Genomic DNA, 46799 nt, shown 5'->3' with positions numbered 1-46799 from the left:
GGACGATGGTGGCGCGGATGTAATCGATCAGCTGTTCGCGGATCAGATAATTGCATTCCCAGATCGAGTTGAACACCTCGCCCACGGCCAGCGGCGTCGTGGTGTGTTGCCGGATCAGCCGGAAGGACTCCTGGTTCTCGGCCGGCGTGGCGTCCTCGACCCAGAACAGCCGGTACGGTTCAAGCGACTTGCCCAACTGCCCGGCCTCGATGGGCGTGAGGCGATGATGCGCGTCGTGCAGCAGATGTACGTCGGGGCCGGCCGCCTCGCGCACTTTGCGGAACAGCTCGGGCGTGTGGCGCAGGTAGAGCGCGGTGTCCCAGGGCTCTTCGGGCGGCAGGCCTTTCTCGGCGGGCTCGTAATAGCCCTGGGTCTTGCCCACGCCGTAGGTCTTTTCCAGGCCGGGCACGCCCGACTGCACGCGGATCGCCTTGTAGCCTTTTTCCTGATGCTCGAGCACCGCGTCGACCGCCTCGGCGTGATCGCGTCCGTTGGCGTGGCCGTACACCATGAGCCCGTCGCGGCTCTTTCCGCCCAACAGCTGGTAGACCGGCATGCCGGCCAGCTTGCCTTTGATGTCCCACAGCGCCATGTCGATGGCGGCGATGGCGGTCATCGTTACCGGGCCGCGCCGCCAATAGGCGCCGCGGTACAGGTATTGCCATATATCCTCGATGTTGCGCGGATCGCGCCCGATCAGGCAGGGGACCACATGATCTTGCAAGTAGGCGTGAACGGCCAGTTCGCGGCCGTTTAGCGTGGCGTCGCCCAGTCCGTAGACGCCATCGCTGGTGAGCACCTTCACGGTGACGAAGTTGCGACCGGGGCAGGTCACGATGATATCGATGCGTTCGATCTTCATGGCAGATGAGGGTAAGCAGAAAAATGCGGACTAGAGGAATCCGGTCGAGATCCAGGGCACGAACACCAGCAGCAGCAGCGCGACGAACAGCGCGATCATGTGCGGCCACACGCGCGGCATGGCCGCGTCGGGCGATACGCGCCCGATGGCGCAGGCCGCATAGAAGCCGACGCCGAAGGGTGGCGCGAACAGGCCCAGGCCCATGGCGAAGACCGCTACCATGGCGTAATGCACTTCGTTGACGCCGACCAGTTTGGCGATGGGAAACAGCAGCGGCCCAAACAGCACGATGGCCGGAATGCCCTCCAGCAGGCTGCCAAGCAGTACGAAAGTCAGCGCCGATACCAGCAGGAAACCGAGTTTGCCGCCCGGCACCGCCGTCATGATTCTGACCAGTTCGTGCGCGAAGCCCGACTGCGTCAACGCCCAGGCCATGGTCGTCGCACAGCCCACGATCAGCAGAATCGCGCCAGACAGCGAGGCAGTTTCCACCAGCATGGGATAGATGCGGCGCCAGTCGAACTGCCGGTAGATGAGGATGCCCGCCAGCACGGTATAGAAGATGCCGATGGTAGAAACCTCGGTGGCCGTGGCCACGCCTTCCACCACCGAGGTGCGGATGATCAGCGGCAGCGCCAGCGCAGGCAATGCCGTCACCAGCAGGCGGCCGATTTCTTTGCGCGGCGACCTGCTCACGCCGCTCATGTCTTCGCGGCGCGTCTGCCACCACACCACGGACGCCATCAGCAGCGCTCCCACAGCGGCCGGCATCAAGCCGCCGATGAATAGCGAAGTGATGGAGACGCCCGTGACCGAGCCGACGGTGATGAGCACGATGCTCGGCGGAATCGTCTCGGACATCGCCCCCGAGGCCGACAGCAAGCCGATGAGATCGCCTTCGTCGTTGCCGCGCTTCTTCATCTCGGGAAACAGCGTCGGCGCCACCGCCGCCATATCGGCCGCCTTCGCGCCTGAAATGCCCGAGACAATGTACATGGCGCCCAGCAGTACATACTGCAGGCCGCCGCGCACGTGGCCGATCAGGCTTACGAGAAAATTGATCATCGCGCGGGCCAGCCCAGCCATCTCGATCAGCGAACCGAGAAAGACGAACAGCGGCACCGCCAGCAGAATCAGGTTCGACATGCCTTCTTCCATGCGGTTGGGCACGATCGAGACCGGCGTCTGGGTCGAGAAGAGCAGATAGCACATCGTCGCAAGGCCGAAGGCGAAGCCGATGGGCACGCCGATCACGATGCACGTCACCAGCATGCCTAGAAAGAAGATCACCAAGTTGACGTTGCCCAGTTCTGACAGCATCGGCGTCAGCGCCCATAGACCGGCGCCGCACAGGACGATGGCCGCGCTGGTCACGGCCAGTTGTTTGCCGTTCGACTGTTCGATCCAGCGGGTGACGGCCGTCATCAGCATCAGCACCGTGCCGACCAGCACGGCGCCGCTGCGCCAGCCTTCGGCCAGTCCCAGCACCGGCGTGGTGACGTCGAAGTCGTCCTGCCAGTGCTCCCAGGCGGGCAGGCACAGCATCGCCAGGAAGGCCACCACCAGGCTCAGACCCAGTGCTTGCAGCCAGGCACGCGCGCCGGGCGGAAGGTCCTTGATGAAAGTGGTGAGCTGCATGTGCGCGTTGCGCTGCAGCGCGATGCACGCGCCGAGCATGGCCAGCCAAAGAAACAGGATGCCGGCCAGTTCGTCGGTCCAGGTCAGCGGCGCGTCCAGCACATAGCGCGAGAACGTGCCGCTGCCCAGGATCAGGATTTCCGCCACGACGAGTATGGCGGCGGGCACCTCGGTCACCCCGCTCAGCAGCCGATCGAGGCGGCGTGCCTGGCGGGGGGCGGCGCCCCGGGAGTCAGTGCAGGAATACATGGCTGGCCTGCCTGCGCGTCAGGCCAGCTTGCCGGCGTACTTTTCCAGCTTGGCCCATACTTCTTCGCCGTACTTCTTTTTCCATTCGGCATAGAAGCCTGCGCTGCTCAGCATCTCGCGGAACGGGGTAGGGTCGGGTTGGTTGAACACGATGCCCAGCTTGGCGAGTTGCGCCTGGGCGTCGCCGTTGAGCCGGGCGATGTCCGCACGTTCCTTCATCGCGGCCGCGTCCAGATTGCGGGTCAGGGACTCTTGCACTTCCTTGGGCAGCGATTGCAGCTTCTTGGCATTGCCGAAGATGAAGTGGCCGTCCCAGGTGTGGCCGGTGAGCGAGCAGTATTTCTGCACCTCGTAGAGCTTGGCGCTCTGTATCAGCGTCAGCGGATTCTCCTGGCCGTCGACCACCTTGGTCTGCAGCGCGGAATACAGCTGGCCGAAGTCGATGGCCGTGGGGGATGCGCCCAGCGCCTTGAACATCGAGATCCACATCGGAATGCCGGGCACGCGGATCTTGAAACCTTTGAGGTCCTCGGGCATGACGATGGGTTTGGTGGACGTGGTGATGTTGCGGTAGCCGTTGTCCAGGACTTTGTCGTAGGCGTGCAGATTGACTTTGGCCAGTGCGGCGCGCACGTAGTTGCCCAGGTCGCCGTCCATGGCGGCCCAGACGGTGGCGTAGTCCTTGAAGGCGAACGCCACACCGTTGATGCCCGCGGTGGGAACCAGCGTCTGCAGATTGGTGCCGGCGGTGGACATGATGTCGATCGCGCCCGAGCGGGTCTGCGAGATCATGTCGGGTTCGCTGCCGAGCTGGCCGTTGGGGTAGACCTGCAGGTCTACCTTGCCGCCCGTGTCCTTGCCGATCTGTGCGGCGGCTTCCTTGATGCGCACCGTGCCGGGATGGTCGGCCGGAAACGCGGTGCCGTATTTGAGCGTGATCTTGTTTTGCGCGAATGCGAAGCGCGGCAGCGCGGCCGCAGCGGCGCCGGCGAGAAGGGTTTGGCCAAACTGGCGACGGGTGGGGGTAAAGGTCATGCTTGTCTCCTTGGGTATGGATTTTTTTGATTAGTGCTGGGTAAGGAGGGCAGCCATGCCGCCCTCCTTGAGGGTGATGAGATGTTGCGCGATACGCGCGGCAAAAGCCGGCGGATAAGGTTCGGCGCCGAAGACCGGCGTGTGCGCTAGGGCGGCGGCGATGGCCTGCCGCGGCGAAGCTGCCTGCCGTAGGCGCTCGGCCAGGGCGGCGGCGCCCGGATCGCTGATGTGCAGCGCGGCGCCCGAGTCGCTGCGTTCGTAGGTCAGGTAGTGCAGCCATGCAGCCAGCGCGCGTTCGAGCAGGGGCCGCTCGATGCCGGCCGCCAGGCTTTCGCGCAGTGCGGGCAGCCAGCGCACCGGCACCTTCTGCGTGCCGTCGGTGGCGATTTGCTGCGTGCGGTGCGCCAGAGCCGGATTCTCGAAGCGCCTGAGCAGGTCGCGACAGTAGGCCTGCACGTCATAGCCCGCAGGCGCTGCCACGGTGGCGCACAGGTCTTCCAGCATCAGCCGGCGCGCGAACGAGCCCGTCAGCGGATCCGCCATGGCATCGGAGACGCTGTCCAGGCCGCGCAGCTGCCCGGCATAGGCGATGGCGGAGTGCGTGCCGTTGAGCAGGCGCAGCTTCATGGCCTGGTAAGGGCGCACGTCGCCGGTCAACAGGGCGCCGGCCTCTTCCCAGGCGGGACGCGGGCCGGTGAAACGATCCTCGATCACCCATTGGGTGAAGGGTTCGCAGACGATGGCGGCCTCGTCGCGCAGTCCGAGGCGGCCTGCGGCATATTCCAGCGATTCGGCGGTAGCCGCCGGCACGATGCGGTCGACCATGCTGTTGGGGAAGGCGATGTCCGATCCGACGCGGCGCGCCAGGGATGCGTCGACCTCTTGCGCATACTGCGCCAGCAGCTTGCGCAGCGTGTCGCCGTTGGCCGCCATGTTGTCGCAGCACAGTACCGTGAGCGGCGCGCCGGCCGGCCGGCGGCGTATGCCTTCGGCCAGCACGCCCAGCGTGGAGCGCGGCGCGCGCGCGTGAGCGAGATCGTGCCGGATGGTTTCGTCGTTCAGGTCTAGCGCACCGGTGGCGGGGTTCTGGCTATAGCCCTTTTCGGTGACGGTGATCGTCACGACCGACGTCGAAGGGCTGCTCAGCGCCGACAGCACGGCCTGCAATTGCGTGGGGGCATGCAGCGCCTCTTTGAGCGCACCCACCACGCGGGTGTGCGCTTCGTTGCTGTGCCGTTGCGTGACCGAGTACAGACAGTCTTGCGCAGTCAGAGTCTGGGGTACCCGCGCGTCGCGCAGGCTGATGCCGACAATGCCCCAGCGCCGATCGCCGCTTGCGACGACCTGCTCGGTGTAGACCGCCTGGTGGGCGCGATGGAATGCGCCCAACCCCAGATGCACGATGCCCGCGGCCAGCAGGGCGCGGTCGTAGGCGGGGACGCTGACCCGAGTATCGAGTTGCCGCGTTGCGGTAGGCGGCAACGAGCTGTTCGAGAGTGATTTTTGTATTTTGCTATCCACCACAGTACCATGGTAGTCGACCAATGTTCGCAGTCTAAGGATAATTTCCCTCTCTAAGATCTAGGGATAACCCTAAAAGAAAAGATTTTTTTCCAATACGTACTACCATGGTGGAATGCCAAACTTGGAACGAATGAACCGCAATACCGCCGCCCTGGATCCGCAAAAATCCATGCTCGCGCCGGAGGATCCATTGACAGCCGCGCTGTCCGATTTCCGGCTGGATCCGGCGCACTCGTATGCGGATCAGGTGCACAGCCTGCTCTTGCGCGCCATCGTGCGCGGCACGCTGCCGCCGCGTACGGCCCTGTCCGAGGCTGCGATCTCCAAGATGATCAACGTCAGCCGTACGCCCGTGCGCGAAGCACTGGCGCAGCTGGCCGACGAGCAGCTGGTGCTGATCTACCGCCAGGTAGGAACCATCGTCGCGCCGATCAGCGTTCAACTGCTCGAAGAGGGGCGGTTCGTGCGCAGTACGCTCGAGGGCGCCAATCATGCCGAGCTCGCGCGGACGATCACGCCTGGGCAACTGGCCGAACTGAAGCGCATCGTGCAGCAGCAGCGCGACGCGGTCACCGACGGGCAGACCGACCGCTTTTCAGAGCTGGATGAACTGATGCACCGGCGGCTTTTCGAGTTTGCGGGCAGGGGCCATGTCTGGGTCATGCTCGAGCCCATCAAGCGCCAGTTTGACCGGGTGCGATGGCTGCTGCTGGGGCATGTGGCGGGCCATTCCGATCGAGCCCTGCGCGAGCACGAGCAGATATTGGCCCAATTTGCCGCCCACGATGCTAAAGGGCTGCGCGCCAGCGTGTCGGCGCACGTCAATCACATTACCGATCACATGCAGGCCCTGCGCCAGCAGGCGCCCGCCAGCTATTTCGCAGACTGAGCGGGCATCCTGGCCATTCGGATCAGGGTATGTCTACCTGTCGCATGCGTTCGGCAATGATGCCGGCGCGGCCATCGAGATAGCGCGTGTTGCGGTGCTTGTCGTAGTAGCGCGGGTTGGGCAGCATGCAGGCCAGCTTCGCGGCCTGATAGGCGCCCAGCTGGGACGCATCGATCTGGAAATAATGCCGCGCCGCGGCCTGCGCGCCGAAAACGCCCGTGCCCCACTCGGCAATATTCAGATAGATCTCCAGGATGCGCCGCTTGCTCATGATCCGGTCGATCATGAATGTCACCAGCAGTTCCTCGCCTTTGCGCAGATAGTTGCGCGAGTTCGACAGCAAGAGGTTCTTGGCCAGCTGCTGCGTGATGGTCGAGCCGCCCCGGCGGGCCTTGCGGCCTAGTTCTTCCTGGCGCTGGTTGTATATCCATGCCTCGCGTATGGCGTCCCATTCCACGCCGTTGTTGTCGAGAAAATTGGCGTCTTCGGAGGCGACCACGGCTCGTTTGAGCGAATTGCTGATGCGGTCGTATGGCACCCAGGCATGCTGCAGCGTCATGCGCGGATCGGTCTTGCGCAGCACGGCCATTTCTTCGCGCATGACGGCGCTGCTGCCAGGGTTGAAATGCGCGTACCAAAGCACCTGGCCCAGCATCCACAATTGATAGAGCAGAAAAACGCCGATCAAGCTCAGCGCGAGCCTGGCCGGCCAGGACATGCGGCGGCTCTTGCGCCCGGCCATGATACTTAGCGCTGAGCCTGCAGTTCGGCGCGCAGCGTGTCGAGAACCGGCCCCGGATCGGGGCGCACGCCGTGCCAGATGTAAAAGCTTTCGGCAGCCTGGCCCACCAGCATGCCCAGCCCGTCGGCGCATCGCGCCGCGCCGTCGCGAGCCGCCTGGACCATGAAAGGCGTCGGCTGCGCGGCATAGAGCATGTCGAAGGCCAGCGCGTCGTCGGCGTACAGGCCGGCAGGCAAGGCGAGCGCCGTGCCTTGCAGGCTGCTGGCCGTGGCGTTGACGACGACGTTCCAGCCGCCGTCGATGTTCGCATCGGCCAGGCCGCCCGCGCTGATCTGCGTCGGCAGGCCGGTATTCGCCGCCTGCCAGTTCTGCGCCAGCTCGGCGGCGCGTTCGGGGGTGCGATTGACGATGCGTATCTGCGCGCATCGGGCTTCGGCCAGAGGCTGCAGTACGCCGCGCGCGGCGCCGCCCGCGCCCACCAGCAGCACGCGTGCGCCATCCAGCCGGGCGCCCAGCCGGATCAGATCGCTCACCAGGCCCACGCCGTCGGTATTGCAACCGTGCCAGGCCTGGTCTTTCCAAGACAGCGTGTTGACCGCGCCGGCCAGCCGCGCGCGCGCGGAGAGATGATCGAGCGCAAGCTCGAAGGCCTGCTGCTTGAAGGGCACCGTCACGTTCAGGCCGCAGCCGCCCTCGGCGGCGAAAGCCTGCGCCGTGGCCTCGAAGCCGCCGAGCGGCGCGAGCAGGCGCTCATACTGCAGCGCGATGCCGGTCTGCTGGCCGAACAGCGCATGAATGCGCGGCGAACGGCTGTGTTCCACGGGATTGCCGATCACGGCATAGCGGGGCGGAGTGCTCATGGGCTGGATGTCGTGAGCGAATCGTTGACGAAATGCCAGGTGCGCGTGATGACCAGTTCATCGGTATCGCGCGCGATGTCGGGGGGGAACGGCGCGAAGGGCGCAGCCATCTGCACGATGCGCCGCGCGGCCTGGTTGAGCACGGCATATTGCGAAGGCTGGTCGATCACGAAGCCGGCCAGACTGCCGTCTTTGCGCACAGTGATGGTGATGCGCAGCGTGCCGTAGATGTGGCCGCGCGCGGCCTCGGGGTAATGCTGCGTGCCGATGGATTCGACGCGCCGCGCCCAGCCGTCGAGATAGGTGGCATAGCGCGAGGCTTCTGCCGCCGGCCCTACGAAGGCGCGACGCGGCTCCTTGTTGTAGGCCTCCACGCGTTTGGACAGCGCGGCGATCTGTGCGCTCTGAATGACGCCTTGCTGGTCCTGGTCGTCCTGGCCGGGATCGGTCGCCGTTGCATCGGGATGCGTGGCCTGATGCGGCGTCGCCGTCTTGCGCGACGCCTGCAATTGCACCAGCAGGCGCTGCTGCTCCTGTTCGAGTTGCTGCTGGCGCTTGCGCATGGCCTGCAGCACGATGGTGTCGGGCGACTCGCCGGTGCGCGGTAGCGGCGAGCGCGCCAGCCCCTGCTTGTCCTGGCCGCCGCCTTCGAGATTCTGTTGGGCCTGGGCCTGCGCATGGGCCGGAGCGGTGTCGCTGCGCGCGTTGACCAGCACCACTTCCAGCGCCGGCATGGACGGCCGCGGCGGATGCGTCGCGAAACGCCAGGTGAGGATACCCAGGTGCACCAGCAGCGAAATGGCCAGCGCGATCAGCAGGTAATCGTTGCGGCGCCGGATCATGAGGCTACTCCGTCGGGCCCAGATAGCGGCAATCGAGCTCCAGCGCCAGTTCGTCGCGGCCCAGTATGCCGATTTCCACGGCCGTGCCGCGTTCGAGTTCGGGCAGGCCGCCCACGCGCGTGACCAGCGGCACGTTCGCCAGACGCACCAGATCGTCGCGCAGCACGTTGGCCGTAGCGCGTTCGACGCCGTGTTGCGCCAGCCAGCGCAGGCACCAATAGCGCTCCATATTGCCCTGGAATTCCGCCCAGGCGGCGTATTGCGCGTCGAAGGCGCCGATGATGGCGAACAAGTCCGCGTCTTTGGGCTTGAAGGGCGCCACCAGGCGAGCGCTCACGCCGTTGTCCACGGCCGCGATCAATTGCCACTGATTGACCAGGTCGACATAGCGGCGCAGCGGCGAGGTGCTCCAGGCATATTGCGGCACGCCGATGGCCTCGTGCGGCAGGGCCTGCGTGCTCATGCGCACGCGGCCGGCCTGCTGCGAGCGGTAGATGCCCGGTACGCCGTGCTGCGCCAGCAGGCCGCCCCACAGATTGTTGGCCAGGATCATGTATTCGGCCACCATGCGGTCCAGCGGCGCGTTGCGCTGGCGCGGCACCAGGCGCACAGGCGTGTCGGGGTCGTCCGGATCGCCGTCCAGGTAGAAGCTGTACTCCACGCGCGAGTTGTTCTCGGGTTTGCCGCGCACCTCTTCGCGCTTGGCCGACAGCGCCAGCGCCAGCTGCCACAGCGGACGCAGCCAGTGGCCGTAAGGCAGGTCGGATTGCGGATCGGCCAGGCTGGCTTCGGTGACCTTGCCGTCGAGCAGGTTGTGGCGCAGGTTCTCGCGCACCACGATGCGCTCGATGCGCGTCTCGCTCTCGACTATTTCGCCCGTCGCCGGATCGGCCGTCACGTACAGCGATAGCGCCGGCACTTCGCGCCCGGCATCCAGCGAGAATGCCGCGATGACGGAATCGGGCTGCATGGGGATCTTGTCGCCCGGCATGTATACCGTGGACAGTCGCGCGCGCGCCAGTTTGTCCAGCTCGCTGCCGCGCGTCACGACCAGGCCTGGCGCCGCAATGTGCACGCCGACGCGCACACGGCCGTCAGACAGCATGGCGACCGACAGGCCGTCGTCGATTTCAGTGGTGGTGACATCGTCGATCGTGTAGATCTCCGCGTCGGCCAGCGGCAGCTCGCGTTCGACGGGCGGTACCGGCGTTTCAGGAAAGCCCGTGCCGCGCGGGAAGTGGGTAGCCAGGAAGCGGCGCTTGTGCAGGGCCAGCGCATGCGGCCAGGCGCCCAGGTCCAGCAGCAGGCGTTCGGGCGTCTTTTGCAGTTTGACGCAGGCAGCATCGAAGGCCTTCCACACCTGCGAATTCTTGTCGGGTCTGACGAGCAGCGACTCGGCCGCTTGCGCGATGGGTTCGGGCAGCCTGCCGGCGGCCATTTCGTCTACCCATTGCTGTTGCTGTTCGGCTTGCTGGCGCTTTTTTTCGAGCGCGGCAAGCGCGGCGGCCAGGATGTCGGGCGGCGCTGGGCGATAGCGGCCGGCGCCGCGGCGATGAAAATACGCGGGTGCGCCATGCAGGCGCAGCATCAGCGCGGCCTGTTCGGCAGGCGACGGGGCGTGGCCGAAATAGTCGGCGGCGAGCGCGGTGGCGGCAAACTCCTCCTGCGGCGCGCATTCCCATAAAAACTGCAGATCGACGTCGTCGGCCAGTGCAGTTGCGGCCGTCATCAATTCGGCAGGCGCGGGCGCCTCGAACGAGAACAGCACGGCCGATCGCTTGATCTTGCTGCGCTTGCCCGAGTCGGATTCGACTTGCAGCGTGGCGTCCGCTTCGGACAGGATATGGGCGGCTTTGAAGCTGCCGTCGTCTTCGTAAAACACGTACATGATGGGGAAACTATTCCAGGGCGAAAGCCAGGACGTCGGGGAGTAGCTCGGCGAAGGTCGATAGCCCGTGGTCGCCGCCTTGCACGATGCGCTCCCTGCAGCCGGCGTAGCGGTCGTGCATTTCGCGCCAGTCCAGCACTTCGTCGCCGGTGGCGGCGACAAGAAAGTACCGGTGCAGTCGCGTCGGCGCATCCACGTGCAGCGCAGCCAGTTCGTCCAGGTATTCGGGCAGGAAGATGAACGGCGCGTCCGAATGATACATGCGATGTTCGCCGACCGCGGGGGTCAGGTCGCGCGCGGCATGCACGGCCGGGTTCAGAAGAACGGCCTTGCAGCCCAGCTTTTCGGCCAGCCAGGTGGCGTAGTAGCCGCCCAGAGAGGAGCCGATGACGGTCAGCCTGGACGGGTCGTTGTCGGGGCCGTCGTTGGCTTCCCTCAGCTGGGCTTGCGCCAGGTTCAGGGCCAGGTCGATGGCGGCCTTGGGGCTGGCGGGCAGTTGCGGGGCGGCCCAGATGTGCGAGAGACCGCGCTCGGCCAGGGTTTGCGCCATCAGCTTGCCTTTGAACGAGGCAGGGGAGGAGCGGAAGCCGTGCAGGTAGAGGATGCGGTTTTTCATGCTTGGGCTCGTATTTTGTGTTCGCTGCGTCTGCATTACTTGGGTTCTAGGCTCGTCGGTCGGGTCGCACCGGGGCGGGTGGGGCGCGGCCCGACCGACTTCCCATATCTCAAATGCGTCGGAGTCCTCGCTGGCGCATCACACTTTCGAAGCCAACGCATCCAGCAATTTCTGGTGCACCCCGCCGAACCCGCCGTTGCTCATGACCACCACATGATCGCCTTCTTTGGCGGCGCGGGTCACGGCGGCGACGAGGTCGTCCAGGTCGCCGTAGCTGTCGGCTTTGCCGCCCAGGGGCGCAAGAACCCCGGCCGGGTTCCAGCCCAGCGCGTGCTTGCCCACGCGCTCGCCGTAGATGAAGGCGAGATCGGCATCGGCCAGGGACTCGGGCAGGCGCGCCGCCATGGTGCCCAGCTTCATAGTGTTCGAGCGCGGCTCCAGCACGGCCAGAATGCGCGCGCTGCCGATCTGGCGACGCAGGCCGGCCAGGGTGGTGGCGATGGCCGTGGGGTGGTGGGCGAAATCGTCGTATACCTTGACGCCGCGCGCCGTACCGCGCAGTTCCATGCGGCGTTTGATGCCGCCGAAGCGCGAGAGGGCGGCGATGCCTTCGGCGGCGGACACGCCGGCGTGCTCGGCCGCAGCCAGGGCCGCCAGGGCGTTGCGGCGATTGTGTTCGCCCGTCAGGGTCCAGCGCACCGTGCCCAGTTCTTTGCCGTCGCGCGAGATGGCGAAGGCGCCGTCGTCCGCCGGCTCGCCGGCCGTCCAAGCGCCGTCGGGGCCGAACCGTACGAGTTCCGACCAGCAGCCGCGCTGGAGCACGCGCTCCAGCGCCTCGTCGTGGACGGGCGCCACGATGCGCCCCTGGGTGGGGAGGGTGCGCACCAGGTGATGGAATTGGGTTTCGATGGCGGCCAGATCGGGGAAGATGTCCGCGTGGTCATACTCGAGGTTGTTCAGAACGGCCGTGCGCGACCGGTAGTGAACGAACTTGGAGCGCTTGTCGAAGAAAGCCGTGTCGTATTCGTCGGCCTCGATGACGAAATGCCGTGCGTCCGCGGAATACCGGGCCGAGACCTGCAAATCCGGCGCCACGCCGCCGATCAGGAAATTGGGCCGCAGGCCGGCGCATTCGAGGATCCAGGCCAGCAGGGAACTGGTGGTGGTCTTGCCGTGGGTGCCGGCCACGGCCAGCACGTGCTGGCCTGGCAGAACATGGTCGCCCAGCCACTGGGGGCCCGAAACATAGGGCACGTTCGCGTTCAGGATGGCTTCCATCAGCGGATTGCCGCGGGTGATCACGTTGCCGATCACGTACAGATCGGGCTTGAGCGCCATCTGAGCCGGGTCCCAGCCCTCGATCAGGTCTATGCCCTGCTCGGCCAGTTGGGTGCTCATCGGGGGGTAGACGCCGGCGTCGCAGCCAGTGACCTTATGGCCGGCCGAGCGCGCGATCAGCGCCAGCCCGCCCATGAAAGTGCCGCAGACGCCAAGAATATGCAGATGCATGGGGGAATTCTCCTGCGCGCATTGTAGAGGTTAGGCCGAATGTCCCCCAACGGCGCACACGGTTATGATCGGGGCATGAATCGTCGTCAATTGCTTCGTACGGGCGCCGGCCTGATTGCCGCACTGGCAGCCGCAACCATCGATGAACCGGCCTGGGCCGCGGTGCCCACCGTGCAGCCGACCACGGCTGCCGCGCTGGCTGCGCTGCGCGCTCGTCCGATGGCCGACCTGCAAGGTGCCACGCGTCGCCTGGCCGACTGGCACGGCCGTCCCATGCTGCTGAATTTCTGGGCGAGCTGGTGTGCGCCCTGCGTCAGAGAGATGCCGCAGCTCGATGCATTGCAGAAACAATTTCCGCAAGTGCAGTTCATCGGCATCGGCATTGATACTGCTGTCAAGATACGCAAATTCCTGCTTAAGGTGCCCGTTTCCTATCCCTTGTTGGTGCTGGGCACCTCCGGCATTGATACATTGCGCGATTTGGGCGATACGGCGGCAGGCTTGCCGTTTACCCTGATTTTGGCTACAGATGGCAGCGTAAAACGATCCATACTCGGTAAAATACGGCCAGACGATGTTCGCAACACCCTGGCGAGTCTGATCTGATCGCCATCTGTCGCCCTGCCAGTTGGACAATCGGGCCCAATCTGGCGTAAAAAGCGGTTTGTTGCATATTTTTCGACGAAGTTCATGGCGCATAACGTACTCGTCCTGCACGGTCCCAATTTGAATCTGCTCGGCACGCGCGAGCCGGGCATCTACGGCAGCCGCACCCTGGCGCAAATTGATGCCGACTTGGCAAAGCTGGCCGGCGAACTGGGCGTCACGCTGGCGGCCTGGCAGAGCAATCACGAGGGCGAACTGGTCGGCCGCATCCAGGCCGCCGCGGGCGACGGCACCGAGTTCATCATCATCAACGCGGCCGCCTACACCCACACCAGCGTGGCGATACGCGATGCGCTTGCCGGGGTGGGCATCCCCTTCATTGAAGTACATTTGTCGAACATCTATAAACGCGAGCCGTTCCGGCACCACTCCTACCTGTCCGACATTGCCGTGGGGCTGGTGAGCGGTCTGGGCGCCGACGGCTACGAAGCCGCGCTGCGCTACGCCGCACGCCATTGACCGGTTCGTCTTTCGATCTTTACGCTGGGCGGCAGGGCCGTCCAATCACAACAATCACTCTGGAATAGCCTTCTATGGACCTTCGTAAACTCAAGACCCTGATCGACCTGGTGGCCGAGTCCGGTATCGCCGAACTCGAAATCACCGAAGGCGAGGGCAAGGTTCGCATCGTCAAGTTTTCGCAGGCCGTCCAGCCCGTGGCTTATCACCAGGCCGTTGCGCCGGTCGCCATGGCTGCCGCACCCGCTGCTGGCGCGGCTCCGGTCGCGGCCGAGGCCGCCCCGGCCGCCATCCAGGGCCATGCGGTCAAGGCGCCCATGGTCGGCACCTTCTATCGCGCGCCCAATCCTGGCGCGTCGCCGTTCGTCCAGGTGGGCCAGACCGTCAAAGAAGGCGACCCCCTGTGCATCATCGAGGCGATGAAGCTGCTCAACGAGATCGAGGCCGACAAGTCCGGCGTCATCAAGGAAATCCTCGTCGAAAACGGCGAGCCGGTCGAATACGGCCAACCCTTGTTTGTCATTGGCTGATAGTCGAAACCCATGTTCGAAAAAATCCTGATCGCCAATCGCGGCGAGATCGCCCTGCGCATTCAGCGCGCCTGCCGCGAGCTGGGTATCAAGACGGTGGTCGTGCACTCCGAAGCCGATCGTGAAGCCAAGTACGTGCGCCTGGCCGACGAGTCCGTCTGTATCGGTCCCGCGCCTTCGCGCGAAAGCTACCTCAACATGCCGGCCATCATCTCGGCCGCCGAGGTGACCGACGCCGAAGCCATCCACCCCGGTTACGGCTTCCTGTCCGAGAACGCCGACTTCGCCGAGCGCGTGGAAAAGAGCGGCTTCGTCTTCATCGGCCCGCGTCCCGAAACCATCCGCTTGATGGGCGACAAGGTCAGCGCCAAGCGCGCCATGATCGAGGCCGGCGTTCCGGTGGTTCCCGGCTCCGAAGGCGCGCTGCCCGACGATCCGCAGGAAATCATGCGCACGGCCCGCGAAGTGGGCTATCCGGTGATCATCAAGGCTGCCGGCGGCGGCGGCGGGCGCGGCATGCGCGTGGTGTATACCGAGGCGGCGTTGATCAACGCGGTCAATATGACGCGCACCGAAGCCGGCGCGGCCTTCAACAACCCCGAGGTCTATCTCGAGAAGTTCCTGGAGAACCCGCGCCACGTGGAAATCCAGGTGCTGGCCGACGGCGGACGCAATGCCGTATGGCTGGGCGAGCGCGACTGCTCCATGCAGCGCCGCCACCAAAAGGTTATCGAAGAGGCGCCGGCCCCCGGCATTGCGCGCCGCCTGATCGAACGCGTGGGCGACCGCTGCGCCGACGCGTGCCGCAAGATGGGCTACCGCGGCGCGGGCACCTTCGAGTTTCTGTACGAAAACGGCGAGTTCTACTTCATCGAGATGAACACGCGCGTGCAGGTCGAGCACCCGGTCACCGAGCTCATCACCGGCGTGGACATCGTGCAGCAGCAGATTCTGATCGCCGCGGGCGAGAAGTTCACCTTGCGCCAGCGCGACATCGTCCTCAAAGGCCACGCCATCGAGTGCCGCGTCAACGCCGAAGACCCTTTCCGCTTTACGCCCAGCCCGGGACGCATTACCAACTGGCACGTGGCCGGCGGCCCGGGCGTGCGCATCGACTCGCACGTCTTCAATGGCTATTTCGTGCCGCCCAATTACGACTCGATGATCGCCAAGATCATCACTTACGGCGAGACGCGCGAGCAGGCCATGGCGCGCATGCGCATCGCGCTGTCGGAGATGGTGGTCGAGGGCATCCAGACCAACATCCCCCTGCATCGCGAACTCATGCAGGACGCCCGCTTCATGGAGGGCGGCACCAGCATCCATTATCTGGAACACAAGCTGGAACAACGTCCCAAATAATGATCATCGGCCCCTACGCCAACTATCGTCCGCTGCCCGACCGGCTGCGCGGAGGCTGAATGCGCGAGCTCGTACTTCACTGCCGCGAAGCCCAGGCTGAGGCATTGTCCGACGCCTTGCTGGAAGCCGGCGCACTGTCGGTGTCCGTCGAGGATGCCGACGAAGGCACGGCGGACGAGCGGCCGCTGTTCGGCGAACCTGGCACTGAGCCGGACGTGCAGGCCTGGGACCGTAACCATGTGGTGGCGCTGCTGCCCGACGGCGTCGACCCCGCACAATTGCTCGTTGCCGCGCTGGATTATGCTGGCCTGGATTCATCGCTCGGGCAAGACTGGTCTCTGCGAGACGTGCCAGACGCCGATTGGGTTCGGCTGACGCAGTCGCAGTTCGGCCCCATCGAAATTTCCGAGAAACTCTGGATCATTCCCAGCTGGCACAAGGTTGCGGACCCCCACGCGGCGCCCGAAGGCGAGCACGCGCAGTCCGGCGCCGGTCCGGCCTATATGGCGCCAGACGTAGTCCGCATCGAACTCGATCCGGGCCTGGCCTTCGGCACCGGCAGCCATCCCACCACGCATCTGTGCCTGGCCTGGCTCGAAGCCGACATGCCTGCCGGCGCGACCTTGCTGGACTACGGCTGCGGTTCGGGCATTCTGGCCATCCCCGCGCGCAAGCTGGGCGCCGGCGCCACGCTGGCCGTCGACATCGATCCGCAGGCAGTACAGTCCGCTGCCGACAATGCCGCGGCCAACCGGGTCGAACTTTCGGCCATGCTGCCCGATGGCTTGCCGGAAGGCAGCTTCGAGGTGGTGGTGGCCAATATTCTGTCCAACCCGCTCAAGGTGCTGGCGCCCATGTTGGCGGGGCGGGTGGCGCCGGGCGGGCACCTGGTGCTCTCGGGCGTGCTGGAACGCCAGGCCGAAGAAGTCGCTGCCGCTTATGCGCCCTGGATCTCCATGTCGGTCTGGCGAGCGCGCGAGGGGTGGGTCTGCTTGCACGGTCGGCGGGTTTAGTCCGCAGTTCACACTAAAATAGCGCATGGCGCTCACTACCCGTTGTCCGAATTGCCGCACGGCCTTCAAGGTCGTGGCGGATCAATTGCGCGTGCGCAATGGCCTGGTCCGCTGCGGCTCTTGCGGCACGGTCTTCGACGGCCGTGCCTGTCTGGAAGGCGCGGAAATCGCGCCGTTGCCGATGCCCGTGGCGTCGTCGAGCCCAACCCCAGCGCCGTTTCTGGCGCCCACCGCGCCGGCCGCTTCCACCGCGCCGGTCAGGCCCGCGGCTGTGCCGCCGATCGAGCCGCCACCTTTTCCATCCTTCTTGGCCAAATCCCAAGCCGGTTCGCTGGTCAGGAACGCATCCGCTTGGCCGGATGCCAGATCGCCAGCCGCTGGATCGCCAGCCGGGTCGTCGAGCGCTGAGACGTCGACCGCCGGGTCGGACGTGCGCATCAACCACCCGCCGTTTCTATCCGCCGAGCCGCCCGCCGTGCTGCGCGGACGGGACCGGCGTGTGTCGGAGCCGATGCCGGACGTTGCCCCCGATGCCGATGAAACCCGCGAGGACGCGCCCGAGCCGGCGAGCCTCCCCATAGACGACGCGCATGACCTCGCTCCGCCTTTGACCCGAGCCGCCGAGCCGACGGGGCATGTGATCTCCACCCGCGACGCGCACGACGTTCATGGTGCGCACGACATCCACGCCGTGCATGGGCCGATACGCGCCTACGATATCGAAGACTATCCGGCGGAACAGGACGAACCCGAGTTCACGGTCGGCGGCCTTCGCCAGGGCGTCGCCGACGACGAGAATGCCGGCGAGGGCGTCTACGGCGAGGTTCGCACCCGCTACTCCAGCGCAACCGACGTGGGTCGTGCGCCGCCGCAGTTCCTCGACCAGGATCTCATCAAAAGCCATCATGCCAGGCGGCGTCTGTGGACCTGGCTCTGCATGTTGGGCTTGATCGCGCTGGTCGGGCAGTTGCTCTATGTCTACAGAACGCCCATCAGCGTCTCCATGCCGAAGCTGCGGCCGGCGTTCGTCGGCGTCTGCCGGGCATTCGGTTGCAAGGTCAGCTATGCGCGGCGCATCGAGCGCATCTGGATCGAATCCTCATCGCTGCGCATGACGCCGCAGAACAATGCACAGCCTGCCGCCCAGGCCCCGGCGGGCGCGCAGGACGGCGCACAGACGGCCGCGGACGGCGCATCGCATATGGTTCTCGGCGCAGTGCTGCGCAACCGCTACGAGAAAGACCAGGAGTGGCCCGCGCTGGATCTGAAGCTGCGCGACAAGTCCGACACCGTCGTCGCGGAAAAGATCATCTATCCCCAGGATTATCTGCCGCCGGGCACCACCGGCCCCATGGCCGCCGGAGCGGAAGTGCCGATTTCGGTGCCCATCGTCGTGAAGGGGCTGCAGATCAACGGTTTCGGCCTCCAGGTATTTTTTCCCCTGAATTCTCCTCCAAGGTAATTTCATGACGGCTCCTGTACTGGTTTGCGGCTCGATGGCTTTCGACGCCATCGCGGTGTTCGAAGGGCGTTTCGGCGAACACATCCTGCCCGACCGCATCCACACGCTTTCCGTGTCTTTCCTGGTGCCTACGCTGCGCCGCGAGTTTGGCGGCTGCGCCGGCAACGTGGCCTACAACCTGAAGCTGCTGGGCGGAACGCCTCTGCCCGTAGCCAGCGTCGGCGAGGACGCCGACGGCTACCTGCAGCGCATGCGGGACCTGGGTATCAGCACGGCGCACGTCAAAGTCGTGCCCGGCTCGCTGACCGCGCAATGCTGGATCACCACTGACCTGGACGATAACCAGATCACCGCCTTCCATCCGGGCGCCATGGGCTATTCGGCGCAAAATGATTTCGGCACCCAGACAGGCGCCGCGTGGGGCGTGGTTTCACCCGACGCCAAGGACGGCATGTTTGCCCATGCCGAGCGCTTGAACAGGCTCGGCATTCCCTTCATCTTCGACCTGGGCCAGGCCATGCCGCTGTTCGAAGGCGCAGACATCGAGCGCATGATCAAGCTGGCGCAGGTGCTTACCGCCAACGATTACGAGGCGGGCGTCATCGAGCAGCGCACCGGCCGCAAGATCGCCGACATTGCCAGCACCATGCAGGCCGTCATCGTGACGCGCGGCGGCGAGGGCGCGACGCTCATGACCGGCGGCCAGACTATCGAAGTGCCGCCCGTCAAGGCGACGGCCGTGGTCGATCCCACCGGTTGCGGCGATGCGCATCGCGCCGGCCTGGTTTACGGGCTGACCCAGGGCTGGAACTGGCTGGACAGCTGTCGCCTGGCCAATGTGATGGGGTCCGTCAAGATCGCTTCGCGCGGGGCGCAGAACCACAATCCGACCCGGGCAGACATCGACAGCCTGCTGCGCGCGGCTTACGGCATCGGCCTGCCTGCGTGATCGCCTGTATGGGCGCGATCGGGTGCCATGCCCTGCGGATGACGAGCGCTTTGCAGTGATTGCGCCCGGTTTCATCTTGCCGCCAGGGCGGCAGTCGGCAGGACTAAAATATCGTTGTTTGCCCGGCGGTCGCGCGCCTTGCCGGCCTATCGTTTCGATCCAGGGGCTTTCGACATCATGACGCAATCGACTCTTTCCTTTTCCCACGCACGATCCGGCCGCCTGGCGGTTGTCGCCGCGTTGGGCTTGTCCTTGTCCGTGCTGGCAGGCTGCGCCACGCCCAGCGCTTCCAGCAGCGTCTATACCTACGATCAGGCCCAGCGCGAACAAATCGTGCGCACGGGCACCATCACCGGCATCCGTCCGATCACCATCCAGAAAAGCGGCACGTCGGGCGTCGGCGCCGTTGCCGGCGGCGCCGTGGGCGGCGTGGCCGGCGCAGGCGTTGGCGGCGGCATGGGCAACGTGCTGGCGACCGTGGGCGGAGCTGTAGTGGGCGCTCTGGCGGGCAACGCAATCGAAAACCAGATGGGCAAGACGTCCGGCTACGAGATCACCGTGCGTCTGGACAACGGCGAGACCCGCGTCATCGCTCAGGCGGCTGATCAGCCCTTGAGCGTGGGCCAGCGCGTGCAGGTCATCAGCGGCGCAGGGCCCACACGCGTGGCGCCGATGTGAAGCGCAAGGCGCGAATAAAAAAGGCGGCTCCGGTTATTGCCGGGACCGCCTTTTTTGTGGGCTTGCCTAGTCAGATGCCCAGCAATCCGTAACCTACGCGGGTCAGCACCATCAACAGCACCTGGGCGATGACGAGCAGCAACAGGGGCGAAAAATCGACGGTGCCCATGCGCGGCAGAATCTGCCGTATGGGATCGAGCAGAGGCCGAGTGAGCGTGTGCAGAATGGGCATCAGCGGCGACAGCGGATTGACCCACGACAGCACAGCCTGGGCCAGCGTCATCCAGACAATCAGGTCGAGCGTCCACTTTGCGGCCATCAGCAGCGCGCCTGCCGCGAAGGAAGGCAGCAACGCCGGCGGGACCAAGGCCCCCGCGCCGATCAGCCAGGCCAGCACCAAATAGACCAGCGCCGCCAACCAGAGGGCAACCAGGCTGGTCCAGTCGATGGCGCCGGTGGCGGGGATGACTTTTCGCAGCGGCAGGATCAGCCAGTTGCTGGCCTGCTGGACGCCGCGCGCCACAGGGTTGAGCGGATGCAGTCGCACCGCATGCATCCAGGCGCGCAAGATGAGCGCCGCGCCAAAGAGCGTGAAGACGATGTCGAGCAGGAATCGTGCGATGTCGCTGAACATGATGGACGCGCTGCAAGCCTTGCGTGAAGTTTGAGAGTTTTATTGTCGCATACCGCCTGTGCGGCATTCGATGCGGCCGTGCAAAAGAAAAACCGCCTGGCGGTGCCAGGCGGCTTGACTGCTCAACGCAGCGTCGTCCGATTAGGGACGGCCGCCGGTCGGGAAGGGCCAGGAAGCAGCCGGATTGAGAGCCGTCTTCGCACCCGGGGCAGCAGCCGTCGAAGGCGGCATGGCGGGTTTCTTGGGCGCGGCTTTCTTGGCGGCAGCAGGCTTTTTGGCAGCAGGCTTTTTCGCGGCAGGCTTCTTGGCAGCCTTCTTGGCGGCCTTCTTGGCAACCTTCTTGACCGCCTTCTTCGCTACTTTCTTGACCGCCTTCTTGGCGACCTTCTTGACAGCGGGTTTCTTGGCAGCGGGCTTCTTGGCGGCGACTTTCTTGACGGCCTTCTTGGCGACCTTCTTGACAGCAGCCTTCTTCGCTACCTTCTTGACCGCGACCTTCTTGACTGCGGCCTTCTTCACCACGGCCTTCTTGGCGGCGGCTTTCTTGACTACCTTCTTGGCGGCTTTCTTGGCCGCGGGCTTCTTCACCGCCTTCTTGGCGGCTTTCTTGGCAGTTGCCATGGTCATGCTCCTTAGGTTCAGGGGTCCCAGAACATAAACCCGTGTCACGTCTCGCCGGATGGCGAACCGCACTCGGGCTATTCATCGGCGCATGCCACAACCCTGTACGAGCGGAAGTGTTGCAACGGCTTGCGCTAATGAATTCAGCACGGCCATTTGATATGGCCCCCGCGACGTTGCGCGAGCCATTTCAAATGGCGCCGGCAGACGATCATCTGTCTACCGTAAGTCTTGCGTGGCGAATGCTACACCGAGAGCCAAGGAGAGGGAAGAGGCAACACCACCAGACATTGCAGGCGGGTGGTGCGCTTTGCTTTATTCCCAGTTCAAGGTACCGCCGGTTTGGTACTCGATCACGCGGGTTTCGAAAAAGTTGCGTTCCTTCTTCAGATCGATCATTTCCGCCATCCACGGGAAGGGGTTTTCTTCCTGAGGGAACAGCGGCTCGATGCCGATCTGCTGGCAGCGCCGGTTGGCAATAAAGCGCAGATACGACTTGAACATGGGAGCGTTCAGACCCAGCACGCCGCGCGGCATGGTGTCTTCGGCATAGGCGTATTCGAGATCGACCGCTTTCTTGAACAGGGCGCGGATTTCCTCGCGGAACTCGGGCGTCCAGAGATGCGGGTTCTCGAGCTTTATGGTGTTGATCAGATCGATGCCGAAATTGCAGTGCATGGATTCATCGCGCAGGATGTACATGTACTGTTCGGCGGCGCCGGTCATCTTGTTCTGCCGGCCCAGCGCAAGGATCTGCGTGAAACCGACATAAAAGAACAGGCCTTCCATCAGGCAAGCGAAGACGATCAACGATTTGAGCAGCGTCTGGTCGGCCTCGGTCGTGCCCGTCTTGAAGCCGGGATCGGAGATGGCGTCGATGAAGGGGATGAGGAACTCGTCCTTGGCCCGGATCGACGGCACTTCGTTGTAGGCGTTGAAGATTTCGGATTCGTCCAGGTCCAGGCTTTCCACGATGTACTGGTAGGCGTGGGTGTGGATCGCTTCTTCGAAAGCCTGCCGCAGCAGGAACTGTCGGCACTCGGGCGCGGTGATGTGGCGATAGGTGCCCAACGTGATGTTGTTGGCGGCGAGCGAATCGGCCGTGACGAAGAAACCCAGGTTGCGCTTGACGAGGCGGCGCTCGTCTTCGGTCAGCCCGTTGGGGTTTTTCCACAGCGCGATATCGCGCGACATGTTGATTTCCTGCGGCATCCAGTGGTTGGCGCAGGTGGCCAGGTATTTTTCCCAGGCCCACTTGTATTTGAACGGCACCAGCTGATTGACATCGGTCTGGCCGTTGATGATGCGCTTGTCGGCCACCTTGACGCGGCGCGAGGCGTCGCTCTGCGAGGCGGTTGCAGGCGTGGGGATGGCCGTGTCGGCGAAGGCGCCCGTGGCGGGGCGCACAGTCGCGTCGGCGGAACCACCCGCGGCAGGTGCCGGTTGTTGGGTGGCGGTTTCTTCCCAGTTCAGCATGTCGAATTCTCCGAAACGTTATTGGCAGGCTTCGCACTCATCGAAACCGGGGTCGCCCGGCTTCATGGTGCAGACTGCGCCGACGATTTCGGGTTCGGGCAGATTGGGCGCCATGGCCGAAGCCGCGGCGGGGACGGGCGTTGCGCTCACGGCGTTCAGTTCGCCGCCGCGGCCGGTGGATTTCTCGGCGCTGGTGGCGCCCAGCGTGCGCAGGTAGTAGGTGGTCTTCAGGCCGCGTTGCCATGCGAGCTTGTAGGTGTCGTCCAGCTTCTTGCCCGAAGCGCCGGCCATGTAGATGTTCAGCGATTGGGCCTGGTCGATCCATTTCTGGCGGCGCGATGCGCACTCGACCAGCCAGCTCGGTTCGACTTCGAACGCAGTGGCGTAGAGTTCGCGCAGTTCGGCGGGAACGCGATCGATGCGGGACAGGCTGCCGTCAAAGTACTTGAGGTCGGCGACCATGACTTCATCCCACAGACCGAGTTTTTTCAGATCACGAACGAGGTGATCGTTGACTACCGTGAACTCGCCGGAAAGATTCGATTTGACGTACAAGTTTTGGTAAGTAGGTTCGATGCACGCAGACACACCAATGATATTGGAAATCGTCGCGGTTGGTGCGATTGCAATGCAGTTGGAGTTGCGCATGCCGTGCGTTTTGATGCGCGCGCGCAACGCATCCCAATCGAGCGTGCTCGATGCATCGACGTCGACGAAGCCGCCGCGTTCATCGCGCAACATCGCGATGGTGTCTTGCGGCAAGATGCCGCGCGACCACAGCGAGCCTTCATAAGATTGATAGCGACCGCGCTCTTCGGCCAGCTCGCTCGAGGCCCAGTAGGCTTGATAGCACACGGCTTCCATCGAACGATCGGCGAATTCCACCGCAGCTTGCGAGGCATAAGGCACGCGCATCATGTGCAGGCAATCCTGGAAGCCCATGATGCCCATGCCCACCGGACGGTGCTTGACGTTGGAATTGCGCGCCTTGTCGACAGCGTAATAGTTGATGTCGATCACGTTGTCGAGCATGCGCATGGCGATGTGGACGGTGCGCTTGATCTTGTCGTGGTCGAGCTCGTAGCTGCCGTCGGCGGCGAGCTTCATGTGCGCGGGAAGATTCACCGAGCCCAGGTTGCAAACCGCGATTTCCGAGTCGTTGGTGTTGAGCGTGATCTCGGTGCAAAGGTTGGAGCTGTGCACCACGCCCACGTGCTGCTGCGGCGAGCGGATGTTGCAGGGGTCCTTGAAGGTGATCCAGGGGTGGCCGGTCTCGAACAGCATGGACAGCATCTTGCGCCACAGCGAGAGGGCCGGCATCTTCTTGAAGAGCGTGATCTCGCCGCTGGCCACCTTGGCCTCGTAGCCCAGATAGGCCGCTTCGAATTCGCGGCCGACCTTGTCGTGCAGGTCGGGACAGGTCGAGGGCGAGAACAGCGTCCATTCGCCGCCTTCCATGACGCGCTTCATGAACAGGTCGGGAATCCAGTTGGCCGTGTTCATGTCGTGCGTGCGGCGGCGCTCGTCGCCGGTGTTCTTGCGCAGCTCGAGAAACTCTTCGATGTCCAGGTGCCAGGTTTCCAGATAAGTGCAGACCGCGCCCTTGCGCTTGCCGCCCTGGTTCACCGCCACGGCGGTGTCGTTGACCACTTTCAGGAAAGGCACGACGCCCTGGCTTTCGCCGTTGGTGCCCTTGATGTGGCTGCGCAGCGCGCGCACGGGCGTCCAGTCGTTGCCCAGCCCGCCGGCGTACTTGGCCAGCAGCGCGTTTTCCTTGATGGCCTCGTAGATGCCTTCCAGGTCGTCGGACACGGTAGTGAGATAGCACGACGACAGCTGCGAATGCAGGGTGCCGGCGTTGAACAGCGTGGGCGTCGAGCTCATGAAGTCGAACGAGGACAGGATCTCGTAGAACTCGATGGCGCGCGCTTCGCGATCGCTCTCGCGCAGCGCCAGACCCATGGCCACGCGCATGAAGAACACCTGCGGCAGTTCGATGCGGGTGCCGCCGATGTGCAGGAAGTAGCGGTCGTACAGCGTTTGCAGGCCGAGGTAGTCGAACTGCAGGTCGCGGCTTGCATTCAGCGCGGCTGCCACGCGGGCCAGGTCGAACTTGGCCAGCTCGGGCGAGAGCAGGCCGCCTTCGATGCCGCGGGCGATGAAGGTGGGGAAGTACTCGGCGTAGCGGGTGGCCATGCCGGCCTGCGAGACTTCTTCGCCCAGCACTTCCTTGCGCACCGTGTGCAGCAGCAGGCGTGCGGTGACCTTGGTGTAGGCCGGGTCTTTTTCGACCAGGGAGCGGGCGGACAGGATGGCCGACTTGAAGACCTCGTCGACCGGTATACCGTCGTACAGGTTCTTGACCGTTTCCTTGAGGATGGCTTCGGTGTCGACGTATTGCGTGAGGCCTTCGCCGGCGGCTTCGATGGTGGCGCGCAGGGCGGCCATGTCGAGCGGGCGGCGCGCGCCGTTCTCGGTGACGTGCAGGACGGGTTCGCCGGCCGGCGCGGCTTCGGCGCCCGGCGCATGGGCGGCTGCGGCACGTTCTTGCGCGCGCTTCTCACGGTAGAGCACGTAGGCGCGGGCCACGTCGTGTTCGCCTGAGCGCATCAGCGCCAGCTCGACCTGGTCTTGTACGTCTTCAATATGGAAGGTGCCGCCGCCGGGGCGATTGCGTACCAGCGCGTTGACCGCCTGGGCGGTGAGTTGTTCGACCAGCTCGCGCACGCGGGCCGAGGCTGCGCCTTGACCGCCATTGACGGCCAGGAACGCTTTAGTCATGGCGATGGCGATTTTGCTGGGCTCGAAACCGACCACCGAGCCGTTGCGGCGGATAATTTGGTAGCCAGCCCATTGGCCGCCGGCGGCGTCAGCGGGGGCAGTCGCGGGCGGCACGGCGGAAGGCCGGGTCACAGAGGCGATCGAAGTCTGCATGGAAGCTCCTGTGCGAAAAAAGCAGGGGGCAAAGCCCGCACGGCCTTGCCTGAAATGGTTGTTTCGGAGGGGGAGATGCCGCGTGTGGAACAGCTTATGGTGCGGCGGTGTTTCTACTATATCTAGTGTATCACCCCATCCATCTCTACTAATTCTAGTAGGAGAGGTGCCGCAGAACAAGCACTGAAATCCCCTTGAATCGTTAGCGTTTGTCAGGGGATTGCTCTGGGCTTGCCGGCACAAGCCCAGACTCCGAAGTGTTCACTCCGCAGGCGCGTCAGGCCGTCATCTGCAAGGGGGTTTCGTCCTCGGGGGCTTGCAAATAGCCTTGCATGGCGCGCTGCAGTTCGGCTCGGTAGGCGGTCACGCTGACCATTTTGACGTGGCCGTAGCCGCGTATGGTCTCGGCCAGCGCGGCGATGCGCACGGCTTGATCCAATTTGGCCGGGCTCAGGTGATCCAGCAGGTTTTCGACCAGCCGCCGGTATTCTCCGACGAGCGCGCGTTCCATGCGGCGTTCTGCGGTGTGGCCGAAGGGATCGAGCCAGGTGCCGCGCAGGCCCTTGAGATGGCGCAGCGCGTGCATGCCGCGTTCGACCCATGCACCCAACGCGATCTTGCGCGGGACGCCGGTGCGCGCATCCCTGCGCGCCAGAAGCGGGGGCGCCATATGAAAACGCAGTTGCACGTCGCCTTCGAACTGCTCCCGCACCATGGCGCGGAAAGCGCCGTCGCTGTACAGGCGGGCGACTTCGTACTCGTCTTTGTAGGCCATCAGTCTGAAGAGGCTGCGGGCGACGGCCAGCGCCAGGCGCGGGGGGCGATTGCCCGGCGCGTCGGACGCGATCGCGCGCTCGCGCTGCGCCACACGGTCGACCAGTTCGCGGTACTGCCGGGCATAAGCGGCGTTCTGGTAGGCAGTCAGGTCGCGCTCGCGTCGCGCCACCGCCTGGGCGAAGGTTTCGGGCAGATGCAATTGCACGGCCTGAGCACGCGGTTTGAGCGCGGCTTCGATGGCCTGCGGCTCGTGCGCGGCCAGACGGCCGGCATCGAAGGCGGCGCGGTTGGTGTCCACCGCCACGCCGTTCAATTCGATGGCGCGGACCAGGGCCGGCAGCGCCAGCGGAATATCGCCGCGCTGCCAGGCATAACCCAGGAGAAATACGTTCGACAGGATGCTGTCGCCGAACAGCGCCAGCGCGGCCGCATGCGCATCCAGCGTCGCCACGCGGGCGGCGCCGGCGGCATGCCGTATCTTGGCCTGCAGGGCTTGGGCATGCAGGGGCGCGTCGGGGTTGCGGGTGAAATCCGACGACGCGGCGATATGCGTGTTGAGTGTGACGCGCGTGTGGTCCGCGCGCAGCGCGCCCAGCGCATCGGGCGAGGTGGCCGCGACTGCATCGCAAAGAACGGCTGCGTCCGCCTGCTGCCAGTCCAGCCGGGCCGGGCCGGCAGGCGCTTCGGCGGGCGCGAGGCGGATGTGACTGAGCACCGTGCCGCCTTTCTGCGCCAGGCCGGTCAGGTCTAGCGTGCAGGCCGACAGGCCTTGCAGATGCGCGGCCATCGAGACCAGTGCACCGATGGTGACGACGCCGGTGCCGCCGATGCCGGCCACCAGCAGCCGATAGGGCTGCGTGGGCGCGGCGATCGCCGGTTCGGGCAGGTCGGCCACGCGAGCCCGCCATGCCGCGCGGTCCGCGCCGGCCGCATCGCCGGCCTGGCGGCGCAGTTTGCCGCCTATGACCGAAACGAAGCTGGGGCAGAAGCCTTCGGCGCAGGAATAGTCTTTATTGCAACTGGATTGATCGATGACGCGCTTGCGGCCGTAGGGCGTCTCGAGCGGCGCGATCGACAGGCAGTTGGATTGCGTGCCGCAATCGCCGCAGCCCTCGCACACCGCGCTGTTGATCAGCAGGCGGCGGGGCGGGTCGGGGTAGTGCTGTTTCTTGCGGCGGCGGCGTTTCTCGGCGGCGCAGGTCTGGTCGTGGATCAGCACGGTCACGCCCTCGATGCCGCGCAGCTCGCGCTGCAGCGCGTCGAGCTCGCGGCGGTGATGCACGGCGACGCCGCCCAGGTCCACGCCGCGGTATTTCTCGGGTTCGTCGGTCGTGACCACGATGCGCGCCACGTTTTCGCCGCGTAATTGCTGGCAGATTTGCGGCACCGAGATCGGGCCGTCCACCGGCTGCCCGCCCGTCATGGCCGTGGCGTCGTTAAAGAGGATTTTGTACGTGATGTTGGCCCGCGCGGCGACCGCCTGGCGGATGGCCAGATAGCCTGAGTGGTAATAGGTGCCTTCGCCCATGTTCTGGAAAACGTGCGGCATGTCCACATAAGGCGCCAGCCCGACCCAGTCCGCGCCCTCGCCGCCCATTTGCGTGAGACCGCTGGTTTCCCGATCCATCCAGGTGGCCATGTAATGGCAGCCGACGCCGCCCAGCGCCTGGCTGCCTTCGGGCACTTTGGTCGACGTGCTGTGCGGGCAGCCCGAGCAGAAATAAGGCCGTCGGCGCATGCCGTCGGCTTCGTTCGACAACGGCGCCGGGCACTGCAGGCTCGCGTCCACCGTCGTCGTCATGCCGGCGGTGCGCCGCAGCCAGTCGGCCAGGGGCGCGGCCAGCAGCGACGGGCGCAACTGGCCGGCGGGCGGGATCATCGCCGCGCCGTCCAAGTCGAGGCGGCCGCATACCGAGGGGTGACGCGGAAGATTGAAAAGCAGGTCCTTGACCTGGCTTTCGACTACCGCGCCCTTTTCTTCGATCACCAGAATATGCGAGAGGCCATCGGCAAATTCGAGCAGGCGTTCGGCATTCAGCGGCCAGGTCAGGCCGGGCTTGTAGAGGCGCACGGCGTCTTGCGATACGCCCAGGCGCTGCAGGACTTCGAGTGCATCCAGATACGCCTTGCCCACGGCGACGATGCCGACCTGGGCGCGTGGCGCGGGCCAAGCCAGCAGGTCGATGCTGTGGCGCCGCGCGAAGGCCTTCACTGCGTCCAGGCGCCGCAGCATGCGCGCTTCGATGGCCAGCGAGAGAAAGCCGCGCGTGTCGTATTCGATGGCCTCGCGCGGCAACGTCGGATCGTCGGGCATGTCGTAGTCGGGTGTGGGCGCCAGCTCGAACGACTGGCCGCTTTCCACCGTTTCGGAAATCGCCTTGAAGGCTACCCAGGTGCCTGCGTAGCGCGACAAGGCCCAGCCCCACAGCGCGAAGGTCTCGTACTCGGACACCGAAGCGGGGTTGACGATAGGCGCCATCCAGCCCATGAGCGAGGCTTCGCTCGCGTGCGGGATCGACGACGACACGGCGGCGTGGTCGTCGCCCACCACCATCAGCACGCCGCCCCGGCGCGAGGCGCCCGCCGCGTGGCCGTGATGCAGGGCGTCGCCGGCGCGGTCCAGTCCCGGCCCCTTGCCGTACCACATGGCATAGACACCTTCGACCTTGCGGTCGGCACGCTGGCCGGCCTGTTGTGTGCCCATGACGGCGGTGGCGGCCAGGTCTTCGTTGATGCCGGGCAGGAAGCGTATGCGATGGGCCTGCATCAGCGCCTGCGCTTTCCACAGCGTCAGGTCCACCCCGGCCAACGGAGAGCCGCGATAGCCCGAGACGAAGCCCGCGGTGTTCAGGCCGCGTACGCGGTCCAGCCGACCCTGGGTGAGCAGCGCGCGCACCAGCGCTTGCGTGCCGGTGAGAAACACGCGGCCTTGCGTGCGGGTGAGGTTGTCGTCGAGTCGATAGTCGACGTCGATAGATGCGGCCGACGGGGCCGGGGTGCCGTCCATGATGGGCTTGTTCTCCACGATTCTTCACTCATGATAGGCAAGCCAGGGTGCGTGTTTATTGCGTATTCGAGTCGGATATTCCCTAAAATACGAAATAAATATTTCGCGTTTTGTGTTTTTTTGGAATAAATATGGATAAAACGGATATCAGCATCCTGCGCGCCCTGCAGCAGGACGGCCGGGCCTCGGCGCAGCAGTTGTCCGATCAGGTGGGGTTGTCGACCGCTCCGGTGTGGCGACGGGTCAAGGCCATGGAGGCCGACGGTGTCATTCAGGGCTACCACGCCCGCGTCGACCGCAGCAAAGTGGGCCTGCAAAGCTGCATGTTCGTGCAGATCGGGCTGGAGCGGCATGTCGCCAGCACCGTCGAAAATTTCGAGCGCTCGGTGCGCGACGCACCCGAAATACTGGAGTGTTACGCGGTCACGGGCGATTCGGACTTTCTGCTCAAGATCCTGGTGGAAAGCCCCGAGGCCTACGACCAGTTCCTGCACCGTTTTCTCTTCAATTTGCCCGGCATACGCCAGACCCGCACCATCGTGGCGCTGCGAGAGATCAAGAACGAGGTCAGGCTGCCTTTATAGCGGGGCCCCCGGCGGGCCTCGGACGCGTCGCGCGGCCGTCGGTGTTGTGCAATTGCAGCAGGCGGCAGCTGCGGCATGCGTGGCGCGGGCGAGTTTTATTGCCTTGACGGGGTCCGGTCTTTAGAGTGGCGATAGTGTTGCCGCACCGCCCGTTGCGGCTTGAGATCGTCGGGCCCGAAAGCTCTTGGAATCATGCGTCGTTCGTCTTCTGTCTTGATGGCCGGCGCGGCATGCGCCGCGCTTGCAGTTTTGGCCGGGTGTGCCACCAGCAACAATGCTCCGGCGGCCTCCGAGGCCCCGCCCCCGCCGCCCGCCATGGCATGTGTCCCGGCCCAGCCTGGCGACCCGATGATAGGTACCTGGTATTCGACGTCCCGGCCCAAGGGCGTGGCGGGCGATTACAGATCCCTGAAGGTTTTTTCTCCCGACGGCCGCATGAGTTACACGACCCAGCTCAGGTTCGGTCGCAGGGTGCGCCCGGCTCTCGACGAGAAGGGCTGCTGGCAGGTGGCCGACGGCATACTCACCATGCAGACCACGTCTTCACACGGCGAAGACGTCGATACCACCGATCCGATCTACATCAATCGCTATCGCGTCGAAAAGAAAAGCCGCGACCGCCTGACTTTGCGCAGCCTGGGCGATGGCCGCACGCTGTTCGAGCGGCGCATGCCCCCCGGCTATCAACTGCCGGAGTGAGGCGGCCGGCGAGGTGTGGCCGGCGAGGCGGCCTTTGGGGCGCGAAAGCGCTGCCGGTCGCAGCGCTTTCGCGCCGGCGTTCGAAAATCGGCTCGGTTAAATCGCGTTCAGGCGCGCGAGCACGGTTTGCTTGCCCAGCAGCGCCAGCACGGCGTCTACTGCCGGCGTCTGGGCTCGGCCGGTGACAGCCACCCGTAGCGGAATGGCCAGCTGCGGCATCTTCAGCCCGCGCTCGGCCAGCACGGTCTTGATGAGTGCGGCAATATTTTCCTTGGTCCATTCGGTGCCTTGCGCCTGCGCGGCGAAGGCGGCGAGCGCTTCGCGCGCGGCGGGCGTCAGGTGCTGTTCGGCCAGCTCGGCGGGCGCGCTTTGATACGGGCCGCAGAACAGCATGGCGCCTTCGGCCAATTGCTCCAGCGTTTCGGCGCGATCCTTCAGCAGGGCCAAGGCAGCGGGTAGCTCCACCGCGCGCGGGTCGCCGCCGCGCGCCACGATGCGTGGCGCCACGCGTTCGGCCAGCTCGGCGTCGGGCATCTGCCGGATGTAGTGCGCGTTGACCCAGTTGAGCTTTTTCGGATCCCATTGCGAGGCGGATTTGGACAGATGGTCGGCGTCGAACCACTGCACCAGTTGCTCGCGGGTGAAAAGCTCATCGTCGCCATGGCTCCAGCCCAGGCGGGCCAGGTAGTTGACCATGGCCTCGGGCAGATAGCCTTCCTTGTCGTACTCCATGACGTTGACCGCACCATGGCGCTTGGACAGCTTCTGGCCGTCGGGGCCGAGGATCATGGGCACGTGGCCGTACTGGGGCAGCGAGGCCCCCAGCGCGCGCAGAATGTTGATCTGGCGCGGGGTGTTGTTGACGTGGTCGTCGCCGCGCAGCACGTGGGTGATGGCCATGTCCATGTCGTCGACCACCACGCAGAAGTTGTAGGTGGGGGTGCCGTCGGGCCGCGCAATAATGAGATCGTCCAGCTCGGTGTTGTCAAAGCTGATGGGGCCCTTGATGAGGTCGTTCCACGCAGTCGCGCCGCCCTGCGGGTTCTTGAAGCGGACAACCGGCTTGCGGCCTTCTGGGATGGGCGGCAGCGTCTTGCCGGGCTCGGGGCGCCAGGTGCCGTCATAGCGCGGCTTGTCGCCTCGGGCGCGGGCGGCTTCGCGCATGGCCTCGACTTCCTCGGGAGAGCTGTAGCAGTGATAGGCCGTGCCGGCCTGCAACATGCCGGCCAGCACTTCACGGTAGCGGTCCATGCGCCGCATTTGATAGAAAGGACCTTCGTCGGGCTGCATGCCCAGCCAGGCCATGCTGTCGATGATCGCGTCCACGGCTTCCTGGCTGGAGCGTTCCACGTCGGTGTCTTCGATGCGCAGCACGAAGACGCCTTGATGATGGCGGGCGTATGCCCAGGAAAACAGCGCGGTGCGCGCGCCGCCCAGGTGCAGGAAACCGGTGGGCGAGGGCGCGAAGCGGGTACGTACGACGGGAGGCGTTTGGCGGGTCATGGCAGGGCGGCGGTAAGAGGGGCCGCATTGAGCGGATGCGCAACCGTAGATGGACGGGGCGCGGTCTTGTTACGATGAATGGGTCACCCCTATTTTAAATGAGTGCCGTCCGCACTTTTGCGCCGCCATGTTGCGACACGCCCTCGCCCCTCTGTTCGAGCCGGATTCCCTGGTCATTGCGGCCGACCGCGATCTGCCGGTTCTGGCCGTGTTGCTGGCCGAGCTGCGCGCGCGTACAACGGTCGCGACCTGCGAATTCAGCCGCGTTCCGGTGCTGCCCGCAGCCTGCACGGGTCTGGCGCCGGGCAGGCGGCCCGACCTGGCGCTGGTCTGCGTCGCGCCCCAGGCCTTGCCCGAGACGCTGCGGCGCCTGGCCGCGCTGGCGCCTCGCAGTGCCATCGTCCTGCCGCACGAATTGCCCGATGCGCATCCCGCCCAGACGCGCGAGCTATGCGCCGAATGGGCCAGGCAGCACGATTGCACGCTGCTCGGCCCGCATTCTTTCGGCGTGCAGCGGCCTCACAGCTGGCTCAATCTCAGCCAGTATCCGACGCTGGCGCTGCCCGGGCGCGTCGCGTTGGTGACGCAGTCGCGCTCGATTGCCGCGGCCGTCATGGACTGGGCAGAGGACGCGCACATCGGTTTTTCCACGGTGGTGTCGCTCGGCGGCGAAGCGGGGGTCGATCTGCCGCAAACGATCGACTACCTTGCCAGCGATGCGCGCAGCGACAGCATCGTGCTGTATCTGGAAAACCCCGGTTTCGCGCGCGAGTTCATGAGCGCACTGCGTGCCGCGGCCAGCGTCAAGCCCGTCATCGTGCTCAAGGCCGGTCACGGCGACGCGGTGTTCGACGCTGCGCTGCGGCGCGCCGGTGCGGTGCGCGTGCGCTATTTCATGCAGCTCTTTTCGGCCATGAAGGTGCTGGGTCATGTGCGCCGTCCTAAAGGCGGACGCGTGGCCGTGCTGTCCAACGGCAACGGCCCGCCGCAACTGGCCATGGACGTGGTCGGCATTGACGGATCCACCCTGCCCGCAGGGCTCGAACCCGGCACGCGCCGCGCGTTGCAGGCCCTGTTAGAACCTGGCGCGGCCGTGGACAACCCCGTCATCAGCTATGCGCCGCTGACCCCCGAACGCATCCAGGGCATGCTCGACGGCCTGCTGGCCGACGCCGGCGTGGACGGCGTGCTGGCGCTGCTGGCGCCAGATCCGTTGACCGACATGCATGCGGTGGCCGAGCATCTGGCGAAAATCGCCCCCAAGGCACGCAAGCCGGTGATCACCTGTCTCATGGGCGACGCCGCCATGCGGCCATTGCGACGCATGCTCGACGACGCAGGCACGCCGGCCTTCCGTACGCCCGAGACGGCAATGGACGCCTTTCGCGTACTGGTCTCCTACAACTACAATCAGCAATTGCTGCAGCAGACCCAGCCCCTGGAGCCGCCGGCGCTGCCGCCCGACTTTGCCGGTGCGCGCGCCGTGATCGCCCGAGCCAGAGAGGAGGGCCGACAGGAATTGACCGTGGCCCAGGCGCAGACGCTGCTGGACGCCTTCCAGGTGCCGCTGCAGGTTATGCCTGAAGGCGCCGCGGGTGCCGAGCCCGAGTCGCATCCCGTGTCGGTGCGCGTGTCGCGCGATAGTCGGCTCGGCCCCGTGATGCAATTCGGTGCCAGCGGTCCGCAGGCCGATCTGCCGGGCTGGGGCGGCAGCATGGAGTTGCCGCCGCTCAACGGCTACCTGGCGCGCCGGCTGCTGGAGCGTAGCCGTTTGTGGCGCGGGGTGATCGCCCCTGGGGTGGAAGTCAGCGTCACCGAAAGTCTGCAGCATGCGCTGGTGCAGATTTCCGAGTTGATCTGCGAACTGCCGGACGTCGAGATGCTGGCGATCGATCCGCTTCATATCGGCGCGACGCATCTGCGCGCGGCCGGTGTGCGCATGCGCATTACACGCGAGGCGGCCGGCTCGCCGCAGCTGGGCGGCTACCCGCACATGGCCATCCATCCGTATCCCACGCGGCTGGTGCAGGTGCGGCGCATGGACGACGGCACGCCGTGGGTCATCCGGCCCATACGCCCCGAGGACGGCGATTCGCTGCAGACTTTCATACGCGGGCTGTCCGAGCGCTCGCGCTATATGCGCTTCGTGTCCATGCTGCGCGAACTGACGCCGCGCATGCTGACGCGCTACACGCAGATCGACTATCACCGCGAGCTGGCGCTGGTGGCGTGCACCCAGGTGCCCAATCCAGAGCATCGCGGCCATCCGCGCGAGGTCATCATCGGCTTCGCGCACTACCTGCGCAATGCCGACGGTCGCGGCGCGGAATATGCGCTGGTGATCGGCGACGATTGGCAGAAGCGGCACCTGGGCGGACAGTTGATGCAGGCCTTGATCGCCGAAGCCCGGGATCAGGGCCTGGAATATATCGAAGGCCTGATTCTGTCGACCAACCGGCCCATGCTGACGCTGATGACGCGCCTGGGCATGGTCAACGACGCCGACCCTGAAGATCCGACGATGCGCAGGGTGTGGATGGATTTGAAGTAAGCCGGGCTCGTCTTGAGAAGGCCGGATCTACCGAGCCCTCGACGCGCCGACGCCGCCCCTTGCCATGCCGGAATTTGCCGCTTTCGCGGCTCGGTTCGCAGTGACTCGAATCTCAGGCGATGACTTCTTGCAGGAAGTCGCGGATGTCGTCGATTTCCTGCGGACAGACGGCATGCGGCATGGGGTAGGTGTGCCAGCGTACGTCGCAGCCCAGTTCCTTCAGTTTGGCGCGCGACGCTTCCGCGCGAGGCAAGGCCACGACCGGATCGAAGGTGCCGTGGGCCAGGAAGATGGGCGTGTTCGCGTTGGCCGTCAGGCGTTCGGCGTCGGCCAGGTCGATCAGCGGCAGATAGCCCGACAGGCCCATCATGCCGGCCAGTTTTTCCGGCAGGCGCAGGCCGGTATGCAAGGTCATGGCGCAGCCTTGCGAAAACCCGGCGAGCACGATGTTCGAGGTGGGAACGCCGCGCGCGTTTTCGCGGGCGATCAGGGCGCGTATGGCCTGCTCGCTGGCGCGGATGCCTTGGGCGTCCTCTCGGCGCACCAGGTCCATGGCGAGGATGTCGTACCAGGCGGGCATGACCATGCCGCCGTTGATGGTCACCGGCAGCATGGGGGCGTTGGGGAAGACGAAGCGGGTGGCGTGTTCCAGACCCAGCGCGACCTGGGGGACAATGGGGGCGAAGTCGTTGGCGTCGGCGCCCAGGCCATGCAGCCAGATGACGGCGTGCGTGGGGTTCGGGGCGGTTTCGATTTCCAGGCAGTCAAGAAGAGGGGCGGTCATGGTTGCGGCTTGCCTTGATTGTTTGAGTTCTTAAACCGCCGAGGCTGCCCTGCGCAATTCCGATGCTCGCCCAGTGGGTTCGGCTTCGGATTGCTTCGGGGGCCTCGGCTCGCTTCTCGGATTCTTCCAGACCGTTCGGGACTGTCGAATCGTCAGCTGGTCGCTTACGCCAGGTCTTTCAGCGCCTGGAAGAGGGCGCGGTATTGCTTGCGCTGCGGATCCTGGCCTTGCTGCAGGCCGGCATTGGCCTGGGCTTCCCTTCTTGCGGCGCGGATGAGGGCGCGCAGGTGCTGGACGTCGGCGCCGGGGTGATCCTGCAGCAGTTCGGTGAGCGCGTCGTCGTCCACCAGCAGGCGATCGCGCAGGGCTTCCAGGCGATGCATGGCGGCGGTGGCCTCGCGCGAGCCGTTTTTCCAGACGTCTAGCTGGGCGCGGATTTCTTCGGCGGGGGCGTTGCGCATCAGCTTGCCGACGAAGTGGACTTGGCGGCGGCGGCCGCCGTGGCTGGTGATGCGCTGCGCCTGGCGTATGGCCTCGTACAGGCGCTCGGCCAGCGGCAGCTGCTTCAGGCGCTCGGGCGAGAGGTCGATGAGTTCCTTACCCAGGTCGAGCAGGGCGTGCATGTCCCGTTTGACCTGCGACTTGCTGGGCGGCCGGTCGTCGTCTTCGAAATCGTCGGGAAGGTCGGACTCGTGGGGGAACTCGGCGTGCATGGCAAGTCGGCTAGATGAAAGGGCTATGATAACCGCCTCAGTTAAGTGGACAGCAATGGTCAATTCCTCTTCTTCCCTGCCGGTGGCCGCCAACCAGGCGCGTTTTAGCGAACTCGTCGAGAAGGTGCTGGCTTACGCGCGCAAGGCCGGCGCGAGCGACGCCGTGGCCGAAGTTTCCGAGAGCCTGGGGCTGTCGGTGTCGGTGCGCAAAAACGATATCGAAACCGTCGAGCAGACGCGAGATCGCTCTCTGGACCTCACCGTCTACGCCGGGCAGAGCCGCGGTTCGGCGTCCACCTCCGATTTTTCCGACGAGGCCTTGCGCCAGACCGTCGAGGCGGCCTGGCACATCGCGCGCCATACGGCGGCCGATCCTGCCGCCGGCCTGCCCGACTTGGACATGCTGGCCACCGATCATCGCGACCTGGCCTTGCACTACGCCTGGCCCATCGGCACCGAAGAGGCCGCCGAGCTGGCGCTGCGCGCCGAAAGCGCCGCGCGCGCGGTCGACCCGCGCATCACCAATACCGACGGGGCGTCCGTGGGCGCCTTCGAGGGCCAGTTCGTCATGGGCAACACGCGCGGCTTTCTCGGCGGCTATCCGTATTCGCGCCACAGCCTGTCGGTGGCGCCCATCGCCGGACGCGGCGACAACATGCAGCGCGACTATTGGTATACGTCCGAGCGCGACGCCAAGCTTATGGCCTCGCCCGAGGCCGTCGGCCGCTATGCCGCCGAGCGCACGCTGTCGCGCCTGTCGGCTCGGCGCGTCGCCACGTGCAAGGTGCCGGTGCTGTTCGAAGCCCCGCTGGCCCTGGGCCTGCTGGGCGCTTTCACGCAAGCGGTCAGCGGCGGGGCGCTCTATCGCAAGGCCAGCTTCCTGGTCGATGCGCTGGGCAAGCCGGTCTTCTCCGATCACATCGACGTGGCCGAGGATCCGCACGTGCCGGGCGGTATGGGCAGCTCGCCCTTCGACGACGAGGGTGTGCGCACGCAGGCCCGCCAGGTGGTCCAGGGCGGCAGGCTGGAAGGCTACTTCCTGTCGACCTATACGGCGCGCAAGCTGGGCATGGTCACCACCGGCAACGCCGGCGGTTCGCACAACTTGTCGCTTACCTCGCGGCTGACGCGCAAGAGCGACGACTTCGAAGCCATGCTGCGCAAGCTGGGCACGGGGCTGCTGGTCACCGAGCTGATCGGCCAGGGCGTGAACTACGTCACGGGCGACTATTCGCGCGGCGCCTTCGGCTACTGGGTCCAGAACGGGCGCATCCAGCATGCCGTGCAGGAAATCACCATCGCCGGCAATCTTGCCGACATGTTTCGCGACATCGTTGCGGTGGGTGCGGACACCATCACGCGCGGCACCAAGACCACCGGCTCCATTCTGATCGGGCAGATGTCCATCGCGGGAACCTGACCCGCCGCTCATTCGTTCTACCAGCGATCCACTAACGCGCTTCGGGAGATCAAGCCATGCAACGTCGATCCTTCTTGAAGGGAGCCGGCCTGGGGGCCGCGGCGGGCGGCGCCGTTCTGGCCGCTCCGGCTCTGGCGGCCGATGCGCCTTCTTTCAGGTGGCGCCTGGCCTCGGCCTTCACCGATCGGCAGAACGTGCTCTATGGTGCGGCCGGCGTGTTCTCGGAATATGTCTCCGACGCCACGGACGGCCGTTTCGTCATCAAGCCTGAGCCGGCCGGCGAGAAAGCGCCGGCTTCGGGGGTGCTGGACGCCGTGCAGAAGGGCCAGGCCGAGATGGGTCATGCCGTTTCGTCCCTGTACGAAGGCGTCAATCCGGCGTTCTGCTTCGACGCGGCCGCGCCTTTCGGGCTGACGGCCCGGCAAATGAACGCCTGGATGTTCGAGGGTGACGGACTCTCGCTCACGCGCGATCTGTTCAAGGAACACGGCATCGTCAATTTCCCCCTGGGCAATACCGGCGCGCGCATGGGCGGCTGGTACAAGAACGAGATCAAGTCGATCGAGACCTTCAAGGGCCTGAAAATCGAGGCACAGGGCCTGCTCGCGACGCTGCTGGCCGGCATGGGCGCGGCGCCGCAGGCGCCGGTGGCCGACGCGCAGGCAGCGCTGGCCTCCGGCGCGCTCGATGCCGTTGCAGGCGCCGGCACGCCGTACGACGACGATAGGCAGGGCGCGCCCAAGTCGGCCGGCTTTTACTATTACCCCGGCTGGTGGGCAGGCAGTACGCAAGCCTCGCTCTACATCGGCGCCAAGGCCTGGGACAGCCTGCCCAAGACCTATCAGACCATCGTCAAGGCAGCCAGCTGCGCGGTGCACCTGGACGTGACCGCGCGCTACGACGCCCGCAACGCCGTAGCTCTGCGCCGCCTCGTGACGGGCGGTGCACAGTTGCGCGCCTTTCCGCGTTCGGTGCTGGACGCCGCCTGGGACGCGGCGGCGGCCTGGTACGCCGATATGTCGGGCAAAGACCCCAAGTTCAAGGCGATCCACGACAGCTATATGGTCGCGAGGGGCGATTTCGCGTCGTGGTTCAAAGTGGCCGAGGGCGCCTACGAGCAGTACCTCTCCTCGACGCTGGTGTTCAAGCCGAATTGAGGGCGCCGGAGGCGGCCTTCCCGGGGGCGGCTATTCGAGAGGGTTGTTGCCGGCCGGGTTGCCCCGGGTCGCGGTCATTTCGTATCGCGGCTTGCGCAAAAAATGCGCAGATGCTATAGTCTTGGGCTCTTTCCCATCTTTCAAGCACGGGCGGGTAATAACGCTTAGGCCGGAAATCGCGGAGAGAAAACCCGGTGAGCGGGCCATTCTGCCGCCGGAACAATGGAAACTAGGAACCATCATGAAGACCTTTGTGGCCAAGCCGCATGAAGTCCAACGTGACTGGTTTGTGATCGACGCCAAGGGCAAAGTCCTCGGTCGTGTGGCCAGCGAAGTCGCACGCCGTCTGCGTGGCAAGCACAAACCCGAATTCACGCCGCACGTTGACACGGGTGATTACATCATCATCGTCAACGCTGCCGATATCGTCGTTACCGGCAACAAGACGGAAGACAAGAAGTACTTCCGCCACACCACGTACCCGGGCGGTATCCGCGAAACCAATTTCCGGAAGATGCAAGAGCGTTTTCCTGGCCGCGCCATCCAGAAGGCTGTCAAGGGCATGCTGCCCAAGGGTCCCCTGGGCTACGCGATGATCAAGAAGCTGAAGGTGTACGCCGGTGCCGAGCATCCGCACACCGCGCAGCAGCCCAAGCCGCTGGAAATCTAAGGAAACGCCATGATCGGTAACTGGAACTACGGAACCGGCCGTCGCAAGACCTCGGTGGCTCGCGTTTTCATCAAGAAAGGCACGGGCAACATCATCGTCAACGGCAAGCCCGTCGACGAGTTCTTCGCCCGCGAAACCGGCCGCATGATCGTGCGCCAGCCGCTCGAGCTGACCGGCCATGTCGAATCGTTCGACATCAAGGTCAACGTGCACGGCGGCGGTGAAACCGGCCAAGCCGGCGCCATCCGCCACGGCATCACCCGCGCCCTGATCGACTACGACGCGGCGCTCAAGCCCTCGCTGTCGCAAGCCGGCTTCGTCACGCGCGACGCCCGCGAAGTCGAACGTAAGAAGGTCGGTCTGCGCAAGGCCCGCCGTCGGAAGCAGTTCAGCAAGCGTTAATCGCCTGCTGTGCCAAAAAAACCGCCCTGTTCACGCAGAGGCGGTTTTTTTTCGTCCATACGGCGTCGGGCGCGCAAGACGGCGTGGGTCGCCTGCTTCATGGCTGTTTGCGGTCATCGCGTGGTTCCCAAGGCGCGCACGCCGTCTTTAAGCGGGCGTATGCCGGTAATCGGCGAGGGCGCGATAAAATGGCGCCTGGGCAAAGCCGGATTGCGTGTTGCATCGGCTTGGCACACACCTCCTGCGCACGGCGCCTCTTTTGTAAAGCTCATACCATGGCATCGAAGATCAAAGTCGGCATCGTCGGCGGCACCGGCTACACCGGCGTGGAACTGCTGCGCCTGCTGTCGCAGCACCCGCACATCGAGCTCACCGCCATCACGTCCCGCAAGGAAGACGGCATGCCGGTCGCCGACATGTATCCCAATCTGCGCGGCCGCGTCGACCTGGCCTTTTCGACCCCTGAGAACGCCAGACTCGCCGATTGCGACGTCGTCTTCTTCGCCACGCCGCACGGCGTGGCCATGGCGCAGGCGAGGGAGCTTCTGGCCGCCGGAACCCGGATCATCGATCTGGCCGCCGACTTCCGCTTGCAGGACACGGCGGCTTTCGAGCGTTGGTACAAGATGCCGCACAGTTGCCCGGACATCCTGGCCGAAGCTGCCTACGGTCTGGTCGAGCTCAACCGCGAGGCGGTCGCCAAGGCCCGCGTCATCGGCAACCCCGGCTGCTATCCCACTACCGTCATCCTGGGACTGGCTCCGCTCATCGAGAGCGGCAGCAGGCTGGTCGACACCCAGACCCTGATCGCCGACTGCAAGTCCGGCGTTTCGGGCGCCGGCCGCAAGGCCGAGGTGGGTTCGCTCTTCTCCGAGGCCTCCGACAACTTCAAAGCCTACGGCGTGGCCGGCCACCGCCATTCGCCCGAAATCGTCGCTCAGCTCGAAAAGCTGGCGGGCGGCCCCGTGCCGTTGACCTTCGTGCCGCACCTGGCGCCCATGATCCGGGGCATGTTCTCGACGATCTACGCCCGCATCCTGCCCGAGGCGCGCGGTACCGATTTCCAGAAACTGTTCGAAGAACGCTACGCCAACGAGCATTTCGTCGATGTCATGCCGGCCGGCAGCCTGCCCGAGACTCGCTCGGTGCGCGCGTCCAACACATTGCGCATCGCGGTACAGCGTCCGGCGCAGGGTGGTCAACCCGGCGACCTGCTTATCGTTCTGGTCGTGCAGGACAACCTGGTCAAGGGCGCCGCCGGTCAGGCGGTGCAGAACATGAACCTGATGTTCGGCCTGCCCGAGTCTGCCGGTCTGGACCAGGTTGCTATTCTGCCGTAAGGGTTATCACGGCCGGGGCTGAGAAGCCTGGGTTATAGTGAGATCATTCTGGGCGGTCTGTCTGCCCATTGTTACCGTATTGAATTCCGCCGCGGCACAAGGTGCCCGGCCAGGAGCGCACCATGAACGCCGTTACCGAAACCGTCGACCTGCAGGCCCCGCCGCCGGCCCCCCTCATTTTTACCGATTCGGCTGCCGCCAAAGTCAAGGATCTGCTGCTCGAAGAAGGCAACCCCGAATTGAAGCTGCGCGTGTTCGTGCAGGGGGGCGGCTGTTCGGGCTTCCAGTACGGTTTCACCTTCGATGAAACCGTCAACGAAGACGACACCGTGCTCGATAAGGAAGGCGTGCAACTGCTGGTCGACCCCATGAGCTTCCAATATCTGGTCGGCGCCGAGATCGACTACAAGGAAGACATCGAAGGCTCGCAGTTCGTCATCCGCAATCCGAACGCCACCACGACCTGCGGCTGCGGTTCGTCGTTCTCGGTATAAGACGCAGCGGGAGTCCCGCGCAATCGCCAAAGCCCTGCGTAGCCACGCAGGGCTTTTTTTCGCCTATTCGATCTAGGTGTTTTCCCTGGTTTGAGTGGCCAATGTGCAGAAATTCTCATCCGCTTCGTCCCAAAGCGACAAGACGATCGGGTTGTGCATTCCTATACTTGAAAACCCCGCATCCCGCGCCGAGCAGGCATGCGCCGCGGCAACGCACAAAAATTTCAGCGTCTGAACGAGGTCGGAATCGGGATGCGACTCATCGTTTTTACCTATGCAGAAAAAATACTACCGTAGGTAAACTTTCGGCCTGTCACGGGTGAAACCGCCGACGGGCTGTTGGTAAAACCATCGAATCACCGTGGGTGAACTTTCGATGAGTCGCACCGCCTCTCCGGTGCGAAGGGAACTCGAGCTTGTAGTGCACTAGGCATGTTCAATCAGGAGATAAGAGAATGAACCGTTTCAAGAAAATTGCCGTGATTTCCGCTTTCTCGCTTACGGCGGGAGCGGTCGCGTTCGGCGCGCAAGCGGCTGAAAAGCCCATCAAGATCGGCGTGCAGGCGCCCATCACCGGCGACTACGCCGCCGAAGGCCAAGGCATCCAGAACGGCGTCAAGCTGCTGATCGATCAGCAGAACGCCAAGGGCGGTCTGCTGGGCCATAAGGTGGAAATGGTCGTGTGCGACGACGAAGGCAAGCCCGCCACCGCCGCCATCTGCGGCCGCAAGCTGGTCAACGACGGCGTGATCGCCGTGATCGGCACCTATACCAGCGGCGCCGCCCTGGCCGCCGCGCCGATCTATTCGGCCGCCAAAGTGATCCAGACCTCGGACGGCACCAGCGACGAGCTGACGCAGAAAGGCTGGAAGACCTTCTTCCGCAACGCTCCCCCCAACAGCGCCGAAGCCGTGTTCACCGCCGAGTACCTGGTCAAGGCCAAGAAGTACAAGCGCGTCGTGGTCCTCACCGACCACTCCAGCTACGCGACCGGCCTGGCCGACAGCGTGGTCAAGGAAATCAAAGCCGCTGGCGGCAACGTGGTGGCCAAGGACTTCATCACCGCCGGCACGCAGGACTACAGCGCCGTGCTGACCAAGATCAAGGCTGAGAATCCCGATGCCGTGTACTTTTCGGGCTACTACACCGACGGCGGCCTGATCCGCGCGCAAATGGTGCAGCTGGGCATGAAGGCCGCTTTCGTGGGTGGCGACGCCAACCAGAACGAAGCCTTTGCCAAGATCGCCGGTCCTGCCGCGCAGGGCACGATCATCATCAACATTCCCTCGCCGGACAACCTTCCCTACCCGGAAGCCAAGGAATTCCTGGCGCAATATGTGAAGGCCTTCGGCTCGCAGCCGCCGAGCATCTACACCTTCACCAACGCCGACGGACTGCGCGCCATCTTCCAGACGGCCGAAGCGATCAAGTCGGTCGAGCCGGTCAAGATCATGGCCCACCTGCACAACATGAAGGGCTACAAAGGCCTGACCGGCCCCTTCACGTGGGATGCCAAGGGCGAGCGCGTAGGCAGCCCGTTCACGGCCTTCGAAGTGGAAGCCGACGGTTCCTACAAGACCGTGTATCCGACCAATTAAGGCTGTACCTCGATAAAGCGTCGCGGCCGCGCCCGGCATAGTCCGGGCGCGAAACGGCATAGCCGGCTGCGACGCTGTTTTCATCTTCGGAATAGGCAAGATGGACTTCATCCTGCAACAACTCATCAACGGCTTGACGGTCGGGGGCATCTACGCGTTGATCGCGTTGGGCTACACGATGGTCTACGGCGTGCTCAAGCTGATCAATTTCGCGCACGGCGACCTGTGCATCCTGGGCGCCTTCATCGGCCTGACCGCCTTGACGACCGGCGTGTTCGCCGGGCTGCCGACGCCCGTACTGATGGCGCTGGCCTTTCTCATCGCCGTCATCGTGGTGGCCGTGACCGGCACCTTGCTCGATCGCGTCGCCTACAAGCCGCTGCGCCGCGCGCACCGGCTGTCCCCGATGGTGTCCGCACTGGGCGCCTCCATGATGATCGAGAACGGCATCATGCTGATCTGGGGCCCGAACGTGCGCGTGTTTCCCAGCAATCTGCTGCCCAACATCACCTGGCACATCGGCGGCGCCTACCTCAGCTTCGTGCAGCTCATGATCATGATCGGCGCGTTTGTGCTGATGGTCGCGCTGTACTTTTTCGTGCACCACACCCGCGTGGGTACGGCCATCCGCGCCTCGGCGATCGACCAGGACGCCGCGCGGCTCATGGGCATCAACGTCAACCGCGTGATCGCCATGGTGTTCGTGATCGGCCCCGCGCTGGGCGCGGTGGGCGGCCTGTTCATCGGCCTCTATTACCGCCAGGCGTATTTCACGATGGGCTGGTCATACGGCTTGAACGCCTTCATCGCGGCCATCATCGGCGGCATCGGCAACATCCCCGGCGCCATGCTGGGCGGCCTGTTGCTCGGGCTGTTCAATGTCTTTGCCGTGGGCTATGTGTCCAGCTCGTGGCAGGACGCGATCACGTTCGGGCTGCTGATCGCGATTCTGCTGGTGCGTCCGTCCGGCCTGCTCGGCGAACGTGTTGCGGAAAAGGTTTGAGGATTCGAACATGAACAAGCAAGTTATCGATGCGGCGTCCGCGCCTGCCGGCGGGAAGCCTGCCCGCGGCAACGCCCGGCGCATGGCCTGGGCCGGCGTCGCGCTATGGCTGGCAGGGCTGCTCCTGCCGGTGACCCTCTCGCCCGCCTGGGTGACGATCGGCGGCGTGTTCGCGATCTACGCCATCGTCGCGTTGTCGCAGGACATCGTGCTGGGCCGCGCGGGCATCTACGATATGGGGCATGCCGTCTACTTCGGCATCGGCGCCTACGTCACGGCCGTGCTGTCGCTCAGTTTCGGCTGGCCCGTGCTGTGGACCATCCCCGTCGGCGTGCTGGTGTCCGCATTCTTCGGCGCCGTGCTGTCCGCGCCCATCGTCAAGCTGCGGGGCGATTACCTGCTGGTGGTCACCATCGGCTTCAACGCGATCTTCGTGCTGGCCATGAAGAACGACATCTTCGGCCTGACCGGCGGCCCCGATGGCCTGTTCGGCGTGCCCGGGCCGGTCGTCTTCGGCCTGGACCTGAGCGACCAGAGCTCCCTGTTCTACCTGAACTGGGTGGCGCTGGCCCTCGTGCTGTGGCTCATGCGCAATCTGAACCGCTCGGCGCTGGGCCGCACCTTCCGCTACATCAAGTACGACGAACTGGCCGCCACCACGCTCGGCGTGAACTCGCGCCGCTACAAAGTGGCCGTCTTCGCGCTGGCCGCGGCCATCGCCGGCCTGGCCGGTTCGCTGTTCGCTATGCAGCTGTCGGCGGTGAGCCCCGGCTCGTTCTCGTTCGCGGACTCGGTCACGCTGTTTGCCATCGTGCTGGTCGGCGGGCAGGCCTCGGTGCCCGGCGTGTTGCTTGGCACGGCCATGATGTTCGTGGTGCCCCAGGTCTTCTCCGGCCTGGCGCAATATCGTTATTTCGTCTTCGGCATCGCCATGATCGTGATCATGGTCCTGCGGCCGCAAGGCATCTGGCCCGCGCGCAAAGGGGGCTGATCGCATGGAACAGAACAAACAAGCGGCAGCCGAGACGCTGCTCGAACTGGACAACGTGGGCATCAGCTTCGGCGGCCTGCGGGCGGTCGACCAGCTGGGTTTTCGCATCGAACGCGGCCAGATCGTGGCCCTGATCGGCCCCAACGGCGCAGGCAAGACCACGGTCTTCAACCTGATCACGGGCGTGTACAAGCCCACCGACGGCCATGTCCGCTGGCGCGGCCGCGACGTCACGGGCCTGGCCCCGCACCGCATCGCCGAGCTCGGCATACGGCGCACCTTCCAGACCATCCGTCTTTTTTCCGACATGACGGTGCTCGAGAACGTGGTCGCCGGCCAGCACCTGCACATCCGCCAACGCTGGTGGCAGGGCCTGTTGAACACGCCGGCGCAGCGCCGCGAAGAGCAGCTGCTGGCGGACAAGGCCATGGCGGTACTCCAGCGCCTCGACCTGGCCGACGTCGCGCACGAAGAAGCCACCTCGCTGGCCTACGGCGTGCAGCGGCGCGTGGAACTGGCCCGTTGCCTGGTGGCCGACCCTTAAATGATCATTCTCGACGAGCCGGCCGCCGGCCTGAACTAAAACGAATCGGCCGAACTGAACGACACCATCCGCAAGATCCGCGACAGCGGCGTCACCGTCATCCTGGTCGAACACGACATGAGCGTGGTGATGAACGTGGCCGACAACATCATCGTGATCAACTTCGGCAAGAAGATCGCGGAAGGCAATCCGGACGCGATCCGCAGCAACCCGCTCGTGATCGAGGCCTATCTGGGCCAGGACGACGAGGAAGAGGCGCTGGCGCACGAAGGACAAGCAAACTCATGAACCACCTGCTCGAAGTCGAAGACCTGCGCGTCAATTACGGCCACATCCAGGCGCTCAAGGGCATCTCGCTCAACGTCAAAGAAGGCGAGGTCGTCGCCATTCTGGGCGCCAACGGCGCCGGCAAGACCACGCTGATGCGCACCCTGAGCGGCCTGCTCTCGCCCCACAGCGGCGCCATCCGTTTCCACGGCCAGGAAACCACCAAGCTGGGCGCCGACAAGATCGTGCGCCTGGGCATCGGCCAGTCGCCCGAAGGCCGGCGCGTCTTCGGCACCCTGTCGGTCGCCGAGAACCTGCGCCTGGGCGGTTTCACGCGCCCGCCCGCCGAAATCGGCGAAAGCTGCGAATACGTCTACAAGATCTTCCCGCGGCTTTACGAGCGGCGCGCGCAGCTGGCCGGCACCTTGTCCGGCGGCGAACAGCAAATGCTGGCGATCGGCCGCGCGCTGGTCACCAAGCCCAAGCTGCTGCTGCTCGACGAGCCCAGCCTGGGCCTGGCGCCCATCATCATCCGCAACATCTTCCAGGTGCTGGCGGACGTGCGCGACACCGGCGTGACCATCCTGCTCGTCGAACAGAACGCGCGCATGGCGCTCAAGCTGGCCGATCGCGGCTACGTGCTGGAAGTGGGCCGCATGAGCCACGAAGGCCCCGCCCGCGAACTGCTGGCCTCGCCCGAAATCCAGGACGCGTACCTGGGCCACGGTTAAGAGAGTCTGCAGTCCTGCGGCCGGCGGGTATGCCGTGGGGCGCCCTAAGTGACGGGGCAGTCCGCGTAGCGGACTTTGGCCGCCTAAGGCGGCGGCCAAACCCGTCACTTCGTAGCCCCGCGGCAT

43 protein-coding genes and 1 pseudogene are annotated in these 46799 nt (G+C 65.0%); 25 read left to right on the top strand and 19 right to left on the bottom strand.

The window, feature by feature from the left end:
* The 4 genes from ACTHJ1_RS11760 to ACTHJ1_RS11745 all read right to left on the bottom strand — a co-directional run.
* A partial coding sequence (locus ACTHJ1_RS11760) for a D-galactonate dehydratase family protein (RefSeq protein WP_440192424.1) occupies window positions 1-862 on the bottom strand: 862 nt, incomplete at its 3' end.
* Window positions 863-892: 30 nt separating this feature from the next.
* Window positions 893-2749 carry a TRAP transporter large permease gene (locus tag ACTHJ1_RS11755; protein ID WP_440192421.1) on the bottom strand — a complete coding sequence of 619 codons (1857 nt, stop codon included), beginning with the start codon at window positions 2747-2749 and terminating at the stop codon, window positions 893-895.
* 18 nt (window positions 2750-2767) lie between these two features.
* Complete coding sequence (locus tag ACTHJ1_RS11750; protein WP_440192418.1) at window positions 2768-3784, bottom strand: TRAP transporter substrate-binding protein; 1017 nt, start codon at window positions 3782-3784, stop codon at window positions 2768-2770.
* 30 nt (window positions 3785-3814) lie between these two features.
* Window positions 3815-5266 (bottom strand): mannitol dehydrogenase family protein, encoded by a 1452-nt coding sequence (locus ACTHJ1_RS11745; RefSeq protein WP_440192413.1) that lies wholly within the window; start codon window positions 5264-5266, stop codon window positions 3815-3817.
* Window positions 5267-5477: 211 nt separating this feature from the next.
* Here ACTHJ1_RS11745 and ACTHJ1_RS11740 point away from each other — a divergent pair, with 211 nt between their 5' ends.
* Window positions 5478-6197: a GntR family transcriptional regulator gene (locus ACTHJ1_RS11740; protein WP_440192436.1), complete on the top strand. Its 720-nt coding sequence runs from the start codon at window positions 5478-5480 to the stop codon at window positions 6195-6197.
* Window positions 6198-6219: 22 nt separating this feature from the next.
* On the opposite strand, the gene mtgA is transcribed toward ACTHJ1_RS11740, so the two are convergent.
* The 6 genes from mtgA to mpl form a co-directional block, all read right to left on the bottom strand.
* Entirely contained in the window at window positions 6220-6939 is a 720-nt protein-coding gene (mtgA, locus tag ACTHJ1_RS11735) for a monofunctional biosynthetic peptidoglycan transglycosylase (protein ID WP_440192410.1), read from the bottom strand.
* Window positions 6940-6944: 5 nt separating this feature from the next.
* The gene (aroE, locus tag ACTHJ1_RS11730; RefSeq protein ID WP_440192407.1) at window positions 6945-7799 is read right to left on the bottom strand and encodes a shikimate dehydrogenase; all 855 of its coding nucleotides are present in this window, start codon (window positions 7797-7799) and stop codon (window positions 6945-6947) included.
* A complete protein-coding gene (locus ACTHJ1_RS11725) occupies window positions 7796-8641 on the bottom strand; it encodes a TonB family protein (protein ID WP_440192404.1) in 846 nt (281 codons plus the stop codon). Before ACTHJ1_RS11725 ends, aroE begins: the two co-directional genes overlap by 4 nt.
* A gap of 4 nt (window positions 8642-8645) precedes the next feature.
* On the bottom strand, window positions 8646-10529 hold the full coding sequence (locus tag ACTHJ1_RS11720) for a ribonuclease catalytic domain-containing protein (protein ID WP_440192401.1): 1884 nt from the start codon (window positions 10527-10529) through the stop codon (window positions 8646-8648).
* 10 nt (window positions 10530-10539) lie between these two features.
* Complete coding sequence (locus ACTHJ1_RS11715; protein WP_440192398.1) at window positions 10540-11145, bottom strand: YqiA/YcfP family alpha/beta fold hydrolase; 606 nt, start codon at window positions 11143-11145, stop codon at window positions 10540-10542.
* A gap of 138 nt (window positions 11146-11283) precedes the next feature.
* On the bottom strand, window positions 11284-12654 hold the full coding sequence (mpl, locus tag ACTHJ1_RS11710; protein ID WP_440192395.1) for a UDP-N-acetylmuramate:L-alanyl-gamma-D-glutamyl-meso-diaminopimelate ligase: 1371 nt from the start codon (window positions 12652-12654) through the stop codon (window positions 11284-11286).
* Window positions 12655-12729: 75 nt separating this feature from the next.
* Here mpl and ACTHJ1_RS11705 point away from each other — a divergent pair, with 75 nt between their 5' ends.
* The 6 genes and pseudogenes from ACTHJ1_RS11705 to ACTHJ1_RS11680 all read left to right on the top strand — a co-directional run.
* Window positions 12730-13260: a TlpA family protein disulfide reductase gene (locus ACTHJ1_RS11705; RefSeq protein ID WP_440192393.1), complete on the top strand. Its 531-nt coding sequence runs from the start codon at window positions 12730-12732 to the stop codon at window positions 13258-13260.
* A gap of 84 nt (window positions 13261-13344) precedes the next feature.
* Window positions 13345-13779: a type II 3-dehydroquinate dehydratase gene (aroQ, locus tag ACTHJ1_RS11700; RefSeq protein WP_440192390.1), complete on the top strand. Its 435-nt coding sequence runs from the start codon at window positions 13345-13347 to the stop codon at window positions 13777-13779.
* Between the two features lie 74 nt (window positions 13780-13853).
* Complete coding sequence (gene accB / locus ACTHJ1_RS11695; protein WP_440192387.1) at window positions 13854-14309, top strand: acetyl-CoA carboxylase biotin carboxyl carrier protein; 456 nt, start codon at window positions 13854-13856, stop codon at window positions 14307-14309.
* Window positions 14310-14321: 12 nt separating this feature from the next.
* Window positions 14322-15671 carry an acetyl-CoA carboxylase biotin carboxylase subunit gene (accC, locus tag ACTHJ1_RS11690; RefSeq protein WP_440192385.1) on the top strand — a complete coding sequence of 450 codons (1350 nt, stop codon included), beginning with the start codon at window positions 14322-14324 and terminating at the stop codon, window positions 15669-15671.
* A gap of 59 nt (window positions 15672-15730) precedes the next feature.
* A complete protein-coding gene (locus tag ACTHJ1_RS11685) occupies window positions 15731-16684 on the top strand; it encodes a 50S ribosomal protein L11 methyltransferase (RefSeq protein ID WP_440192382.1) in 954 nt (317 codons plus the stop codon).
* Window positions 16685-16709: 25 nt separating this feature from the next.
* Window positions 16710-16775 (top strand): annotated as a pseudogene (locus ACTHJ1_RS11680) (zinc-ribbon domain-containing protein); the annotation flags it as partial.
* Here ACTHJ1_RS11680 and ACTHJ1_RS11675 read toward each other — a convergent pair.
* Entirely contained in the window at window positions 16766-17122 is a 357-nt protein-coding gene (locus ACTHJ1_RS11675; RefSeq protein WP_440192439.1) for a hypothetical protein, read from the bottom strand. The pseudogene ACTHJ1_RS11680 and the gene ACTHJ1_RS11675 overlap by 10 nt on opposite strands.
* Here ACTHJ1_RS11675 and ACTHJ1_RS11670 point away from each other — a divergent pair.
* The 3 genes from ACTHJ1_RS11670 to ACTHJ1_RS11660 all read left to right on the top strand — a co-directional run bounded on the left by ACTHJ1_RS11670 (window position 17115) and on the right by ACTHJ1_RS11660 (window position 19773).
* On the top strand, window positions 17115-18146 hold the full coding sequence (locus ACTHJ1_RS11670; protein WP_440192433.1) for a DUF3426 domain-containing protein: 1032 nt from the start codon (window positions 17115-17117) through the stop codon (window positions 18144-18146). The genes ACTHJ1_RS11675 and ACTHJ1_RS11670 overlap by 8 nt on opposite strands.
* A 4-nt stretch (window positions 18147-18150) precedes the next feature.
* A complete protein-coding gene (locus ACTHJ1_RS11665) occupies window positions 18151-19095 on the top strand; it encodes a carbohydrate kinase family protein (RefSeq protein ID WP_440192379.1) in 945 nt (314 codons plus the stop codon).
* A 177-nt stretch (window positions 19096-19272) separates the two neighbouring features.
* Entirely contained in the window at window positions 19273-19773 is a 501-nt protein-coding gene (locus tag ACTHJ1_RS11660; protein WP_440192376.1) for a glycine zipper 2TM domain-containing protein, read from the top strand.
* A 70-nt stretch (window positions 19774-19843) separates the two neighbouring features.
* On the opposite strand, the gene ACTHJ1_RS11655 is transcribed toward ACTHJ1_RS11660, so the two are convergent.
* The 5 genes from ACTHJ1_RS11655 to ACTHJ1_RS11635 all read right to left on the bottom strand — a co-directional run bounded on the left by ACTHJ1_RS11655 (window position 19844) and on the right by ACTHJ1_RS11635 (window position 29222).
* On the bottom strand, window positions 19844-20407 hold the full coding sequence (locus ACTHJ1_RS11655) for a YggT family protein (protein WP_440192373.1): 564 nt from the start codon (window positions 20405-20407) through the stop codon (window positions 19844-19846).
* Window positions 20408-20548: 141 nt separating this feature from the next.
* Window positions 20549-21028 carry a histone H1-like DNA-binding protein gene (locus ACTHJ1_RS11650; protein WP_440192430.1) on the bottom strand — a complete coding sequence of 160 codons (480 nt, stop codon included), beginning with the start codon at window positions 21026-21028 and terminating at the stop codon, window positions 20549-20551.
* A 315-nt stretch (window positions 21029-21343) separates the two neighbouring features.
* Complete coding sequence (locus ACTHJ1_RS11645; RefSeq protein WP_440192370.1) at window positions 21344-22504, bottom strand: ribonucleotide-diphosphate reductase subunit beta; 1161 nt, start codon at window positions 22502-22504, stop codon at window positions 21344-21346.
* A gap of 18 nt (window positions 22505-22522) precedes the next feature.
* Window positions 22523-25438 carry a ribonucleoside-diphosphate reductase subunit alpha gene (locus tag ACTHJ1_RS11640; RefSeq protein WP_440192367.1) on the bottom strand — a complete coding sequence of 972 codons (2916 nt, stop codon included), beginning with the start codon at window positions 25436-25438 and terminating at the stop codon, window positions 22523-22525.
* A 277-nt stretch (window positions 25439-25715) separates the two neighbouring features.
* Entirely contained in the window at window positions 25716-29222 is a 3507-nt protein-coding gene (locus ACTHJ1_RS11635) for an indolepyruvate ferredoxin oxidoreductase family protein (protein WP_440192427.1), read from the bottom strand.
* Between the two features lie 131 nt (window positions 29223-29353).
* Between ACTHJ1_RS11635 and ACTHJ1_RS11630 the strand changes: the two genes are divergently transcribed.
* Both ACTHJ1_RS11630 and ACTHJ1_RS11625 read left to right on the top strand, forming a co-directional pair.
* Window positions 29354-29806 (top strand): Lrp/AsnC family transcriptional regulator, encoded by a 453-nt coding sequence (locus ACTHJ1_RS11630; RefSeq protein WP_440192365.1) that lies wholly within the window; start codon window positions 29354-29356, stop codon window positions 29804-29806.
* A gap of 192 nt (window positions 29807-29998) precedes the next feature.
* Window positions 29999-30505, top strand: coding sequence for a hypothetical protein (locus ACTHJ1_RS11625; protein ID WP_440192362.1), 507 nt, complete (start codon window positions 29999-30001; stop codon window positions 30503-30505).
* A 96-nt stretch (window positions 30506-30601) separates the two neighbouring features.
* Here ACTHJ1_RS11625 and gltX read toward each other — a convergent pair whose 3' ends face one another.
* Entirely contained in the window at window positions 30602-32008 is a 1407-nt protein-coding gene (gltX, locus tag ACTHJ1_RS11620; protein ID WP_440192359.1) for a glutamate--tRNA ligase, read from the bottom strand.
* A 127-nt stretch (window positions 32009-32135) separates the two neighbouring features.
* On the opposite strand from gltX, the gene ACTHJ1_RS11615 reads away from it, so the two are divergent.
* Window positions 32136-34559, top strand: coding sequence for a GNAT family N-acetyltransferase (locus ACTHJ1_RS11615; RefSeq protein ID WP_440192356.1), 2424 nt, complete (start codon window positions 32136-32138; stop codon window positions 34557-34559).
* Between the two features lie 112 nt (window positions 34560-34671).
* Here the strand turns inward: ACTHJ1_RS11615 and ACTHJ1_RS11610 are convergent, their stop codons facing one another.
* A complete protein-coding gene (locus tag ACTHJ1_RS11610) occupies window positions 34672-35343 on the bottom strand; it encodes an alpha/beta hydrolase (protein WP_440192353.1) in 672 nt (223 codons plus the stop codon).
* 164 nt (window positions 35344-35507) lie between these two features.
* Complete coding sequence (gene yjgA, locus ACTHJ1_RS11605; protein ID WP_440192351.1) at window positions 35508-36056, bottom strand: ribosome biogenesis factor YjgA; 549 nt, start codon at window positions 36054-36056, stop codon at window positions 35508-35510.
* 55 nt (window positions 36057-36111) lie between these two features.
* Between yjgA and pmbA the strand changes: the two genes are divergently transcribed.
* The 12 genes from pmbA (at window position 36112) to ACTHJ1_RS11545 (ending at window position 46673) form a co-directional block, all read left to right on the top strand.
* A complete protein-coding gene (pmbA, locus tag ACTHJ1_RS11600) occupies window positions 36112-37476 on the top strand; it encodes a metalloprotease PmbA (RefSeq protein WP_440192348.1) in 1365 nt (454 codons plus the stop codon).
* 56 nt (window positions 37477-37532) lie between these two features.
* Window positions 37533-38633, top strand: a complete 1101-nt coding sequence (locus ACTHJ1_RS11595) for an ABC transporter substrate-binding protein (protein ID WP_440192345.1) — start codon at window positions 37533-37535, stop codon at window positions 38631-38633.
* Window positions 38634-38874: 241 nt separating this feature from the next.
* Window positions 38875-39303: a 50S ribosomal protein L13 gene (gene rplM / locus ACTHJ1_RS11590; RefSeq protein WP_330916078.1), complete on the top strand. Its 429-nt coding sequence runs from the start codon at window positions 38875-38877 to the stop codon at window positions 39301-39303.
* A 9-nt stretch (window positions 39304-39312) separates the two neighbouring features.
* Window positions 39313-39705 (top strand): 30S ribosomal protein S9, encoded by a 393-nt coding sequence (rpsI, locus tag ACTHJ1_RS11585; protein WP_440192341.1) that lies wholly within the window; start codon window positions 39313-39315, stop codon window positions 39703-39705.
* A gap of 275 nt (window positions 39706-39980) precedes the next feature.
* Entirely contained in the window at window positions 39981-41045 is a 1065-nt protein-coding gene (gene argC / locus ACTHJ1_RS11580; protein ID WP_440192338.1) for an N-acetyl-gamma-glutamyl-phosphate reductase, read from the top strand.
* A 122-nt stretch (window positions 41046-41167) separates the two neighbouring features.
* The gene (erpA, locus tag ACTHJ1_RS11575) at window positions 41168-41539 is read left to right on the top strand and encodes an iron-sulfur cluster insertion protein ErpA (RefSeq protein WP_440192335.1); all 372 of its coding nucleotides are present in this window, start codon (window positions 41168-41170) and stop codon (window positions 41537-41539) included.
* A 455-nt stretch (window positions 41540-41994) separates the two neighbouring features.
* On the top strand, window positions 41995-43137 hold the full coding sequence (locus ACTHJ1_RS11570; protein ID WP_440192332.1) for a branched-chain amino acid ABC transporter substrate-binding protein: 1143 nt from the start codon (window positions 41995-41997) through the stop codon (window positions 43135-43137).
* 100 nt (window positions 43138-43237) lie between these two features.
* Window positions 43238-44140: a branched-chain amino acid ABC transporter permease gene (locus tag ACTHJ1_RS11565; protein WP_440192329.1), complete on the top strand. Its 903-nt coding sequence runs from the start codon at window positions 43238-43240 to the stop codon at window positions 44138-44140.
* 10 nt (window positions 44141-44150) lie between these two features.
* The gene (locus tag ACTHJ1_RS11560; protein WP_440192326.1) at window positions 44151-45131 is read left to right on the top strand and encodes a branched-chain amino acid ABC transporter permease; all 981 of its coding nucleotides are present in this window, start codon (window positions 44151-44153) and stop codon (window positions 45129-45131) included.
* A gap of 4 nt (window positions 45132-45135) precedes the next feature.
* A complete protein-coding gene (locus tag ACTHJ1_RS11555; RefSeq protein WP_440192323.1) occupies window positions 45136-45675 on the top strand; it encodes an ABC transporter ATP-binding protein in 540 nt (179 codons plus the stop codon).
* Between the two features lie 117 nt (window positions 45676-45792).
* Window positions 45793-45963: a hypothetical protein gene (locus ACTHJ1_RS11550; protein ID WP_440192320.1), complete on the top strand. Its 171-nt coding sequence runs from the start codon at window positions 45793-45795 to the stop codon at window positions 45961-45963.
* Entirely contained in the window at window positions 45960-46673 is a 714-nt protein-coding gene (locus tag ACTHJ1_RS11545) for an ABC transporter ATP-binding protein (RefSeq protein ID WP_440192317.1), read from the top strand. Before ACTHJ1_RS11550 ends, ACTHJ1_RS11545 begins: the two co-directional genes overlap by 4 nt.
* Window positions 46674-46799 lie beyond the last annotated feature (126 nt).

Origin of the sequence: Bordetella sp., from assembly GCF_051960075.1 — a bacterium.
In the GTDB taxonomy this organism is placed as follows: Bacteria; Pseudomonadota; Gammaproteobacteria; order Burkholderiales; family Burkholderiaceae_B; genus Bordetella.
The sequence above is the reverse complement of the archived record's forward strand: the minus strand, read 5'-3'. Positions and strand labels throughout refer to the sequence as shown.

Excerpts from the sequence above, each read along its gene's own strand:
- ACTHJ1_RS11755 (WP_440192421.1), bottom strand. The coding sequence starts at position 2,749 with ATGTATTCCTGCACTGACTCCCGGGGCGCCGCCCCCCGCCAGGCACGC.
- ACTHJ1_RS11750 (WP_440192418.1), bottom strand. The coding sequence starts at position 3,784 with ATGACCTTTACCCCCACCCGTCGCCAGTTTGGCCAAACCCTTCTCGCC.
- ACTHJ1_RS11740 (WP_440192436.1), top strand. The coding sequence starts at position 5,478 with ATGCTCGCGCCGGAGGATCCATTGACAGCCGCGCTGTCCGATTTCCGG.
- mtgA (WP_440192410.1), bottom strand. The coding sequence starts at position 6,939 with ATGGCCGGGCGCAAGAGCCGCCGCATGTCCTGGCCGGCCAGGCTCGCG.
- aroE (WP_440192407.1), bottom strand. The coding sequence starts at position 7,799 with ATGAGCACTCCGCCCCGCTATGCCGTGATCGGCAATCCCGTGGAACAC.
- ACTHJ1_RS11725 (WP_440192404.1), bottom strand. The coding sequence starts at position 8,641 with ATGATCCGGCGCCGCAACGATTACCTGCTGATCGCGCTGGCCATTTCG.
- ACTHJ1_RS11720 (WP_440192401.1), bottom strand. The coding sequence starts at position 10,529 with ATGTACGTGTTTTACGAAGACGACGGCAGCTTCAAAGCCGCCCATATC.
- ACTHJ1_RS11715 (WP_440192398.1), bottom strand. The coding sequence starts at position 11,145 with ATGAAAAACCGCATCCTCTACCTGCACGGCTTCCGCTCCTCCCCTGCC.
- mpl (WP_440192395.1), bottom strand. The coding sequence starts at position 12,654 with ATGCATCTGCATATTCTTGGCGTCTGCGGCACTTTCATGGGCGGGCTG.
- ACTHJ1_RS11705 (WP_440192393.1), top strand. The coding sequence starts at position 12,730 with ATGAATCGTCGTCAATTGCTTCGTACGGGCGCCGGCCTGATTGCCGCA.
- aroQ (WP_440192390.1), top strand. The coding sequence starts at position 13,345 with ATGGCGCATAACGTACTCGTCCTGCACGGTCCCAATTTGAATCTGCTC.
- accB (WP_440192387.1), top strand. The coding sequence starts at position 13,854 with ATGGACCTTCGTAAACTCAAGACCCTGATCGACCTGGTGGCCGAGTCC.
- accC (WP_440192385.1), top strand. The coding sequence starts at position 14,322 with ATGTTCGAAAAAATCCTGATCGCCAATCGCGGCGAGATCGCCCTGCGC.
- ACTHJ1_RS11685 (WP_440192382.1), top strand. The coding sequence starts at position 15,731 with ATGCGCGAGCTCGTACTTCACTGCCGCGAAGCCCAGGCTGAGGCATTG.
- ACTHJ1_RS11675 (WP_440192439.1), bottom strand. The coding sequence starts at position 17,122 with ATGCGCACGTCCGACCCGGCGGTCGACGTCTCAGCGCTCGACGACCCG.
- ACTHJ1_RS11665 (WP_440192379.1), top strand. The coding sequence starts at position 18,151 with ATGACGGCTCCTGTACTGGTTTGCGGCTCGATGGCTTTCGACGCCATC.
- ACTHJ1_RS11660 (WP_440192376.1), top strand. The coding sequence starts at position 19,273 with ATGACGCAATCGACTCTTTCCTTTTCCCACGCACGATCCGGCCGCCTG.
- ACTHJ1_RS11655 (WP_440192373.1), bottom strand. The coding sequence starts at position 20,407 with ATGTTCAGCGACATCGCACGATTCCTGCTCGACATCGTCTTCACGCTC.
- ACTHJ1_RS11650 (WP_440192430.1), bottom strand. The coding sequence starts at position 21,028 with ATGGCAACTGCCAAGAAAGCCGCCAAGAAGGCGGTGAAGAAGCCCGCG.
- ACTHJ1_RS11645 (WP_440192370.1), bottom strand. The coding sequence starts at position 22,504 with ATGCTGAACTGGGAAGAAACCGCCACCCAACAACCGGCACCTGCCGCG.
- ACTHJ1_RS11640 (WP_440192367.1), bottom strand. The coding sequence starts at position 25,438 with ATGCAGACTTCGATCGCCTCTGTGACCCGGCCTTCCGCCGTGCCGCCC.
- ACTHJ1_RS11635 (WP_440192427.1), bottom strand. The coding sequence starts at position 29,222 with ATGGACGGCACCCCGGCCCCGTCGGCCGCATCTATCGACGTCGACTAT.
- ACTHJ1_RS11630 (WP_440192365.1), top strand. The coding sequence starts at position 29,354 with ATGGATAAAACGGATATCAGCATCCTGCGCGCCCTGCAGCAGGACGGC.
- ACTHJ1_RS11625 (WP_440192362.1), top strand. The coding sequence starts at position 29,999 with ATGCGTCGTTCGTCTTCTGTCTTGATGGCCGGCGCGGCATGCGCCGCG.
- gltX (WP_440192359.1), bottom strand. The coding sequence starts at position 32,008 with ATGACCCGCCAAACGCCTCCCGTCGTACGTACCCGCTTCGCGCCCTCG.
- ACTHJ1_RS11615 (WP_440192356.1), top strand. The coding sequence starts at position 32,136 with ATGTTGCGACACGCCCTCGCCCCTCTGTTCGAGCCGGATTCCCTGGTC.
- ACTHJ1_RS11610 (WP_440192353.1), bottom strand. The coding sequence starts at position 35,343 with ATGACCGCCCCTCTTCTTGACTGCCTGGAAATCGAAACCGCCCCGAAC.
- yjgA (WP_440192351.1), bottom strand. The coding sequence starts at position 36,056 with ATGCACGCCGAGTTCCCCCACGAGTCCGACCTTCCCGACGATTTCGAA.
- pmbA (WP_440192348.1), top strand. The coding sequence starts at position 36,112 with ATGGTCAATTCCTCTTCTTCCCTGCCGGTGGCCGCCAACCAGGCGCGT.
- ACTHJ1_RS11595 (WP_440192345.1), top strand. The coding sequence starts at position 37,533 with ATGCAACGTCGATCCTTCTTGAAGGGAGCCGGCCTGGGGGCCGCGGCG.
- rplM (WP_330916078.1), top strand. The coding sequence starts at position 38,875 with ATGAAGACCTTTGTGGCCAAGCCGCATGAAGTCCAACGTGACTGGTTT.
- rpsI (WP_440192341.1), top strand. The coding sequence starts at position 39,313 with ATGATCGGTAACTGGAACTACGGAACCGGCCGTCGCAAGACCTCGGTG.
- argC (WP_440192338.1), top strand. The coding sequence starts at position 39,981 with ATGGCATCGAAGATCAAAGTCGGCATCGTCGGCGGCACCGGCTACACC.
- erpA (WP_440192335.1), top strand. The coding sequence starts at position 41,168 with ATGAACGCCGTTACCGAAACCGTCGACCTGCAGGCCCCGCCGCCGGCC.
- ACTHJ1_RS11570 (WP_440192332.1), top strand. The coding sequence starts at position 41,995 with ATGAACCGTTTCAAGAAAATTGCCGTGATTTCCGCTTTCTCGCTTACG.
- ACTHJ1_RS11565 (WP_440192329.1), top strand. The coding sequence starts at position 43,238 with ATGGACTTCATCCTGCAACAACTCATCAACGGCTTGACGGTCGGGGGC.
- ACTHJ1_RS11560 (WP_440192326.1), top strand. The coding sequence starts at position 44,151 with ATGAACAAGCAAGTTATCGATGCGGCGTCCGCGCCTGCCGGCGGGAAG.
- ACTHJ1_RS11555 (WP_440192323.1), top strand. The coding sequence starts at position 45,136 with ATGGAACAGAACAAACAAGCGGCAGCCGAGACGCTGCTCGAACTGGAC.
- ACTHJ1_RS11550 (WP_440192320.1), top strand. The coding sequence starts at position 45,793 with ATGAGCGTGGTGATGAACGTGGCCGACAACATCATCGTGATCAACTTC.
- ACTHJ1_RS11545 (WP_440192317.1), top strand. The coding sequence starts at position 45,960 with ATGAACCACCTGCTCGAAGTCGAAGACCTGCGCGTCAATTACGGCCAC.